This window comes from Streptomyces sp. NPDC048416 (assembly GCF_043200435.1).
In the GTDB taxonomy this organism is placed as follows: Bacteria; Actinomycetota; Actinomycetes; order Streptomycetales; family Streptomycetaceae; genus Streptomyces.
The window spans coordinates 1-57,223 of the sequence record NZ_JBICXU010000010.1; the positions used below are offsets into that span (position 1 = coordinate 1).

The window sequence follows — 57,223 nt, forward strand, 5'->3', positions numbered from 1 at the left end:
ATAGCGGAGCTATCGGGGCGTTTCGGCAACGCCGCGAGGTGCCGTGCCAGGCGCCGCACCCCCGGCCATGATCCACCAGACACCCCCTAGCCCGCACCGGGTCCGGGCCGGGCCGAGCGGTGGCCGCGGCAGCGGACGGTCCGATCCTCAGCAGCGCGAACCCCGCCATCCCCACGAGCGGCGCACACAGCAGGGCCACGAAGACGGGACGGTGGCCGTGGGCCGTCCACAGCGCGCCGAGGCCGGCCGGCACGACGAGACGGGCCACGCCGAGGACGAACCCGTTGAGCGCCATGTAACCGCCGACCCGGCACTCGTCGACATGGTCGGCGACATACGTGGGCACCACGACGGACACGATGATCTCGCCGAGCGTCCACACCACGGTGGAGAGCAGCAGCGCGCGCAGCGAGAACCCGAAGACGATCACACAGAGCCCCAGTGTCCACAGCGCCCCCGCGACCAGCAGCAGGGTCCTGGTGCCGTGGCCGCGCAGGTGCCTCTCCATGAACAGGCCGAGGCTCACCACCACGACGCTGTTGATCGTGTAGACGGCTCCGACCAGACCCGCCGAGTCGTGCAGCACCGTGGTGACGGCGAGCGGCAGCGCGTACTCCAGACCGATGAGCGGCACGACGTAGAAGAAGGAGACAAGGACCAGCAGCAGCACCTGGCGGTGGCCCGCCGCAGCGGAACGCCCGTCCCCGCGGGCCGCGCCCCGCGCCGTGCCGGGCGGCCCGGGGCGCCTCCTTCCGGGCTCGCCCGGCACCCGGAGCGCGATCATCGCCGCGCACAGCAGACCCGCCAGGATGTCCCCCGCGAACATGACCCGGTACGAGTACGCGGCGGCGACCCCGCCGAGGAGCGGTCCCACGCCCATGCCCAGGTTGTTGCCGACGTAGCTGATCGTGTACGCGAACGGGCGCTGCTCGGAGGTGGTCAGATCCGCGACCAGGGTGTTGGACGCCGGGCTGAACATGCCCATGCCGACGAGGGCGACGAAGAGGAACGCCGCGTACGTCCAGGGCGGGCCGTCCAGCGCGGCGAGGCCGAGATATCCGGCGGCGTTGAGGGCCAGCGCGCTCAGGAGCGCCGTGCGCCTGCCCTTCAGGTCGCCCAGCGGGCCGCTCAGCAGGCTGCCGGCAAGCAGCCCCGTACTGCCCACGGAGAGGAGCAGGCCCGCCTCGCCGGGGCCGAGGCCCTTGCCGCGCACCAGGTAGACGGCGAGCAGCGGGAAGACGAACATGCCGGCCCGGTTGATGAAGGAGGCCAGGAACAACACCCGCAGTGCGGGCGGGAGTTGCCTGACGCGCGCGATCCAGGCCATGGTCAGGTCCCGGTCTCTACACGGAAGGTGGCCCGGACCGACTTGAAGCGGGCCAGCACGTCGTCGAAGTCGACGCCCTCGCACACGTACCAGCCGAGCACGTCGTTGGAGGCGGTCGGCGGGGCCAGGACGTCGCCGACGCGCTTCCCCACCCATGCGTCCACCACGCCGTCGAGCGCCATCAGTTCGGCGGCCGACGTGATGGCGGTGATCGTCCCGTACACGCCGGACGTCAGGTACTCGGTGCCGGTCTCCGGTCCCAGCCGCGTCGCGGGCCGGTGACCGGGGTCGAGTTCGAGGCGGCACCACTCACCGGCCAGGTTGATGCCGCGCCCCGCCTGGACGGCGGGCACGATCGAGCCGCCGCCGGCCCGGGCGCCCACCTCACCGAAGACGATCCCGCCGTCGTCCAGGAGGAAGAACTCGGCATGCGCGACCCCGGTACTCAGGCCGAATCCGGGTACGACCTTCGCGTTCAGGTCCAGGATGCGCCGCTCGTGCGGGGACAGGCCGTACTTGCGGGAGATGGTGCCGCCGGGCTCGTCGCGGTAGTCGAGGACGGAGTACGTGTACTGGGACAGCTGCTCGAAGACGACCTCGCCGCGCCGGAGCAGCGAGTCGACGTGGAACTCGGTGCCGCGGACGAATTCCTCGACCCGGTACGCGTGCCGGTCGTCCCCCATCTCCCGCCACACGCGGTCGAGTTCGGCCCGGTCGTCCACGCGGTGGGTGTCGCCGCACGCCCAGCCCGCGTACGGCTTGATGACGACGGGGTAGCCGACCTGCCCGGCGAACTCGGCGACGGCCCCGATGGTGTCGGGCCGGCAGGAGCGGGCCACGCGCACGCCGAGCTCCTCGGCGCGGCGGTGCATGACGAACTTGTCGCGGAAGGTGAGGGCCTGGTCCGGGGTGAGGCCGGGAATGCCGTGGTCCTTGCGGGCCCGGCTCGCGGGCAGCACGTCCCCCTCGAACAGCGGAAAGATCCGCTCGATGCGGTGCTCGGCCACGATCGTGCCGATGGCGGCGCGGACGGCCGCGGTGTCGTCCAGGTCCGCGTGGTAGCGCGCGAGCCCGTCGGCCTCGGGCGCCGTACACCCGGTGGGCAGCAGCACCACGGTGGCCACGCCGAGCTCGGCGGCGGCCGCCACGACGCTGCGGAACTGGGCGGTGTAGCGCCCCGCGGCGGGTCGGTGGACCACCAGGATGGAGGGGTTCATGGGGTGCGGTGCTCCTCATACGGGTCGCCGACGGGCAGGGCGGGGTGCGGCCGACAGGGCAGGGGGTGCGCCATCAGCGCGTGGTCACGGTCGACAACGCGAACGGCTCCCCGTACGGGGTGGTCCGGTCGAGCACCACGGGTCGTCCCGGCCGCGCGCCGAGCACGTTCAGCGCTTCCACGAGCCGGCCCAGCGTCTTCTCGACCACGGCGCGGCCTCCGTCGTGCGTCGATTCGACGGTGAGCAGGAGCCGACGGCGACCGGTGTCGGTCTTGACCACGTCGCCCTGGCGCCAGTTCCAGCGCCGCGAGTGCGCACGGCCCCGGCCGTCGGCGTAGACGACCTCGCCGGGGTCCGGGGTCTCGGTGGCGTCCGGCGCGCCCAGCGGCACGAAGACCTCGTCGCCGTGTGCCGGACGCACCTCCAGCTCTCCCTCGATGTCCCCCACGTCGCAGGACGCGACGGGCAGCCGGGAGTCCAAGGACACCGCGTTGCAGAGGTCGACCAGGGAGTTGATCCTGGGCAGCCGGCCGCCCTTGGCCACCCGGCGAAGGACGGACTCGGCGGCGCAGGGGTACGCGTTCGGGTTGACGCCGACCATGCGGTACGCCTCCCGCCAGGCGGCGATCGCGGGCAGCGCCGAGATGTCCGCCCTGCTGAGGCAGTCCGCGTGCAGCGCGTCCTCGGCCGCGGTGAGCCACCCCCGCGTCTGAGACGCCTCCCTGACGACGTCGGCGTACGGGACCGCGACCAGACCGAGCACATAGCGGGGCACGCGCTCCGTGAGGAGTCCGTCGACCGACACAGTGAGGGGGTGGTCGTCGCCGGGGGCGCCGGGGGCGCCGGGGGCGCCGGGGGAGCTCTGCATGGGCGTGTGTTCCTTCGGTGGGCCGGCCGGTGGCGGGCGGGGAGCGCTGATGACGGTCCGACAGTAGAAAGCGGGCCCGGCGCCGGCTGTGGCCAATTCCCGGCAATTCCAGCAGTCCACTTGCCGATGGACGGGCAGGTGGGGCCATGGATGGGGACGCGGACGAGGACCCGGTCCGCCGGTACGGGCGCGCGGGTACGGGAACGCCCTGCCGTGCCAGAATGCGCACTCGCGCAACGCAGAGACATCGGGATGCAGTTGATGGAGCCGCTGGACGAACGGGACCCACGCACCGTGAGTGCGTACCGCATCCTGGGGCGGCTCGGCGAGGGCGGCATGGGCCGGGTGTACCTGGCCCGCAACCGGGGTGGCCGGTCGGTGGCGCTGAAGCTGATCCACTCCGACATGGCGGCCGTTCCCGGCTTCAGGGACCGTTTCCGGCGCGAGGTGGACGCGGTGCGGCGGGTCTCGGGCGCAGGCACCGTGCCGGTGGTGGACGCGGGCGTCGACGAGCAGCACCCCTGGTACGCCTCGCACTACCTGCCGGGGCCGTCCCTACAGGCCGCGGTCGACGCGTTCGGACCGCTGCCCGAACAGGCGCTGTGGCGGTTCGCGGCCGGCCTCGCGCACACCCTCGACCACGTCCACGGCAAGAGCCTCGTGCACCGGGACCTCAAGCCGTCCAACGTGCTCCTGTCGACATCGGGCCCCCGGCTCATCGACTTCGGCATCGTCCACGCGGCCCTGGACACCGGCCTCACCCTGTCGGGCGCCCGCATCGGCACGCCCGCGTACATGTCACCGGAGCAGGCCTACGGCGAGCGCGTCACATCGGCCGTCGACATCTACAGCTACGGCCTGACGCTGGCCTTCGCCGCGACCGGCATCACCCCGCGCCGCGGCACGCGGCCGGACGAACTGCCCGGCGTGGACGGCCGGTTGGCGCTCCTCATCGCGCACTGCTTGGACCAGGATCCCGAGCGACGCCCGAGCGCGTCCCAACTCCACGCCCGGGCGCGGGCGTTGGACACGACGACGGACACCTGGCTGCCCGCGCCCGTGGCGTCCGCGATCGCCCGTACGTCGGAGGAGCTGCTGAATCTGGAGGCGCGGGACGACGTCGGCCGGACCGGGCCGGGGCCCGGGGAGGCGGCGGCCGGGCCGGGGGTGCCCGCGGGCGCGACCGTCGGGTCCTCGGGATCCGGTGACGACGCCGCCGGGTTCCACGGTGCCGAATTTCCCGGTGCCGGGTTCCACGGTGCCGGGTTCCGCGATGCCGGGTTCCATGGTGCCGCGACGCAAGGGCCCGCGCCGGGCCCCGGCCGCCCTTCGGCTGCCCCGCCGCGCCCGCCCGGCCCCGGCCTGGGCCCGGGCCCCGGCCCCGGCTCCGGCGGGGGTTACGGCTACGGCCACGGGTCCGGCAGCACCGCGTACAGCCACCCCGGGGCGCCGACCGCACCGCCGCAGTACGGGTATCCGACGGTCGCTCCGGACGCACACCCCCACACCGTCGGCGCCCACCAGCGGGGCGACCTGTCCTGGGTGTACGGCGGGCTCCTGGGCAACCCCCTGTTCGGGCTGCTCTGGCTGGTGCCGCTCGGTATCGGCTCCGGTCTGGTGGTGTTCGCGGAGCCCAGCTTCATGGGCTGGCTCCGGGTGATCGCCGTACCGGCGCTGCTGGCCCTCGGTGGCCTGCTCACAGCGGCCCGCCGAACCATGCCGACCGGCCGGTGGTGCGGTCTGAACCAGACGTTCTGGCTCGTCCTCGCCTTCTTCGAGGTGCAGGGCTGGTGGGGGATCAGCACCTACAGCGCGATGGGCGTCGCATCCCGCCACCACGGCGTGGTGACCCCGTACCAGAACGTGGTGGACTCCCTGACCGGCGTCCTCTCCTTCTTCCTGGCCCTCGGCTCGCTCGCCATGATCTACGTCGTCCCCGCCGTCATCGCCCGTCGAGCGAGGCGGCGCAGGGAGGGGTTCTGAGCGGAACGCGGCGAACGGTTCTGCGGCGAACGAACCCCGGCCCGCGCGCCGGGCGACCCGGTGTCTCAGCCCGCCGGGCGGCGGGTCCAGGCGTCGAGAGCGGGGGTCGTCGTGGGCACGGCGGGGCGGGCGCTCCTGGTCCAGCCCCAGGAGGCGTACGCCGCCGCGGCCGGCGTGTTGGTGGGGGTGATCAGGGCGGTGAGCAGGTCGGCCTCCTGGCGCTCAAGGAGTCTTTCCTGGAGCCGGGTGGCGATGCCGGTGCGCCGACGCGAGGGCAGCACCATGAGCTCGGCGACCGCGAACACCCGGTCCGATGTGGCCAGTTCCTCGTCGCCGTCGGTCTCGGCGCCGCGAAAGCCGTGCCACCATTCGCCCTCACGACCCGGCGGGTAGCCGTACGCGCAGCCGATCAGGAACGGGTCCCCCGCGATGACCATGTCGAAGCCGGGGCGCTGCACGTCCTCCGCGAAACGGCTCAAGAATCCGCTCCGCCCCAGCGATTCCACGCCCGGCACATCCTCGTACGCCGCCGCGTACAGATCCGCGACGGATTCCCGCTGCTGCTCGGCCTGCCATCGGGAAAGCCGTCGCAAGAACACCTCTGTCATCGCAACAGCGTGGCAGGTCACGGCGGTTCGCGGAACAGGCGGGAGCCGCCGTGCGCCCCGGGCGCGCGTTGACCGGACCCGCCGGGCGCCGCAGACTGGCCGGATCATGAACGACGAACCGATCGTGACCCTCCACGGCGAGCGCGCGCTCATCGACCGGGCCGGGCATCTGTTCGCGGGGGCACAACGGGAGTTCCTGGTCGCCGCCGCCGATCCGGTGACGTGGTCGAGCGGGGTCCGCACCGCCTTCGCCGCCGGGCTGCGCCCTTCCACCGAGCCGGGCGGCGTCGCGCTGCGCAAGCTCTACGCCCCGCAGGCGCTGCCCGACGCGCGGGCGGAGCAACGCCTGACCAGGATGGCGGCCAATGGCGCCGACATCCGTATCTGCGCGGCGCCGCTCGCGCAGGAGACCATCGTCCTGGACCGGCGCGTCGCCATCCTCGCCGGCGCCCCCACCGGTGGCATCCGCACCTACACGGTGATCCGTTCCCCGGACGTCGTGGCGGGACTCAGGACGCTGATCCATGCCGCGTGGGAGACCTCCGTCGAACTCGACGAGCATCTGCGCCGGCGTCCCGCCGTGCCGCTCGATCCCGAGGCGCGGTGGATCCTGCGGATGCTCGGGGCGGGGCACACCGACGAGTCGGCCGCACGGCAGCTCGGCATGTCCCTACGTACGTACCGGCGACGCGTCGCCGACCTGATGGGGGCACTCGGCGCCACGTCCCGCTTCCAGGCGGGGCTGCGCGCACGCGAACTTGAGGACGGCGACGCGGAGGCCCGCGAGGCGGGAAGCCGGGAAGTACGGGACGCAGCGCGCACGCCGGCTTGAGGACGGCCTGGCGGGGCGCCGCGAAGCGAGGGCCGCGAAGCGGGGGACCAGGAAAGGGGGCCAGGGAAGGGGGGCCAGGGAACTCGGGACCCTGCGCTCGCACGCGAACTTGAAGACCGCGGAGGACCGCGAAGCGGGGGCGCGAGGTGCGGGGCCGGGAAGTACGGGACCGCGAAGCTCGGGACCGCGAAGCTCGGGACCGCGAAGCTCGGGACCGCGAAGCTCGGGACCGCTTAGCGGGGGGCCGCTTAGCGGGGGACCGCTTAGCGGGGGACCGCTTAGCGGGGGGCCGGGAAGTACGGGACCGCAAAGCTCAGGACCACGAAGCCGGGGGCCGGGAAGTACCGGTCCGCGAAGCGGGGGGGCTGGGAAGTACGGGACCGCAAAGCTCGGGACCGCAAAGCCGGGGGCCGGGAAGTACCGGTCCGCGAAGCGGGGGGGCCGGGAAGTACGGAACCGCAAAGCGAGGGCGCGAGGTGCGGGACCGCTTAGCGGGGCGCCGGGAAGTACGGGACCGCGAAGCGCAGGACGCAAAGTGCAGGACCGGGAAGTACGGGACCGCTTAGCGGGGGGCCGGGAAGCACGGGACCGCGAAGCTCGGGGCCGGGAAGCACGGGGCCGGGAAGCTCGGGGCCGGGGAGTACGGGCCCGCGAAGTACGGGACCGCGAAGCGGGGGCGCGGGACGCAAAGTGCAGGACCGCAGCGCGCAGGACCAGCAGGTACGGGACCAGCAACTACGGGACTGCAAAGCGCAGGGCTGCGTGCGGGGTCGCGGACGGGTGCTGCGGGGGTCTGCCGTGCGCCGCATCTGCGGGCCATACTCTGCTCTATGACTCCTAAAAGCGGGGTGGAACACCACATTGCGGTGGTGGGTGCGGTGGACCGACCGATTGTGCTGAGCGTGGCGGAGCTGCGCGAGCGGTGGCCGCAGCGGACCGCGGCCGTCACCTTCGACTGCGCGACCAGCGGCCCCCGGGCCCACACCTTCACCGGCCCGCTGCTGCGTGAGGTCGTCACCGCGGCGGGACCCGGCTTCGATCCGGCCCGCCGCAAGGACCGCTCCCGCTTCCTCCTGGAGGTCACCGGCGAGGACGGGCACGCCACGGTGCTGTCCTGGGCCGAGATCGACGAGGACTTCGGCGACTCGCCCGTCCTGCTCGCCACCGCGCTCGACGGCGCCCAACTGGACGGGATCGGCGCCCAGTTGGTGGTCCCGTCGGACCGCTGCGGGGCCCGCTACATCAGCGGGATCACCCAGGTCCGGCTGCGTACGTGCCCGAGCCCGATCCCTGGCCCGGCGGAGGAGACGCGGGACTGAGCCCCCATCACGGGGCGGCCGGGGCGGCGGGGGCGGCGGTCGGCAGACCCGTGTGGTCATGGCATCGGAATGGACGCCGAGCTCGCCCGCGACCGCGACAGGAGGGCCGCGGGACCGGGCGCCGGCCCGGCTCGGCCCGGCTCGGCCGTACGGAGCTGTCGGCGCTCACCCCGCAAGATCACCTCACCGGCCGAACACGGTGCCGCCCAGCACGGCCCAGCACGGCCCAGCACGGCACGGCCGTGGCCATCGAGGCGGACCCGCACGTCGTGAACCGTTCCGCCGCACCCCGCCGTCCTGAGCAACACCCGGTCCCACCTGCACGGGAGCGTCCACGACGAGGCCGTCGGCGGTTTGTCGCCCCGGGGCGCCGCACTCTCCCTCAAATCGGTTAATCAGGCCGATCGCGGACATGCTCATGACGGCGTCAGGGGATACAGCGCCAGGGCCTTTCGTTTGGATCGGACCGGATCAGGGAGCCCCCGCGCCCGGTCCGGTCCGGTCCGGACGAAAGGCCCCAGCCCCTCCCCCCGCCTGTCCCTGACACACCGGAGTACGCCTCGTGGAGACCACAGACACCGTGTGGAGCTGCCCTTTCGACTACGCCGACGCCCTCGAATTCGACCCGCAGCTCCAGCGGATGCTCGCCGAGGAACCGGTGGCGCGCATCCGGATGGCGTACGGGGAGGGCGAGGCCTGGCTCGTCACCCGGTACGAGGACGTGCGGACGGTGACCACCGACCGCCGTTTCAGCCGCAGCGCCGTCATCGGCCGTGACTTCCCGCGCATGACGCCCGAGCCCATCGTGCAGGACGAGTCGATCAACCTCATGGACCCGCCGGCCAGCAGCCGGCTGCGCAGCCTCGTCGCCAAGAGCTTCGCCCCCAAGCATGTGACGCGGATGCGCGAACGCACCCAGCGCGTGGTCGACGACCTGCTCGACACGATGGCCGCGCACGGCTCGCCCGCCGACTTCGTCGAGCACATCGCCGCCCCGCTCCCCCTCGTCACCATCTGCGAGGTCCTTGCCATCCCGGCCGACGAACGGGACTGGCTGCGCGGCCACGCGCTGACCATGATGAACATCGGCGCGGCGGGCCGGGAGGCCGCCGTCGCGGCCAAGGCCGACCTGCGCGCCTACTTCACCGACCTCACCGCCGCCCGCCGCCGCTCCCCCGGCGACGACCTGATCTCCACCCTCGCCACCGCCCGCGACGGCGCCGAACTCCTCGACGACCAGGAGCTCGCCGTGATGGCGATGGTCCTGCTCATCACCGGCCAGGACACCACCACCTACCAGCTCGGGAACATCGCCTACACGCTGCTGACGAGGCCGGACATCCTCGACGGCCTGCGAACACACCCGGGCCGCTTCCCCGCCGTCCTCGACGAACTGCTGCGCTTCATCCCGTTCCGCAAGGGCGTCGGCATCCCCCGCGTCGCCACCGAGGACGTCGAGCTGAGCGGGGTGCTCATCCGGGCCGGGGACATCGTCCACGTCTCCTACCTCACCGCCAACCGGGACACCCGCAAGTTCGACCGGCCCCACGAGGTCGACCTGGACCGCGGCACCGTCCCGCACATGACGTTCGGCTGGGGCGCCCACCACTGCCTCGGCGCCCCGCTCGCCCAGATGGAACTGGAGGTGGCGTTCACCTCGCTGCTCACCCGCTTCCCCACGGTGCGCCTCGCGGGCGCGCCCACCGACGTGCCGTGGAACACCCACTCCATCTGGCGTCACCCGCTCCGCCTTCCGGTCGCCTGGTGACCGACCCCCCACCGAAGAAGGGAAGTCCCATGGCCACCCTGTGCCGACCGGCGATCGCCGTGCCCGACCACGTCATCACCCAGGAGCAGACCCTGGATCTGGCCCGCGAGATGCACGCCGGGCACCCGCAACGCGATCTGGTGCTGCGCCTCATCGAGAACACCGGCGTCGTCACCCGCCACCTCGTCCAGCCCCTCGAAGAGACCCTGGCCCACCCCGGGTTCGAGCACCGCAACCAGGTGTACGAGGCCGAGGCCAAGCGCCGGGTGCCCGATGTGGTGCGCCGTGCGCTCGCCCACGCCGAGACCGAGGCCGCCGACATCGATCTGATCGTCTACGTGTCGTGCACGGGCTTCATGATGCCCTCGCTGACCGCCTGGCTGATCAACACGATGGGCTTCCGCTCCGACACCCGCCAGCTGCCCATCGCCCAGCTCGGCTGCGCGGCGGGCGGCGCCGCCATCAACCGCGCCCACGACTTCATCACGGCCTACCCGGGCTCCAACGTGCTGATCGTGTCGTGCGAGTTCTGCTCGCTGCTGTACCAGCCCACCGACATCGGAGTGGGCTCGCTGCTGTCCAACGGCCTGTTCGGGGACGCCCTTTCGGCCGCGGTGGTACGCGGTGAGGGCGGCACCGGCATGCGGATCGAGCGCAACGGCTCGCACCTGGTGCCCGACACCGAGGACTGGATCTCGTACGCGGTGCGCGAGACGGGCTTCCACTTCCAGCTCGACAAGCGAGTGCCGGGCACCATGGAAATGCTGGCGCCCGCCCTCAAAACCCTGGTGGCGCAGCACAGTTGGGATGTCGGCGGGCTCGACTTCTACATCGTGCACGCGGGCGGACCGCGCATCCTGGACGACCTGTGCCACTTCCTGGACCTCGGTCCCGAGATGTTCCGCTTCAGCCGCAGCACCCTCACCGAACGCGGCAACATCGCGAGCTCGGTGGTCTTCGACGCGCTCGCCCGGCTCTTCGACGAGGGCGGCATGGACGACGGCGCCCGCGGCCTGATCGCCGGGTTCGGCCCCGGCATCACCGCGGAGATGGGCGTGGGAAGCTGGAACGCGGGCCCGGGCATCGACCGCGAGCTCAGCGAGCTGACGGCCAGCCTGTGAACTCCCGTTCCGTATCTACTCGTTGACCAGGACGGGGATCGAGATCACCACACCGGCCGGTGTGCCGGTCAGGGCCGAGGGGCGGACCCGGAAGTCGATTCCGGGCCCCTCGGCCGCCGGGGTGTGGCCGGCCGCGTGCTCGTCGTGTCCCTCCTCGGCGTAGTGGAACGAGCCGGTGCCGAGCAGCCTGCCGTCCGCGTCGTAGTAGGCGGCGCGCACCTCAAGGGCGATGAGTTCGCTGACGTCCGACGTGACGGCGAGGTGCCCGGTCACGGCGGACCCGGCGCCGAGCGCCCCGCCCGTGACCTTCACCCGGTCGGTGAACGGGCCCTGTTCCAGGCGCACTTCACCGCGTCCCAGCTTCTGGTGCGCGGCCGGGGCCGCGGCCTGTCCGGGCGCGGCGAAGCTCACCGAGGGGACGGGGCTCGGCGCGTCCCCGGCCCGCTCCCCGGACCCGCCGCCGCACGCGGTGACCAGGCCGAGGGCGAGGATGGCCAGGACCGCCTGGGCGGCCCGGTGGGCCCGGTGGGCCTGGCCGGCGATGCGTCTCATGACGTACTGCTCCTGTGCGGGGGTGCGGGGGCGAGGCGGGGCCGGGGCGGGGCGGGGCGGGGCCGGATCGTGCCGGCGCGCACGCTCGGGTGCGTACGGGTGCGTACGGGTGCGTACGGGTGCGTACGGGTGCCCGTACGCGGGCCGGTGCGGGTGCTCGTGCGCGGCCTTGGGGTCAGCCGCGCGGGGAGCGGCCGAACAGCGAGCCGTACATCTTCCCGTACAGCTCGGTGTTGAGCTGGCTCGCCGCGAACCGGTCCGCGCCCGGCCCGTACGCGAAGATCGGCACATCGGCGCCGGTGTGGTTGCCGGACAGGTAGGTCAGCCACAGGCTCGCGTCGGGGCTGCCGTCCTTGACGCCCTTGGGGTCGTCGGGGGTGCGGAACGTCGCCGGGGCGAAGTTCTTCGCGTCGCCCGCGCCCGCGCCGTTGGCGATGCCGGTCGAACGCGAGGGGTCCTTGTCGCCCGAAGTGCCGCGCTGCGTCGACGAGTTGTTGGCCGGGTTGCCCGCGTCCGTGTTGGCCGGGGGCGCCGCCGACTCGGCGTTGGTGTAGGTGCCCTTCTCGATGATGTTGAAGCCCGCGCACTCGTGGTCGGCCGTGACCACGACCAGAGTGTGGCCGTCCTTCTTCGCGAAGTCGGTGGCCGCCTTGACCGCGTCGTCGAACGCCTTGACCTCGGCGAGCGTCTGCGCGGCGTCGTTGGCGTGCGAGCGCTTGTCGATCTGGGCGCCCTCGATCTGGAGGAAGAAGCCGTTGCGCGAGCGGCCGTCGAGCAGGTCGATCGACTTCTTCGCCATCTCGGCGAGCGTCGGCTCCTGCTTCTGCGGGGCGCCCGCCGGCAGCGACGCCTTGGCCGCCTCGACCGTCAGATTGCCCCGGTTGAAGAGCCCGACCACCTTCTTGCCGCGCGCCTTGTCCAGGTCCGCCTTGGTGGCGACCCGCTGCGAACTGGCGCTCTGCGCGGCCGACTTGGGGTCACCGAACGAGCCGAGCACCTGATAGCCCTGCTTCTGGAGCGCCTTCTGGTCGTCCGGCTCGAAGCGGGCAAGGCCGCCGCCCAGGACCACGTCGGCGGTGCCGTTGCGGGCGATCTGCTCGGCGATCGGGGTGATCAGCGTCTTGTCGGCGGGCGCCTTCTCGTAGCTGCCGTCGGCGTTCTTCGGCAGGCAGGACGCGTCCGAGTACGTCGGGCCCTGGCAGCCGCGCAGCAGGGCGTGGCTGAACTGGGCGGCCGGTGTGGCGTCGGTGATCTCCGCGGTCGAGACGTTGCCGGTGGCGAAGCCGGCCGCCTTGGCCTGCTCCATGAGCGTGACGCGCTTCTTCTCGTAACTGTCCACGCCGATGGCGGCGTTGTACGTCTTGACGCCCGAGGCCCAGGCCGTGGCGGCGCTCGCCGAGTCCGTCACCAGGGCGGGCCGGTCGCTGCCCTTCTCGACGGCGTAGGTGGCGACGGCGCCGGTGTAGGGCAGGCGCTCCATGTTCAGCTTGCCCTGCGCGCCGTAGTAGCGCTCACGGCCCGCGGTGACATGGGTGCGGCCCATGCCGTCGCCCAGCAGGTAGATGACGTTGTGTATCTCGCGTCCGCCGTTGCCGCCGTGACCGCCGTGCCGGGGCGTGGAGCTCGCGGTGGCGGCCGTGCCCGCGGCGATGGCGGAGGCCGCCGTGACGACCGCGAGCACCTTCAGTGCCTTGTCTCTCATGGCGGCGAAGCTACGAGTCGCAGGTGAACGGACCGGGAGGCGCGGGCGACGCGGGGACGAACGCCTTTGCCTTCCCTATACGTTCTTATGGTTCCCGCACTACGTTCCCGGCGCCCTCGTCCTGCGTTCCCGGCGTACGCTCCCGGCGCCCTTGCCCTGCGTTCCCGGCGTACGCTCCCGGCGCCCTCGTCCTGCGTTCCCGGCGGTTCCGGCATGCCCGCCCTGCCCGCGTTCCGGGCCGGATCCGTTCCTAGCCGTACGAGAGGTTGGAGCAGATGTTGTCGTCGGCCGAGCGGGCCTTGTCCGCGACGGAGGAGGGGACCGCGGCGGGGGCGCTGGACGCCGCGGCCGCCCCGCCGGCCTTGTACTGCGTGCCGACGATGAGGTTCAGGCCCGGCTGCTTGGCGGAGCGCAGCAGCGCGCCGGGGAAGTGCGTGGCGAGCGTCTTGGCCTTGGCCTCGTCGGCCGCGCCGTACTGGATGACGGTGTGCGTGTAGTCCTGGGTGGCGGCAGTCGTGGCGCTGGTCACCGTGAAGCCCGAGCTCTTCAGCGTCTCGGCGACGCTGCCCGCGAGGCCCTTGGCGGTGGTGCCGTTGTAGACGGCGACGCTGATCCCCTTGCCGGAGGCGGGCGCGGGCGCCGAGTCGGAGGGCGAGGCCGAGGGGGCGGCGCTCGCGCTCTTGCCCCCGGCGTCCTTGCCGTCCACGGTCTTGTCCGCCCGCAGCGCCGCGAACAGGTTGTCGGCGTCGGGCTGCACGACGGCGACGCGCTCGCCCTCGTAGCGCCAGGGCAGGGTCACGAACTTGGTGTTGTGCAGGTCGATGTTCTTCATCGACATCGCGAAGGATATGAGCTTGCTCGGGGAGCCGAGGCCGGGGTCGACGGTCATCGACTTGGTGGCGGCGTTGGCGAGCGGCAGCAGGGTCGTCGGGTCGAGTCCCTGGCCCTTGACCTGCTTGATCAGGCTGCCTATGAAGGCCTGCTGGCGCTGGATGCGGCCGATGTCGGAGCCGTCGCCTATGCCGTGCCGGATGCGCACGTAGTCCAGGGCCTTCTGGCCGGACACCTTCTGCGGCCCCTTGGCGAAGACCAGGCTGCCCTTGCGCTTGAGCTTGGGGTTGAGGTCGCCCTGATAGACGTTGCTGGGCACGCAGACCTGGACGCCGCCGACGGCGTCGGTCATCTTCGCGAAGCCCGCGAAGTCCATGACCATCGTGTGGTCCACGCGCAGCCCCGTCAGCTTCTCGACGGTGTTCTGCGTGCACGCGGGGTTGCCCTGCACCGTCTCGCCCACCTCGAACGCCGAGTTGAACATCACATGGTGCTGCCCTTTGGTCCAGCTGCCGTTCGGGAGCTTGCACGGGGGTACGTCGACCAGCGAGTCGCGGGGTATGGAGACGGCGACGGCGTGCTTCTGGTCGGCGTACACGTGCAGCAGGAGCGCGGTGTCCGAGCGGCCGATGTCCCCCTTGCCGTGCCCGTACTCGGCGTTGTCGCCGGAGCGCGTGTCGGAGCCGATGATCAGGACGTTCGAGCCGTCGGTGGAGGCGGCCGGTCGGTCGGCGGACAGGCCGCCGTCGTCGAACGTCTTGATGTTGCCGTTCAGCTGGAGGTAGATCCAGCCACCGCCCGCGACGGCGAGCACGACGACGGAGAGCCCCGCGATGCCGATCAGACGGGCCCGGCTGCGCTTCTTGCCGCGCCGCGGCACGGCGGAACCCTCGCTCTCACGCCTGCTTGCCGCTCCCGCTTTGTGGCTGCCGGCCATCGGACCCCTCATCCCTCATTCGCGCCTCTTCTGTAGAGGAGACGGTGAGTCGCGTGCTCTGGTTGTACAGTTGCGCAATGTAGCAAGTCTCATGGAGACCCATCAGCCCCAGCCGTACGAAGAATGCGGCCGGAACACGGGGCTTCAGAACCCGAACGAGGGAGGACCGCGGGATGTTCCTGCGCAACGGGCTTGAGCCCTGGCACCTGCTGATCGTGGGCGTAGTACTGATCCTGCTGTTCGGCTCGAAGAAGCTGCCCGACACGGCTCGCGCGCTGGGCAAGTCCCTGCGCATCCTCAAGAGCGAGACCAAGGCGATGCGCGAGGACGGCCCGGCGCCGGCATCCGCTCCCGCCCCGGCCGCCCACGTCACCCCGGCCCCGGCCCCGGCACCCGCTGAGACGCCGGTCCGCCCGGCCCCGTAAACCCCTGACTCCGCAGACCGGGGTCGTCGTACGCTCGGCCTCCATGGAACAACTGCCGACATACGACGACGTGGTCCGCGCGCATGAGCGGATCGCCCCGCACGCCCACCGCACCCCGGTCATGACCTCGCGGCTCACCGACGCCGAGCTCGGTCTGAGCCTGTACTTCAAGTGCGAGAACCTTCAGCGCATGGGGGCCTTCAAGTTCCGCGGCGCGTTCAACGCGCTGTCCCGGTTCGACGCGGAGCAGCGGCGCGCGGGCGTCATCGCCTACTCGTCCGGCAACCACGCGCAGGCCATCGCGCTCGCCGCCGCCCTGCTCGGCATCCCGGCGGCCATCGTCATGCCCCACGACGCTCCCGCCGCCAAGCTGGCCGCGACCAAGGGGTACGGGGCGGACGTGGTCACCTACGACCGCTGGAGCGAGGACCGCGAGGAGATCGCCCGGGTCCTGGCCGAGGAGCGCGGCCTCACCCTGGTCCCGCCGTACGACCACCCCGACGTCATGGCCGGCCAGGGCACCGCGGCGAAGGAACTCTTCGAGGAGACCGGCCCGCTGGACGCGCTGTTCGTGCCGCTCGGCGGCGGCGGGCTCCTGTCGGGCAGCCTGCTCTCGGCGGGCGCGCTGGCTCCGGACTGCGAGGTGTACGGGGTCGAGCCCGAGGCGGGTGACGACGGCCGCCAGTCGCTGCGGGCCGGCAGGATCGTGCACATCGACACTCCCACGACCCTCGCCGACGGTGCCCAGACCCAGCACCTCGGCACCCGGCCCTTCCCGCTGATCCGCGACCACGTGAAGGACATCGTCACCGCGTCCGACGACCAACTCGTCGACTGCATGCGGCTGTTCGCCGCCCGCATGAAGACCGTCGTCGAGCCGACGGGCTGCCTGGGCCTGGCCGGCGCCCGCGATCTGGCCGAGCGCTACCGGGGCAGGCGGGTGGGCGTCATCATCAGCGGCGGCAATGTGGACCTGGCCCGTTACGCGCGGTTGCTCGCCGGGTGAGGCGGGCGCCGGCACGGAGGTTGTCCACAGGCTGAGGGGGACGCGGACGGATTGTCGGCACTTCGGCGCATGATGGGGGTATGAACGAGATGCCGGAGTGGGAGAAGCGGTTCAGGGCGCCGAGGGTGGGCCTTCCCGACTGGGCGGAGGACGCCCCGGACCGCTCGCTGTTCGTGTCGAACGCGACAGGGACGTACGAGCTGTATGCCTGGGACCGCGCCACGGGTGCGCAGCGCCGGGCCACCGACCGCCCCAACGGGACGACGGACGGCGTCCTGACGCCCGACGGCGAGTGGATCTGGTGGTTCGACGACACCGACGGCGACGAGTTCGGTGTGTGGCGCCGCCAGCCGTTCGGGGGCGGCGCCAACGAGCCGGCCGAGCCGGGCCTTCCCCCGTCCTACCCGGCGGGCCTGGCCCTCGGCCGGGACGGCACCGCGGTCATCGGCCGCTCCACCGACGACGACGGCTCCACCATCCATGTCGTACGCCCGGGGGCCGCGCCCGTCGAGATCTACCGGCACCGCGAGTCGGCGGGCGTGGGCGACCTCTCGCACGACGGGACGCTGATCGCGGTCGAGCACACCGAGCACGGCGACGCGATGCACTCGGCGCTGCGCGTGGTGCGGCTCGACGGCACGGCGGTCGCCGAGCTCGACGACACCAAGGGCGGCGCCGAGGAGCTGGGGCTCGAAGTGCTCGGCTTCGCGCCGCTGGCCGGCGACTCCCGGCTGCTCGTCGCGCACCAGCGGCGCGGCCGCTGGGAGCCGATGATCTGGGACGTGGCGTCGGGCGAGGAGAGCGACCTCGCGCTCGACCTGCCGGGCGACGTGTCGGCCGAGTGGTATCCGGACGGCTCGGGGCTGCTCGTCGTCCACAGCTTCGAGGCCCGCAGCGGCCTGTTCCGCTTCGACCTGGCGACCCGCTCGCTCATCGAGATCGACACGCCCGCGGGTTCGGTGTCGGGCGCGACGGCGCGGCCCGACGGCACGGTGGAGTACCTGTGGTCGTCGGCGGCGAGCCCGTCCGAGGTGCGCTCCACGACCGGTGAGGTCGTGCTCGATCCGCCCGGGTTCAAGGCGCCGGGCTCCGTCCCGGTGCGGGACGTCTGGGTGGACGGCCCCGGCGGGCGCATCCACGCCCTGGTGCAGTGCCCCGCGGGCGAGGGCCCCTTCCCCACCCTCTTCGAAATCCACGGCGGCCCCACCTGGCACGACAGCGACGCGTTCGCCTCGGGCCCGGCGGCCTGGATCGACCATGGCTACGCGGTGGTCCGGGTCAACTACCGGGGCTCCACGGGGTACGGGCGGGCGTGGACCGACGCGCTCAAGCACCGGGTCGGGCTCATCGAGCTGGAGGACATCGCGGCGGTCCGCGACTGGGCGGTCTCCTCCGGCCTCGCCGACCCCGCGCGCCTCGTCCTGGCGGGCGGCTCCTGGGGCGGCTACCTCACGCTGCTCGGCCTCGGCACCCAGCCCGACGCGTGGGCGCTGGGGCTCGCGGCGGTGCCGGTCGCGGACTACGTCACGGCGTACCACGACGAGATGGAGGCGCTGAAGGCGATGGACCGGACGTTGCTGGGCGGCACCCCGGAGGAGGTCCCGGACCGCTTCCGTGCGTCCTCGCCGCTGACGTACGTCGATGCCGTGACGGCGCCGGTGTACATCTCGGCCGGGGTCAATGATCCGCGCTGCCCGATCCGGCAGGTGGAGAACTATGTGGAGCGGCTGGCTGCGCGGGGGGCGGCGCACGAGGTCTACCGCTATGACGCGGGGCACGGGTCGCTGGTGGTGGAGGAGCGCATCAAGCAGGTGCGGCTCGAACTCGACTTCGCCCGCCGCCACTTGCCCCCACGCACCCCCTGACCCACCCATACGGGCCCGCCCTCATGCCTGTCCTCAATCGCCGGACGGGCTGGGCGTGTCCATGCGGGCCCGCGCCGAACAGTCCACCGGGTTGAGGGTGTCCATGCGGGCCCGCCCCAGCGCCTGTCCTCAATCGCCGGACGGGCTGAAGATGTCCATGCGGGCCCGCGCCAGCGCCGCCAGGGGCGCGGGGAACTGCGCGAGAAGCGACCACGGCCCGCACCCAAAAGGCGAGGGACCCTGGGGCTCCGCCCCAGACCCCGAACGCGCCTGAACGGCGCTCGTCCTCAAACGCCGGACGGGCTGAGGATGTCCATGCCGGCCCGCACCGAGCAGCCCGCCGGGCTGAAGGTGGGCGTGCGGGCCCGTGGCGGCGTCGTCAGGGGCGCGGGGAACTGCGCGGGCGGCCACAGCCGGTCCGCGGCGGCGCGGGGGCGGAGCCCACGAGGGGGCCGGCCCGGGCCGGGCCGCGGGCACCCCGCGGCCCGGCCCGACGGCAGGATTCCGTACCGTGGGGGTGTGTACCGGTTCCTGCTCACACCCCGCTGGTGGGGAATCCACGTCTTCGTCCTGCTCGCCATCCCCCTGTGCGTCTTCATGGGCTCCTGGCAGCTGGGCCGCTTCGAGGACCGCGTGCAGTCCCACGACGCCGCCGAGAAGGCCCCCGACCCCGCCACCCTCAAGGCCGAACCGCTCGCCTCGCTGCTCCCCGTGGACCAGCGCACCTCCGGCCGCCCCGCCTCGGCAAAGGGCCACTACGCCGAGCAGTTCCTGGTGCCCGAGCGCGAGGTCGACGGCACGTCGGGCAGCTACGTCCTGACCCTCCTGCGTACCGACGGCGGCAAGGCGCTGCCCGTCGTGCGCGGCTGGATCCCGCGGGGCGCCAAGGCCCCGGCCGCGCCGACCGGCGACGTCGCCGTCACCGGCATACTCCAGGCGTCCGAGAACGTGGGCTCGGACGGTGTGCACGCCCAGGGCGGTCTGCCGCAGGGCCAGGTCGGCATGATCAGCGCGGCCGCCCTGGTCAACCTGGTGCCGTACCCGGTGTACGACGCCTGGGTGACACTGCCCCGCGCCGACGCGGGCCTGACGCCGGTCCCCGCGAGCGCGCCGCAGAACAGCGGGCTCGACCTGAAGGCGTTCCAGAATCTCGGCTACACCGGCGAGTGGTTCGTCTTCGCGGGGTTCGTGGTCTTCATGTGGTTCCGCCTGGTGCGGCGCGAGGCCGAAGCCCTGGAGGACGCCGAACTCGGCCTCGCCCCCGAGGGTCCGCAGCCGCCAGAACAGCCCGGGAGTTCCGACAGCCCCAACGACAGCCCCAACGACAGCCCCGAGGGCGTCAGCAGTAGCGGGACACCCCTCGTCGGATAGGCGAGCCGGAGCCGAGCCCGGAGCCCCCTGGCCGCACCCCGCGCCGCAACGGCACCGGCACCGGCGCCTAGCGCGACGCCGCCGTCGCCGTTCCGCCGTCCAGGACGCCCGTCTTGTAGATCGTTCCCGCGCAGGCGTTGGGGATCTTCGCCTCCGCGGACGGCGCGCCCGGCTCGGCCACGTGGGTGACCGCGACCGTGCCGTCCTCCGTCGCGGCCGGGGGGCCGCCGTCCGGGGTGTGCTGCGGGCTCTGGCCGCCACCGCCGGTCGTCGTCGGAGCGGTGATCCCGCTGGAGCTGCCGGGGTTGGCGGAAGGGCTCGTGTCGGGCGTCGGCGTCGCCTTGGGGCAGGTGTCCGACGGCACCCAGGCGAACCGCACCTCGTAGGCCGCGGCCGGCTTCAGGACCAGGTGCGTGGCGTCCTTGGAGGGGTCGGGGAGGCCGGGAGCCGGGTCGCCTGCGGCGTGCTCGACGACGGTGATCTTCGCGGGGTCGGCCGCGCCCTGGGTGCGGACGTCGAACGTGCCGACGCCGCCGATCGCGCACTGCTTGTTCGACGCGTTGACGACGCGGAAGGCGCCGTAGACCTTGCCGGTCGCGTCGGGCCTGCCGACGCTCGCCGACTTGACGCGCAGCTCGCCCGCCTCGCAGACCGGCGAGTTGGCTTGCACGGGGCCGCCGCCGGGATCGGTCACGGCGCCGCCGACGGGGCTGGTGACACCCTTGCTCGGCTCCTTCGCCGGGCCCTTGCCGTCGGGCGTGGCGCCGGCCTGGGTGCCGGCGCCGGTGGACGGTCTGCCCGTGGGCACCCCGTCGGGCGCGCCCGAGACACCGCCCGAGATGCCGTACGTCTGCTCGCCGTGCCCGGCGACCGCGGGCTGCTCGTCGGTGGCGCTCGCGGAGTTGGCGACGTGCAGGAAGGCCGGCACCGCGGTGGCCACAAGGAGCGCGGCCGCGACCGTGCCCACGACGGCCTGCCGCTTGCGGGCCCGCCGTACGGGCACCGCCGCCCGCAGGTGTTCGAGCGCCCCCTCCGAGGGCTTCAGCTCCTCGACCGCGCCGTGCAGCAGCCTGCGCAGCGCCAGTTCACCGGCCGGGTCACCGGCCGCGTCCACGCCGCCGTCCGGGGCGGGCGGAAAGCCGAAGGGGGGGTTGCCGGTGCTGTTCTTTTCCGGCGATGTGTCCACGAATCCGTATCCAGTCAGGTCGTTCAGGTCATTGCCGGGCCGCTGGTCCGACCCGTACTTCCCGTGCTCCCCGTACTTCCTCTGCTCCCCCGGCCGCCCGTCGGCGTTCTTGTCGTGCCCTTTCATGCCGTCGCCTCCATGGCGACGCGCAGGGCGGCTATCCCTCGTGATCCGTACGCCTTCACCGAGCCCAGGGATATGCCCAGCGTCTCGGCGACCTGGGCCTCCGTCATGTCGGCGAAGTACCGCAGCACCAGGACCTCGCGCTGGCGGCGCTGGAGCCCGCGCATCGCCTTGATCAGAGCGTCGCGCTCCAGCTGGTCGTACGCGCCCTCCTCGGCGCTCGCCATGTCGGGCATGGGCTTGGACAGCAGCTTGAGCCCGAGGATGCGCCGACGCAGCGCGGACCGCGACAGGTTGACGACGGTCTGGCGCAGGTAGGCGAGGGTCTTCTCCGGCTCGCGCACCCGGCTGCGTGCCGAGTGGACGCGGATGAACGCCTCCTGCACGACGTCCTCGCAGGAGGCCGTGTCGTCCAGGAGCAGAGCCGCGAGGCCGAGCAGCGAGCGGTAGTGCGCGCGGTAGGTCTCGGTGAGGTGATCAACGGTGGTGCCGGCCGCCATGACCTCGTCAGCGCTCTCGCGCGAGGTCGCCTGGGAGGGTACGGGGGCGGGACGGGTGGCGGGCATCGGCGCGATCACCGGCATGCCGCCGGGCGCACCGGGTCGCCGACGCGGGCGGACTGCCATGCCACGCGCCGGTACCGCTCTGAAGTCGAGTACCTCTGCCACGCCTGTTGGACACGTTCCTCCCCGTCAGGGTTGTACGCGTACGACACTGTTTTTGGCAGTGCACCACATGTCGTCATCCGTACCCGCTCTTCCCCAATGCCCCGATTTATACGGCACCTTGAGGGGCGACCGCATAGACGCTCCATGCCGGACTGCGGTTGCAGGGACACGGAAATGAATCGTGTAACAAGGCGTTGGGGCAGTTCAAGTGGTACAGACCAGCGACTTGCTCACAGAGCGTTCACAGATCCTACAAATGGGTGGGTTTCAACGCCCGGTGAATTCACGGGCCGCGAGTTCGGCGATGTGCGCCACGTTCAGGGCGGTGCCCTTGCGGAGGTTGTCGCCGCAGACGAACAGTTCCAGTACGCAGGGATCGTCGGGCGATCTGCGCACCCGGCCCACCCACGTCGGGTCGGTGCCGACCACGTCCGCGGGGGTGGGGAAGTCACCGGCGGCGGGGTTGTCGAAGAGCACCACGCCGGGCGCGGTCGCCAGGATCTCGTGCGCCCGGGCCACGTCCACCTCGTTCTCGAAGCGGGCGTGCACGGACGCGGAGTGCGTGGTCAGGACGGGCACCCGCACACACGTGGCGGCGACCGGGAGGCGCGGCAGGTCGAGCAGCTTGCGCAGCTCGTCGCGGATGCCGAGCTCCTGCGACGACCAGCCGTCGTCGGCGAGCTCGCCGGTCCAGGGCACCACGTTCAGGGCGATGGGGGCGGGGAAGGGGCCGAGCCCGTCGCCGACGGCGCGGCGCACGTCGCCCGGGCTCGTACCGAGTTCGGTCCCGGCCACCAGGGAGGTCTGGAGCCGCAGCGCCTCGACCCCGGCAAGGCCCTCACCACTGACGGCCTGGTACGTGGAGACGACGAGCTCGCTCAGGCAGAACTCGGCGTGCAGCGCACCGACCGCCACGCTCATGGCGAGGGTCGTGGCGTGCGGGCTCGCCACGATGCCGCGCGGACGCATCCGTACGGCATGGGGATTGAGCTCGGGCACCACGAGCGGCACGTCCGCGTCCATGCGGAAGGCGGCCGAACTGTCCACCACCACCGCGCCCTTGGCCGCCGCGACAGGCGCCCACTGGGCGGCGACGTCGGCGGGCACGAGGAACAGGACGATGTCGGCCCCCTCAAGGGCCTCCTCGCTCAGCGCGAGGACTTCGCACTCCTCGCCCCGCACGAGCAGTTTGCGTCCGGCCGAGCGCGCGGACGCGACGAGCCGGACCTCGCCCCAGACATCGGCATGCTGGGACAGGATCTGGAGCATCACCGCACCGGCGCTCCCGGTCGCTCCGACGACCGTGAGCGCCGGCCTGTGGGTCATCGCCCGGTGCCCCCGTAGACGACGGCCTCGTCGCTGTCGGAGTCGAGGCCGAAGGCGGAGTGCACCGCGCGCACGGCCTCGTTGACGTCGTCGGCGCGGGTGACGACCGAGATGCGGATCTCGGAGGTCGAGATGAGCTCGATGTTCACGCCCGCGTCGGAAAGGGCCTCGAAGAAGCCGGCCGTGACGCCCGGGTTGGTCTTCATGCCGGCGCCGACGAGGGAGATCTTGGCGATCTGGTCGTCGTAGCGCAGCGACTCGAAGCCGATGGCCGGCTTGGACCGCTCCAGGGCGTCGATGGCCTTGCGGCCCTCGGACTTGGGCAGCGTGAACGAGATGTCGGTCAGACCCGTCGACGCGGCGGAGACGTTCTGCACCACCATGTCGATGTTGATCTCGGCGTTGGCGATGGTGCGGAAGATCGCCGCGGCCTCGCCCGGCTTGTCGGGCACCCCGACGACCGTGACCTTCGCCTCGGAGACGTCGTGCGCGACTCCGGAGATGATGGCGTGCTCCACCTGCTGGCCTTCCGACGGGGTACGAGGTTCGTTGCTGACCCAGGTGCCCTGAAGTCCGCTGAAGGACGACCGGACGTGGATCGGGATGTTGTACCGGCGGGCGTACTCGACGCACCGGTGCAGGAGCACCTTGGAACCGGACGCGGCCAGCTCCAGCATGTCCTCGAAGGAGATCCACTCGATCTTCTTCGCCTTCTTCACGACGCGGGGGTCCGCGGTGAAGACGCCGTCGACGTCGGTGTAGATCTCACAGACCTCGGCGTCGAGGGCGGCGGCCAGCGCGACGGCCGTCGTGTCCGAACCACCACGGCCGAGCGTGGTGATGTTCTTCCCCTCCTGGCTGACGCCCTGGAACCCGGCGACGATGGCGATGTTGCCCTCGTCGATCGAGGTCCGGATGCGGCCGGGGGTGACGTCGATGATCCGCGCCTTGTTGTGGACCGAGTCGGTGATGACACCGGCCTGGCTGCCCGTGAACGACTGGGCCTTGTGGCCCATGCTTTTGATCGCCATGGCAAGCAGTGCCATGGAGATCCGCTCTCCGGCGGTCAGCAGCATGTCGAACTCCCGCCCTGCGGGCATCGGAGACACCTGCTCCGCGAGCTCGATCAACTCATCCGTCGTGTCGCCCATCGCGGAAACCACGACGACCACCTGGTGGCCGTTCTTCTTGGCTTCCACGATCCGCTTGGCGACGCGCTTGATGCCTTCGGCATCGGCAACGGAGGAGCCTCCGTACTTCTGCACGACAAGGCCCACGTGCGCTCCTCGCTCAGTTCTTGCTGGGTCGGCTCAGTTTAACGAGCGGGCCGGATTCGCCCGTCCCGTATCACTTCGTGAGATGTCCCGCTCACTACATGATCACTGGGCGTTCTCCGGCACCGCTCGCACGGTCTGCCTGCCCTTGCCCGCGCCGGATACGCGGCATGTGTCCGGGCTCACAAGCGACGGCTCCGGGGCGCGGCCGGTGCGGCGCGGCAGCCGGCCACGCCAACTCCCGCGCCCCCGCGCCTACTTGAGGTCGTGCAGGCCGAGCGGTCCGGCCAGCTCCTCGGCCATGACGCGACCCGCCACCTCTTCCAGGGCGTCCTCGGTCAGCTCCTCGTCGGTGTCCAGGCCGTCCAGCTCTTCGAGCGGCTGGTTGAGGCGGACGTGGGCGACCAGCGACTGGAGGGCGCGCAGCGCGGCGGAGGCCGTCGAGCCCCAGTTGGAGAAGTAGGAGAACTGCCACCACCACAGCGCCTCGGACGTACGGCCCGCGCGGTAGTGGGCCAGGCCGTGGCGCAGGTCGGTGACCACGTCGGCCAGGTCGTCGGAGATCCGGCACGGCACCGGCGCCTTGCGCGGCTCGTACGGGTCGAAGACCTCGGAGTACACGTCGATGGGTTCAAGGAGGCGGGCGAAGCGCTCGCGCAGCAGGTCGGCGTCCGCCTCCGGGCCCAGGTCGGGCTCGTAGCGCTCGTCGGGGACGATGTCCTCGTGCGCCCCGAGCCGGCCGCCGGCCAGCAGGAGCTGGGAGACCTCCAGGAGGAGGAAGGGCACCGCACTGTCGGGCTCGTCGCCCTTGGCCACCTCGGTGACCGCGACGATGAAGGACTCGACCTGGTCGGCGATCTGGACCGCGAAGGAGTCCGGGTCCTGGTTGGTCGCGTGCAGCGTTGCGTCAGACATCGAGTCGACCTTCCTCGTGGCCCTGACGGGCGTACTCCTGCTGGGCGTCATACATCGAGCAGCCGCCTTCCTTCGAAGGCCCGGCCCAGGGTGACCTCGTCGGCGTATTCGAGGTCGCCGCCGACCGGCAGGCCGCTGGCGAGCCGGGTGACCTTGAGGCCCATGGGCTTGATCATGCGGGCGAGGTACGTCGCCGTCGCCTCACCCTCCAGATTCGGGTCGGTGGCCAGGATCAGCTCGGTGACCGTGCCGTCCGCGAGGCGGGCAAGCAGCTCGCGGATGCGCAGATCGTCCGGGCCGACGCCCTCGATCGGGCTGATGGCACCGCCGAGTACGTGGTAGCGCCCGCGGAACTCGCGCGTCCGCTCGATGGCCACCACGTCCTTGGGCTCCTCCACGACGCAGATGACGGTCAAGTCGCGGCGCTGGTCGCGGCAGATGTTGCACCGCTCCTCCTGCGCCACGTTGCCGCACACCGCGCAGAAGCGGACCTTGTCCTTGACTTCGAGGAGGGCGTGCGCGAGACGGCGCACGTCGGTCGGCTCCGCCTGGAGGATGTGGAAGGCGATCCGCTGCGCGCTCTTGGGACCGACGCCGGGCAGCCTGCCCAGCTCGTCGATGAGGTCCTGGACCACGCCTTCGTACAACGGAACGCCTCTCGTGGGTAGCTCTGATGCCTACGGTAGTTGGTGTGCGCCCACCTCAGTAGAGCGGGCGCACGGTTGGCTCCGCGCGACCGGACGCGCGCGGCGTGCCCGGCCTCAGAAGGGCAGGCCCGGCATGCCGCCGAGGCCCTGCGTGAGCGGGCCCAGCTTCTGCTGCTGGAGCTGCTGGGCGTTCTCGTTGGCGGCCTGCACGGCCGCCACGATCAGGTCGGCCAGGGTCTCGGTGTCCTCCGGGTCGACCGCCTTCGGGTCGATCGCCAGGGCGCGCAGCTCGCCCGAGCCGGTCACGGTCGCCTTGACGAGGCCGCCGCCGGCCTGGCCGTCGACCTCGGTCGCCGCCAGCTCCTCCTGGGCAACGGCGAGATCCTGCTGCATCTTCTGGGCCTGCTGAAGAAGCTGCTGCATGTTGGGCTGGCCACCACCAGGGATCACGGTTCACTCCGGGTTTCGCTAGGACGGTTCGTCGGGCACTCCGAGCCTACGTGGTCGACAGGCGCCCTGCTCCGCAACTCTTTCGAGTGATGCGGTGCGCGCTCCTATACCTGACCAAGGCCCACGTCCGGGCGGAAATCCCTGGTTATCGCTCCCCGGGCCCTCCATTCGGCGGTAGGAATGGCGGTCCGGCGCACCACGACGCGTCAATAGGCACACACGCACCGTGTGTGCCACCGGTCAGCCACGTCATTTACTACGTCCAGCAGTACGTCCATTACATCCATTACATCCATTACGTCCACGTGCGCGCAGGTCACGCGATGTCACACAGGGTCACAGCTAGCAGTGCGGAGGGAGCGGCCGGGTGAGCCAGCCGGACATGCAGCCCGAGGGGCCCCCGGGCCGGGCCCGACGGGACGAGGGCGCGGCGACGGGCGATCTGACCGGGCGGCCGTTCCCGCTCGGCGACTGGGGCGAACCCGCGGAACGCCTCTACGAGCTGTACCAGTGGGTCGAGACGGGCGCCCTGAACACCGCGGACTGGTACCTCGCCGACCGGCTGTGGAAGCGCCGCGGCGCGCGCGTCCTGCGCTGCGGCACGGCGGGCGGCGCGATCGCGGGGGCGGTCCTGCCGCTGCTCGACCTGACCCACGCCCTGCCGGGCGCGGCGGGCTGGGGCTATCTGTGTCTGCTGCTCGGCGCCGCGTGCCTGGCCTGCGACCGCTACTTCGGGCTGACCTCGGGCTGGATGCGGGACGTGGCCACGGCGCAGGCCGTACAGCGCAGGCTCCAGACCCTCCAGTTCGACTGGGCGTCGGAGAGCGTGCGCGAGGTGCTGGGGCCCACGGACGGGACCGCGAGCGAGGCGGCCGAGCGCTGTCTCTCGGTGCTGCGCCGGTTCAGCGAGGACGTGACGGAGCTGGTCCGCTCGGAGACGGCGGACTGGATGGTGGAGTTCCGCTCGGGGCCGGCGCCGCTGGTCATGCAGACGCTCAGCGCGACGGCCCCGCGTACGGATGCCGCGCCCGGGCCCGGCCGCTTCCCCCTCCCCCCGGTGCCCCGCCCCAACATGCCCCGCCAACGCCCCCCAGAGGGCCCCCGCTGACCCATTGCGCCTGGCCCCGCCTTTCGGGTGCGGGCCGTGGTCGCTCCTCGCGCCGTTCCCCGCGCCCCTGGCCGCGGGCCTGCACGGACATCCTCAGCCCGCCGGCCTGCCCGGCGCGGGCATCTTCAGCCCGCCGGGCTGTTCAGTGCGGGCCGGTACGCGCATCTTCAGCCCGCCGGGCTGCCCGGCTCCGGTCCACATCGGCATCTTCAGCCCGCCGGGCTGTTCGGTGCGGGGCAGGATGGACATCTTCAGCCTGCCGGGCTGTCCGGTGCGGGCCGGTGCGGGCATCTTCAGCCCGTCCGGCGATTGAGGACGAGCGCCGTTCAGGCGCGAACGGGGTCTGGGGCGGGGCCCCAGGGTCCCCCGCCTTTCCAGTGCGGACCGTGGTCGCTCCTCGCGCAGTTCCCCGCGCCCCTGGCGGTACTGGCGCCGACCCGCATGCGCACCCTCAGCCCGGCGGGCTGCTCGGTGCCGGCCGGCACGGACATCCTCGGCCCGGCGGGCTGCCCGGTGCGGGCGGTATGGACATCCTCAGCCCGTCCGGCGATTGAGGACGAGCGCCCTGCAGGCGCGAACGGGGGCTGGGGCGGAGCCAGGGGGTTGGGTCAGCTGAAGATGATCATTGAGCCCTGGGCGAGGCTGCGGGTCGCCGCCGCATGCAGCCCGAGCCACACATGCCGCTCACGCGCGAAGGGACTCTCGTCGTACGGAATGGGCCCGGCCGGCTCTTCGAGCGACGTGGGCCGGGCCGGCGGCGCCGGCGCGGACGGCGGGTTGGCCGGATCTATTCCGATCGCGGGCCCCACGAACTGGAGCTCCCGCAGCAACCCCTGCGCGGACCCGAGCGGACCACCCCCCGCGAGCAGTTCCTCGTTGGACAGCGGCACCGCGAAGTCGACAGGGACGTACGCCCCCGCGTGGTCGTAGTGCCACACCAGGTGCGACTGCTGGGCGGTCGCCTCGAACATCTCCAGCAACTGCTCGTAGTCACCGCCGAGTTCGTCGACGGGAGTCACCGCAAGACCGCACAGCTGCAACAGATACGCCCGGCGCAGGAAGTGCAGCGCGTCGTAGTCGAACCCCGCCACCGGCGCCACGTCCCCGGACAGCCCCGGCATGTACGCGAAGACCGGCACGGGCGGAAGCCCCGCCTCGCCGAGCGCCTTGTCGTACGAGGCGATCTCCTCCGCGAACGGATTGTCGGGGCTGTGGCACAGCACGTCGACGAGGGGGACCAGCCACAGGTCACAGGCCAAGACGGGCTCGCTCTCAACTCGTTTCGCGCGATGGTCGGGACAGCGTAGTGCGCCGGGCACGCCGCGCGAAGAGTGCCCGTCAACTCCCGGTGCGGGGTGACCGGTTCCCTCCGTGCGCCCCGGTCGCCAAGGTTTACCCACCAGACCGTCCGTTACTCGGACCCGCCTGCGCCGACGCCCGCGCCCGGTGCTGCCGCCGACGCCGGTGGGAGCGCCCGCGGCGACACGTCCCAGATCCACACGTCGTCGACCTTCGTGCCGCCGCGGCCCAGCAGCCGGCTCACCGTCTCGTACAGTTCGGGCGCCCGCGGCTGGGGCACGAGGACCAGCACGCCCGCCCGCCAGTACGCCAGGTCCTCCTTGGCCTGGTTCTGCCAGTCCGTGCCGATGTCCGGGATGGGCTTGCCGGAGCGGACGTCGCCGAACAGGTTCGACGTCCAGCGCGGGGACGCGCCGTAGATGCCGATCCGGTCGGGACCCCAGGGCCCGTTGAAGTAGCCGCCGGGCACCGAGAAGGCGAGGCCCGTCTCCGCCTGCCAGTGCAGCGCCTCCGCCGAGCTCGGGTCGGGCAGCGGCACCGGCACAAGGGACTCCCCCGGCCCGACGTACTTCTTCCACATCCCCGACGCGATGAACTCGGGCACGTCGGGGCGGGCGTTCGTCGGGAACGGCGTCGGCACGACGGGCAGCAGCGCCAGCGCGATCGCGGCGAACCCGGCCACCTTGTTCACCGGCGCCCTGCTGTGCGCGAGGCGTCCCGCGGCGAGGGCGATCAGCGCGCCGAGCACCGGCGCGCAGATCATCGCGACCCGGCCCTCGATGACCGACTCGAAGAGCGGCTTGTGGGCGAGGAGTTTCCAGGGCCCGGGGAAGACCACGTCCGTGTACGGGATGCGGATCTTCTGCCCGAGCGAGAGCACCGCGGCCGCCACACCCGTGAACGCGAGCGCCCTGACGAGCGGCCGCCGCCACAGGCGTACGACGAGCGCGAAGGCGAGCGCCACCAGCGGCCAGCCGTAGAACGCGTTCTGCTCGGTGCGGTTCAGGGCCAGCTTGTCGGCGGTCGACTCGTCGCCGAACAGCGAGCGTCCCGCGAACTCGACGAGCGCGAGCGGTGAATTGCCCGCGCTGTCGCCGTGCAGCACGCTGTGATAGCTCTGCGCGCCGGCGAACTGCCGGTACAGCGGGTACGCGACCAGCACCAGGCAGACCCCGAGCGCGATCCCCATGCCCTTGGCCAGCGGCCGGACCGCCGCGCGCGCGACATCGCGCCGTGCCAGCGCGTACGACAGGGCGAACAGGGCCATGCCGAGCGTGGCGAGCAGCAGCACCTCCTCGCCGAGGAAGATCTGGTACACGGTGAACAGGCCGAGGACGATCCCGTCCCTGCGCACGTCACGGCCCTCGCACAGGCGCAGCGCCCGGTCGATGATCAGCGGCAGCATGAACAGGACGCAGAAGTTCGGGTGGGCGGTGCCGTGCGAGACCATCGGCGGCGCGAACGCGGCGAGCGCCCCGCCGAGCCCGGCGGCCCAGCGGTTCTCGGTGACGCGGCGGGCGAAGAGCCAGTACCAGCTGTACGCGGTCGCCGACATCCCCAGGGTGAGGACGAGCGCCCAGGTGAGGGAAGGGCCGAACGCGAGGGTCACCGGCGTGAGCGGCACGGACAGGCCCAGCATGGGGGTGTTGCCCATGAGGTTCACGCCGTCGGGGAAGTTCTGGACGGTGGTGAACAGCGGGTCGCGCAGATGGGCCACGTTGTCCGCGGTGACCGCGAAGAACCACTCCCACTGGTTCTGGTCCTGCATCGAGTCGGTGAGGTAGCTGCGGCCGAGGCCGTGCCACAGGTTCTTGTAGAGCAGGACGGACGACAGCAGGAACAGGGCGCCGAGCACCAGGTCGACGCGGCGCACCGCACGCGCCTTGAGGCGGGCCAGCTCCCACAGCACCTTGCCGTAGTCGGCCGCGCCCACCTTCGAGCCCTCCTGGTGCGACCAGCGCACCGGGACCTCGGCGACCTGCCAGCCCCTGCGGCGGAAGAACTGAAGGATCTCGACGTCGATGCCCCAGCCGTCGAGGCGGGCGTCGGCGAAGGCGGCGCGCGCCTTCTCGCCGTCGAACAGCTTGAAGCCGCACTGGGTGTCGCGGATGCCGGGCACCGCGACGGCCCGTATGAGCCGGTTGCCCATCCGGCCCAGGTGTTCGCGCAGCCGGCTCTGGTGGACCTCTATCGCTGCGTCGGGATGGGCGCGCGAGCCGATCGCGGCGGCCGTCTCGCCTTCGGCCATCGCCTTGTCGAGGCGGTCCAACTCCTCGATGGGCGTGGCCAGATCGGCGTCCGTGATCAGTACGCGGCGCCCGTAGGAGGCGAGCACCCCCAGCCGCAGGGCATGGCCCTTGCCGCGGTTGGTGTCGCTGACGACGACGCTGATGCGCTCGTCGCGGGCGGCGGCCTCCCGCGCCACGCGCACGGTCTCGTCGCTTGAGCCGTCGTCGACGACGATCAGCTCCCAGCCACAGCTGTCGCCGAGGTGGGCGCGGATCGCGTCGAGGGTCGGCGCGAGGCGCTGCTCCTCGTTGTAGGCGGGGACGACAACGCTCAGTTCGACCGGTCCGGCCGGGGGGGTCTTCGTCACCGGGGAAGCCGCTCCGCCCACATCAGGGATTCGTCGTTGTAGGCGGCGATCAGCACCCGCGCCGCTTCGAAGTCGCCCCGGCCGAGCGCGGCGACGACGTCACCGTGGCCGGTCCACAGCCATGCGCTGAGGTCGCCGTGGCCGCGGAGGTAGGGCACCGCGAACACCCAGCTCTGCATGCGCAGGCGGTGCAGGAAGTCGGAGATGTAGGAGTTCCCGGCCAGCGCGCACAGTTCCCGCCAGAACCGCAGGTCGTAGCCGACCAGGATGTTCAGGTCGCCGCCGCGCGCGGCCCGCGCCGCCTCCTCGCCGCGCCGGCGCACCGACACCAGGGCCGGCCCGTGCGCGTCGGGCGAGCCGAAGTCCGCGGCCCGCCGGAATATCCCGTCGACCACGAGGGCCCGCGCCTCGACGATGCCCTTGTAGTCCTCGACGGAGAACACCCGCACGCGAAAGCCGCGGTGCTGGTCGGAATCGAGCAGGCCCTGCGCGCACAGGTCGACGAGCGCTTCCCGTACGGGGGTGGCGGAGACGCCGTACTGCTCGGCGATCTGCTTGACCGTGAACTCCTCGCCGGGCCGCATACGGCCCGCGAGCACTTCGTCACGCAGCGCGTCCGCGATCTGTTGTCGAAGGGTGTTGCGGGTGACCGCTCCGCTCGCGGGCATGACTCGCTCCCCTTCTCCGGTTTTCTCCGGTTCCGGCACACCCTATGGGGTGGGCCGGAAACCGAACAAAGGAGTGCGGGGTTCTGCGGGGCGCTGCCCCTGTCATGCGGGCGGGTTCCGCCCCTGTCAGGAGTGCGGGGTTCCGCCCCTGCCCGGCTGCCCGGCTTGCCCGACTGCCCGACTGCCCGACTGCCCGGCGGTCCGGCGTCGATCGCGAGCCGTTGCCGTACCGACTTCGGACGCCCGGCCCTGGGGCACTCGGCGTCGGGGCACTCGGCGTCGGTAGGGACGGACAGACGGCCGGCCAGCCAGCCAGCCGGCGCCCACGCGTCACACGGTGTGCTCGTCGGCCACCGTCAGGGCCTCGTCGAGCACCGCGAGGCCTTCCTTGGCCTCGGCCTCGGTGATGTTGCAGGGCGGCACGACGTGGGTGCGGTTCATGTTGATGAAGGGCCACAGGCCGTTCTTCTTGCACGCGGCGCCGAACGCGGCCATCGGCGCGTTGTCCGCGCCGCTCGCGTTGTACGGCACGAGCGGTTCGCGCGTCTCCTTGCTGCGGACGAGCTCCAGTGCCCAGAACACCCCGGTGCCGCGCACCTCGCCGACGCTGGGGTGCCGCTCGGCGATCTCGCGCAGGCCCGGCTCAAGCACGGTCGCGCCGATGTGGGCGGCCTGCTCGACGACCCCCTCCTCCTCCATCACGGTGATGGTGGCGACGGCGGCGGCGCAGGCCAGCGGGTGCCCGGAGTAGGTGAGCCCGCCGGGGAAGGGCCGGTGCTCGAAGGTCTCGGCAATCTTCGCGCTGATCGCGACGCCGCCGAGCGGCACGTACCCGGAGTTGACGCCCTTGGCGAAGGTCAGCAGGTCCGGCACCACGTCGTCGTGCTCACAGGCGAACCACTTGCCGGTCCGCCCGAACCCGGCCATGACCTCGTCCAGGACGAGCACGATCCCGTACCTGTCGCAGAGCTCGCGCACGCCGGGCAGGTAGCCGGCCGGCGGTGTCATGATCCCGGCGGTGCCGGGCACCGACTCCAGGATGATCGCGGCGATGGTGGCCGGGCCCTCGAAGACGATGGTCTCCTCAAGGTGCTTCAGCGCCCGCGCGCACTCCTCGGCCTCGGTGGTGGCGTGGAAGGGCGAGCGGTACAGGAACGGCGCCCAGAACCGCGTGACACCGGCAGAACCGCTGTCGGACGCCCACCGGCGCGGGTCCCCCGTCAGATTGATCGCGGTGTGGGTGCCCCCGTGATACGACCGGTAGGCGCTCATCACCTTGTGGCGCCCGGTGTGCAGCCGGGCCATGCGGATGGCGTTCTCGACGGCCTCCGCGCCCCCGTTGGTGAAGAAGATCTTGTCGAGGTCCCCCGGGGTGTGCGAGGCGATCAGCCGGGCCGCCTCCGACCGCGCCTCCACCGCGAACGCGGGCGCGAAGGTCGTCATCGTCGCGGCCTGCTCCTGGATCGCGGCGACGACCTTCGGGTGCTGGTACCCGATGTTCGTGAACACGAGCCCGCTGGTGAAGTCGAGGTAGCGGTTGCCCTCGTAGTCCCAGAAGTAGGACCCCTCCGCGCCGGCGACGGCGAGCGGGTCGATCAGGCCCTGGGCGGACCAGGAGTGGAACACGTGCGCACGGTCGGCGGCCTTCACTGCCGCGCCGGCCTGAGGATCGGGGGTGCCTTGAGGGGTCATGGGTCCAGCGTAAGGACCCGCAGGTCGGACGGGCCATGGCCATCCTGTCCACCGAGACCGCCCGACCTCGGCAACATGTCGGGCCCCCGCCCGCCCGGCCATGCGGCGCGGGCCGGGGTCGACTCGGGCGGGGCACGGGCCGGCACCGCCCTCGCCGGGGCGCGGGCCGGCATCGACCCCGCCGGGGCGCGGGCCGGCATCGACCCCGCCAGGGCACGGACCGCATCGACCCCGCCGGGGCCCGGGGGACGGCGGGCCCCGGCCCCCCAACGGTCCGCACCCGCAAGCGCACCCCCGCGCCTCACTCCCCGTACGGACGCCACCGCCCCGACTGGGCCGCCGCGGCCCGGGCGCCGCAGTACCACGTGAACACCGACAGCGCGCCCAGGACCGCCGCGCCGGCGGCGAGCATGGGCGACGAGACCTCGATGCCCAGGGCCGGCTGTTCCTGCGGGGACGCCAGCCAGGACGCGACCAGCACGCTCACCGCGATCGCCGCCAGCAACGGGGCGAGCAGCGCCCACGCAGCCGTGGCGTAGTAGACGCGGCGGTTGCCCGTCAGCACGCTCAGCGGCGCGACGGCCCGGCTGAAGCGCAGGAACTCCGCCAGGTTCGCGAGGGTCACCGCGACGCCGAGGACGAAGACTCCCACGAAGCCGAGGAACACCACCCATCTCCCGTGCGCGCGTTGCAGGTTGGCCCCCTGCGTCCACCCGTCCCCCGGCACTTCGGCGGTCGCCGACAGGGTGGGGACGCAATCCCGCAGCAGCCGGCTGATGGACTTCTCCGGGAGGTCGCCCCCTGTCCTGGAGACCAGGATCAGCTTCGTGGCGGCGAGGGCGCCTGGATCGGGAAGGGCGCTGCGCTCCTGGACCGCGAGCCGGGTCGCCGTCAGCGGAGGGGCCCACCACAGCGCCGACAGGAGGCGTGCGTCCGCGCCGGCGACCGGGCGTGGCGTCACGGCGGTGCCGCACGGCAGTCGGACGGCCGTCAGGGCGGCGCACGAACCCCGGACCAGTACCGTTCCCGGCGCGCCCTTCGACTCGGTGGCCGTCAGGAGTGCGGCCGGCGCGGGCAGGTGCGCCAGCGCGGTCAGCAGGCGGTCGGGGGGAAGGCCCTCGGTGGTGCGTACGACCATCACCTGCCGTCCCACCTCGCGGACGAAACCCTGGGTTTCATAGGCCGTACTCCCGAACTGGAGGCTCGCCGGCTGCACTTGGCTGACGACGACCAGCGCGATGCCGATGCCCGCGACGAGCCGGGCCGTCACGCCGGGATGGGCCGCCATGTGCCGCCCGGCGATCACCGCCCCGGCACTGCTGGTGCGCCGGGCGGAGCGAGCCAGGACCCGTCCGGACGCCGCCGCGCAGAGCGCGACCGCGCAGGGCAGCGTCAGGAGCACCGCGACGACACCCGCGTGGTAGAGCTGTCCGCGCAGCTCGTGGTACTGGGCGGGGTCGAGCCGTGCCGGGCCCACGATCGTGGCCACGAGGAGGAACGGCGCGGCGATGCCCGCGTACCGCACCGTCCGCGCGCCCCGGCTCGCCAGCCGTGCGGACACCGGCCTGCGCCGTCCGCCCGCGCGGTGCGTCAGGCACACCAGGAGGAGCAGGGCGGTCGCCGCCGCGACCGGGGCGAGGGCCAGTTGCGGCCACCAGCGACGCAGATCGGCGGCCGACAACTCGTAGCCGATCCACGGCAGTTGCGTGTCACCCGTCACCGCGATCAGGGCGCCCGGCAGTGCGCCCAGCAGCGCACCGGCCACGACCGGCACCGCCGATTCGCCGAGGTTCAGCCACACTCTGGCCCGCCGCCCGCCGCCGAGCGCCGCCACCAGGGCAGTGCGCCGGTCCCGGCCCACCGAGCCCATCCGTACGGCGACGACCGCGAGCACCCCGGCGGGCAGCAGCACCAGGTACAGGGCCTGCACCAGACTGGCGCGGTCCTTGATGAATTCGAGGTCGCCCGCCGGCGCGCCCCGGCCGCCGATGGCCACGATCGGCCGCATCGAGTGGGCGTTGAACTGGTCGTCGCGCGGATTGACGTACCCGAACCGCTCCCCCGGACTCGCCAGCCCCTCGCTCCGGATGGCGGCAATGACCCGGCCGTAACGCCCGCCCGTACCATCAGAGTTGAGGGCGCGTACGAGAGCGGGTGACAGCACGGCTTCGCCGGGGGCGGGCCAGTGGTCCATCCCGGGTGGCGGCGGGACGCCGGGTGCGCGGGGGCGGATGTAGATCAGGCCGTACTGGAGCCCGTCCACCTCGTCATCCGTCGCGTACGCCACGGCCAGGGGTTTGCTCGACGGCTCCATGGCCTGGGGGACCAGGGCGCGGTGCGCCGAGCGGATCTGGATGCCGTCGTACGCGGCGTACACGGCGACGACGGCGGACAGACCGAGCGCCAGCGTCGCCCCGGCCAGCAACAACGCGACGGCCCGCGTCCGTCCGCCGACCCCGTTGCGCCCCGCCGCCCGCCCCATGCGCCAGAGCTGCGCCCGGAGGGAGGCGGCGCGGATCCTGGACCCGGGCCGGCTCAGGGACCCGGGCCTGGCCCCGGGCGGGGTCCCGGTACGCGGCCGGTCCTCTGCGCGGGGCTCGGTCCCGGCGGGGCCCGGGTGAGTCGGCCGGCTCACCGGTGACCGGCTTCCGCGCGCGACGGCCGCTGCGCGAGCCCCACGTCGATGAGTTCGAAGCACCGGTCGGCCAGGCCTGCGACCTGGGCATCGTGCGTCACGACCACCAGCGCGCAGCCCCACCTCCCGGGCGCGGAGAACATCAACTCCGCCACCGCGTCCCGGGTTCGGGCGTCGAGCGCGCCCGTGGGCTCGTCCGCGAGCAGCAGACCCGGCCGGTTGACCAGGGCCCGCGCGAAGGCGGTGCGCTGGCGTTCGCCGCCGGACAACTGCCCGGTGGGTACGGTGGAGTAGGGCACCCCGAGCTCTTTGAGCAGCGTCTCGGCCCACTCGTACGCGTCGCCCGCCTTCGCCCCGCCGAGGAGCGCGGCCAGCGCCACGTTCTCCACCGGGGTGAGCTCCGGCAGCAGCTCGCCGAACTGGAACACCATGCCGATGTTCGCGCTGCGATGGCGTTCGAGGGCGCGCTGCCGCAGGCCCGTGATGTCCGTGCCGGCCACCAGGACCGAGCCCGCGCGCGGCCGCACGAGCCCGAGGGCGCAGCCGAGCAGGGTGCTCTTGCCGCTGCCGCTCGGCCCGACCACGGCGGCCGATTCCCCGGCATCCACCCGTAACTCCACCCGGTCCAGAAGAACCCGGTCGGCCACCTCATAAGTCAGGCCGCGTATCCACAACTTGGGCTCGCCCACGACTCCCTCTCGCTTGTTCCGACCGGTTCAAATTACTACCGGTCTCGCGCGACCCGGAGTGCGCTCCCCGGCGGCCGAGAGAAGGTGGTGGGACATGGGATACGCGGAATTCACGGCTCCGGCGGAAAGGGCCGGAGAGGCCGAATGAGACCGAATGAGACCGAATGCGGCCGACGGCCGGGACCGAATGGCCTGGATTTCGGGCCACGCGACTGCTTTCCTCAGCCCCCGCTCGTCTTCGTGTAGTCGAGATAGTCCCCGGTCTCCGTCGTCAGACGGTGCAGGCGGCCGTCCGGCAGGAGGCTGATGGTGCTCGGCTTTCCGGGGAGGCAGGCGCCCGTCGAGCCCGGGCCCACCTCGGAGGGGCCGAGCGCGAGGGGGGCGCCAAGGGCGGGTGCGGTGGTCAGGCGGGCCTGGAAGACGCAGTGGTAGCCGCTGCCGTCGGCGGTGAGCGTGAGGACGATGTCGCCGGGTCCGCCCTGGCGGATGACCAGATGGCGGGGGTCGTCGCTGTGCCCGGTGGGGACGATGGCCGACCAGGTGCCGAGATACTGCCGTGGTACGCCGCCGAGTGGCGCGTCCGTCGCGGAGGGGCCGGACGTGGCCTGCCCGGAGGACGAGTTGGCGGAACCCGGGGTGGCCGAAGCCGTGCCGGATCCCTTCCCCGGGGTGTCGCCGCGCATGAAGGCGTACACCGAACCGCCCGCGCCGAGGGCCACGACCAGAGCCACGGCGATCAGGGCGACGGTGGACTTGGTGCTGCGGGGCGGCGGGCTCGGCTCCGCGTACGGGGCGGAGAGCGAGGGCGGGTAGTCGTACGGACCGGGGTCCGCAGGGGTGTGCGGGTGCGGTGCGGTCGGCGTGCCGCTGGCCGGGGGCGGGGAGACCTCGGTGGCGGCTGCGTCGCCGGCCGTGTCGTCGGGCTCCTCCACGTTGAGCAACTGGGCCGCGTGACTGCCCAGTTGTGCCACCAGGGGCGCGGGCAGCCACGGATCGGCGTGGTGCTCGGGGACGCGGGCCAGGATGTGGTCGAGGCCCGGGCGGGCGGCCGGATCCTTGCGCAGACAGTCGCGTATCAGGTCCTGGAGGGATTCAGGCACGTCGTCCAGGGTGGGCGGCTCCTGCGCGATGCGGAACATCAGCGCGTGCGCCCCGCTCGCCGCCTCCCCGAACGGCAGCCGGCCGCTGGCCGCGTACGCGAGCACCGAGCCGAGGCAGAACACGTCGCAGGCCGGGGTGATCGGGTCGCCGCGTACCTGCTCGGGGGCCATGAAGCCGGGCGAGCCGACGAGCGCGCCCGTCCGCGTGAGACCGCCGTCCGTGCCGGTCTCCAAAGCGCGGGCGATGCCGAAGTCGATGACGCGGGGGCCGTCGATGGTGACCAGGACGTTGGACGGCTTCAGGTCGCGGTGCACGATCCCGGCGCCGTGGATGTCCTTCAGGGCGTGGGTCAGGCCACGGGCCAGGACGCGTACGGAGTGTTCCGGGAGGGGGCCGTGCGGGCCCTTCACGACGGACTGGAGGGAGGGGCCCGCGATGTATCCGGTCGCTATCCAGGGGGCGGGGGCCTCGGTGTCGGCGTCCAGGACGGGGGCGGTCCAGAGCCCGCCGACACGGCGGGCGGCGCGCACCTCCTGCCGGAAGCGGCCCCGGAACTCCTCCTGCGCGGCGAGGTCGGGGCGGACCAGCTTCACGGCGACGGTACGGCCCCGGTCGGAACGGGCGAGGTAGACCTGGCCCATCCCGCCCGCGCCGAGGCGGCCCAGGAGGCGGTACGTGCCTATTCGCTCGGGATCGCCCGGTTCGAGGCGCTGCGTGCTTCCCGTGCCCACGTTTGGCTGCGCCTCTCTTTTTGGGGTGTTGACCGGGCCGAGGATAGTGCGGGGGCCCGCCGGGGGGTTGGGGGGTGGGGGTTGTACGGGTCAGCCCGGCCGGGGTGGGCAGGATTGGTGTGGGCCCGTGCTGGGTCCGTGCGAGCTGCTCTGCGCAGTTCCCCGTGCCCCTGGCCGGGGTGCTGCGGGCCCGTGCCGGACGGCTGGGCCGGGGCGACGCGATGGGTGGGGGTGGGCGGGGCCCGGCCTAGTGGCGTTGATATACGGCGACGCGTCGCCCATGGACGCGCTGGTCCGACACGCAGACGAAGTGGTCGGCCAGCGCCCGCTGCTTGGCACGATCGCCGGCTGCTGTGGAGGCGCCGTCGGCGTCCGTGACGAGAATGACGCGCTGGTGCGCCACGGCGGCCCGGTATATGCGCTCCGGGCTCTTCTCCACTCCCTTCAAGGTGCCTGATGCCGCCGGACTTTCCTGCAACGCCAGGTCATCCAGGCCCGTGAACTTTCTCGGCGAGACAAGGGCGGTATCACGGCGTGCGGCCGGTATGAACAGGATCCCGTCACCGGCGCGCGCCGTAGCGGCCACCACGTCCGCAGGAGCGATCACGTCGTCGACGCGGCTCTGTGGTCCCCTCTGGCGCAGCTCCGTCGGCAGAAGAACCGACCCCAGGGCGACCACGCCCATGCCTACGGCCGCCACCAGCCAGGGACGCCGCAAGGCGTGATGCACGCGAGCCCCCACGACGCCGATCAGCAGGGCCAGCCCGAGATGGCTGAAGAGGATGTATCGATCGATGTAGAGCGGTTTGATGAGGGAGACGGCGAGCAGCGTGACTTGCGGCACCGCAAGGAGAGGTAGCGCCACCGCCCGCAGGGACACCCTGGTTGGGCGCGCCTGACAAGTCAGGGCACACAGAGTCCCAGCGGTGATCACGACACCGGGCACCGTCAAGTCCACAAGGCTAAGCGGCTTGATCCAGGACACTTGTCCTGACTGACCCTGACTGAAGATGACCAACGGCAGCGTTCCGGCGAGCGCTGCCGCCGACGCCGCCCCCCAACGCACAGTGATGTCGCGTCCTGTTCGTCCGGAGCAGACAGTCCAGGCGTGGGCAAGCAGGAGGCTCAGAGCGAACCAATTGAGCCAGGCGGTGACTAGAACGGTCACCCCATATGCTACCCAACGCCGCGCCCCAGCGGGTTGTTTGAGCGCGCCGATCAGCAACCACGTCGCGTATGCGACGCCTGCGGCGACCAGGGCGTATGAGCGGCCCTCTTGCGCATAATTCTGTATGGCCGGGATGAGTGCGACCGCCGACCCGGCGCACAACCCGCCTGCGACTCCGGACAGTTGAGCGCCGATCTTAGCGGTGATCGTTGCGGCGGCGGCCATAGCGAGGACGGACGGCAGTCGCAACGCGAACAGACTCTCGCCGAAAAGCGTGAACACCCCGTGCATCAACAAGTAATAGAGCCCATGTACGACGTCGACATGGCTCAGCAGATGGCAGATCTCCGGGACGGAGCGCCGAGAGACCTGCCAGGTCGCCGCTTCGTCGCGCCACATGGTGTTCTGCCGCGTGATCCCCCACATGCCGACAACGAGCATGAAGGTCCCGGGCAACAACGGTATGCATAACGCTCGCCAACGTCGCGAGAGTAATTTTCCGGACAAGTTTCCAGCCATGCACACGCCCCCATCTGGCACTTATGCAGTGCTGCCAGCGCATGGGCGGCCCCACTTCGCACATGAACATGCTTCGCCTGCATTAACCCAAAAGTTATACGCGGGGGCGGAGCAAGGCCTCAAGTACTTCCGGAAGGCTGGCTCGAATCTGTGCACTGAATGCCACTCCTGCCGAAGCCGGCCCTCGGTGCGGCCCGCACGGGGACCGCATGGATGCCCGACGGCCGACGAAGGAATGGCTAAAACCGACAACACGTCAGACCGGATCACCGCATTCCTTTTATTGTCACTCAGGTGTAGATACCGGACCGGCCGGAAGCTCGAAACAGATCCGACACTCTGCCCCGGGAGCAGCCCTCTGACCTGCTGGAACAACGAGCCTCTGGCCCCGGAAAGCCGTTGGTAATTCCGTTTCAAGAAAGTCCCCACGCCGGTGGCTTCCGACGAGTAATCCTTGGGTTCCGTTTCACCCCGTCGGAGCCGCGGGCGACTCTTCGTCCAGATATCGCTTCCCGCCATCTGCCTACAACTCTATTGCGGCGCTGAGGGCGCTCTGGTGAAGGTGATGACCACAACACAGAGGCGCACCCAAGAGGAACCGAGAATGGCTTTCCGATCTCGTCCTCTTGGGGCGCGACGCGGTGGATACGGCCCCCGATGGGGGCGGAAGAGCGACGCAATGTTTCCGCCGACGGGTCCAGTCTCCCGGAAAACGACATCAAGCAACTGTTGCGCGAATCAGCGCGGCGGCCCTGACGTTGCTCTCCCTCGCCACGTGGCACTGGGGTGCCCGTGCCGCAGCCGGTCGAGCTGGACGTTGACGCCCGTGTGGAGCGTGACGCTCCCTGCCGCCAGCAGAGACCCAGGCGACCCCGGTCCGGCCAGGCCAGGCCGTCCGCGACATCGCCATGAGAGCGGCCAGGTACGTCCATCGAGCGGCGGTATGGCTACGTAACTCGGCGTGTCACCACACGAGTTGCGCGTCATGGCCACCCGCGGGCGGGCCCGGTGCGACGTGCCGCGCGGCGGTATCAGGAGGTACACCGCCCGCCACCCCGCGCGTCCGGCACGATCGGGCCCGGGACGCTCCCGGTCAGCTCTCCATCGCGTCCGCCACGCAGGTCGTCGCGCAGTTCCCCGCGCCCCCTGGCCTGCGTAGTGCCGGGCCGTGCCAGGCCTCGCGGGGGCTCCTTCTTGGTGGTTGTAGTTCGGGATGGGTCGGTGCGATATAGGCAACGAAACGCGGCTGAAGACTGCCACATTCCGGCAGTGACAGCGTCGGCGACGGTGCAAGATGATCACCTGACCGACTGATCCACTACGGAGGCACACACCCATGCGATCCACCCGCGCTGCCCTGCTCGTCGCGGCCGCCGCCCTGGCTCCGGTCCTCATCGCGGCCACACCGGCGTTCGCCGCCGGATCGGCGGCCTCGGCATTCACGACCGTGACGGCCACGTCCGGGGCGTCGGTGACCGACCCGTCGCAGGACGACGACCGCGTCGCCGTCTCCCGCATCCTGGACCAGGCGACCAAGAACCGCGATCGAGCCGTCATCAAGGGCGCCAACAGAGCACTGGACACCGGCACCCCGGAAGCCCTCCGCGCCTTCCTCGACACCGGCTACCCCAAGGCCCAGGCCGAGGACGACAGCGTCGCCACGTCCCGCATCCTGTACCTGGCCCAGCAGAACGGCGACAAAGCCGTCATCAAAGCCGCCACCCAGGCACTCGACACCGGCACCCCCGAAGCCCTCCGCGCCTTCCGCACCACCGGATACCCCAAGGCCCGGACCGAAGACGACCGCGTCGCCATCTTCGTGATCCTCGCCAAGCCCGGCATCAGCGATGCGCTGCGCGCGGCCGCCGGCAAGGCGCTCGACGGAACTCCCGAGGACATGCGGTACTTCCTGGAGGTCGGGCAGTACAACGTGGGCTGACACAACCGCTGAGAGTCGTGTCGAGTGGGGCGCCCGGTCACCTGGCCGGGCGCCCCACTCGCGTCCCGGCAGGCCCGTCTGCCGCCGCGCCCTCAGTGCAGCCGGTTCACCACCGAGCACAGCAGCGGGGTGTGCACGAACCGCTCGGGCCCCGAGGGGAGACACCGCCACGAGAGCGGCCAGGTACGCCCGTCGAGTGCCGGGACGGGTACGTAACTCACCGCCCCGCCATACGAGTTGAACGTCGTCGCCACGACCGGCCAGGCCCGGTGCGACGTACTGCTCGGCGGCACCAGGAAGTACACCGGCCGCCACCCGCGTTCGTCGGCCACGATCGGCCCCGGGTCGCCCCCGGTCAGCTCCTCCATCGCGTCCGCCACACAGCGCCCGACATACCCATTGATGCGCACGGCATCGAATTGCACGCCCGCCTTTCTGAGGTGGATCCCGGAGAGCGGAATCCAGTCAAGGTTCGATTCGTCGATTTGCGCATTCACGGGGACAGTCTCGGCCCATCCCGCTAGCGTTTTCCAGGACCGCACGGGGACCGTCGGGGAGCCGTTGACCAGCCTCAACTCCCCTTGCACCGGGTCGAATTCAGCGGGGCTGAGTCGTGACCGGTTGAGACCGGTTGAGTCGGAGCGTGATCGCATATGGCACGAGCGGAAAACAAAGTGACGGCGGGGCCGACGGCCCAGATGGTCGCCAATCTGGCCCGCAAATTGCGGCTCAGGAAGGGGTGGACGCAGGAACAGCTGGGAAAGCACCTCGGCTTCTCCGGAGCGGCGGTGAGCGCGATGGAGACGCTGGCCCAGCCGGCATCGGACGACATGCTGGTGGCACTGGAGAAGGTGTTGGGGGAGGGGCTGGGGGTCTTTGAGGAGGCCCGACCGTTCATCCGGCTGGAGAAGTACCCGGCGCAGTTCCAGGGCTACTCGGTCCTGGAACAAAAGGCCGTGGTGCTGCGACCGTACGAAACGTTCGTCGTGCACGGGCTCTTCCAAACCGAGGAGTACGCACGTGCCCTGATCGGCGGCGGATACCCCCCGTTGCCGGAGCAGCGAGTAGAGGACCTGGTGGAGGCGAGGATGGCACGCAAGGCACTCTTCGACCGAGAGCCGGTGGCTCTGATCGAGCTCGTGCTGGAGGAGTCGGTGCTGAGGAGGATCATCGGCAGCCCGGAGGTCATGCGTAAGCAGATGCTGCACCTCGCGGAGTGCGCTCGTCGGCGTAATGTGACCGTCCAAGTACTGCCGCTGGACTGCGGTCTGAGCGGTGAGCACGCAGGAGATCGAGGCACGATGAACGTGATGGAGACCCCGGCGCACGATCGTCTCGTCTTCTTGGAGGTGGAGGGCGAAAGCCTGCTGATCACGGACCCTTCGAAGGTGAGTAAGCTCGCCCAGCGCTACGCGAAGATCCAGTCACAGGCTCTGGACACTCGCGCTTCACTGAACCTCATCGAAGAATTGGCGGGAGATCAGAGATGAGCAGCACCCTTCAGTGGTTCAAGTCCAGCTACAGCAGCTCCAGCGGCGGGGACTGCCTAGAGGCCGCCATCACCTGGCGCAAGTCCTCGTACAGCGACAGCGGCGGCGGCAACTGCGTAGAGGTGGCCACCTGCCCCCAAGCCGTCCACATACGGGACTCGAAGGTGGCCGACGGTCCCTCGTTCGCGGTGGCTCCGGCCACCTGGGCGGCGTTCCTGGGCTGGGAGGCGTCGGCCTTGGTGTGACCGCCTGACACCCTCGCGCGGGCTCGGGCCCGGGCCCGCGCGGCCATCCGCCCCCGCCCGTCGGCAGGACGGGCCGGGGGCGGATCGCAGTGCGGCTCGCGCCCCGGACGGCGCTTGCCGGGACACCGATGACGAACAGCGAGGCAGGAGGCCTCCGACGTCACAACTTGCCCAGGACCACAGCTCGCCAGGTCCAGCCCGGACTCAGGGTGATGCCATGCACGTCCCGCTGATAGGCGGTCTCCTGCTTCTTGAACTCCTCCGCCATCCCGTCCCAGCGCTCAGCGGCCGTCGTGAGGGTGGAGAAGTCGGTGCTGAGGATCTCGTGATACGTCGGCATGGTTCCCCGTGGTCATTTCCAAGCCATCGCCGTGGTGAGTTCGTCAGGGTGGTGGGCCCCGGAGCGGGCCGCCCGGTCAGTACCCGGAGAACACCGACACCGGCACGGCGTTCGCCTGCGACTGGGCGTGGAAGTCCGTGGCGTTCAGAGTGTGGGTAGTGCTGCGCAACGCGCCCTTGTCCGCGCCGAGCATGTTCGTCAGGTTCTTCACCTGCGTTTCCCAGGCCTCGTGCGCCTTCTTCAGCGCCCCTGAGGTGTGCCATCCGCCGTGGAGAGCCGAGACAGCCGTGCTGGTCTCCGTGTCCGCGAAAGCCCCAGCCGTGCGGGTGTCGGGCTCGATGTGCTGCTCGATCGTGTTGGCCGCGGCCTGCTTCTGGGCCGGAGTGGACACCAGCTTCTGCCCACCGAAAGGACCCGGCGCGGCCGGAGTCCCGCCGGGATCAGCGGGTATCTGGTTCAGCCGCATGCCCACCTGCTGTGCTGTCGCGCCGCTTCCCAGCTCCGTGCCTGCCATCAGCAGTGCCTCCCCTGCCTGCCGCTGCTCAGCGCCGACTTGGCCGGCACCCCCTGGACTGGATCTGCTCGTACGCTCGAACGGTGACGCTTTGGCTCCGTCACCCCTACAAGGACCACCCGTACGGTACAGGCGCCGAGTCGGGGGCGTAGGCAATACCGACCCGAGCGTGAAGGCGCGCCAACCGGCTTGCGCATGCGGTCAGTTCGGGGCCGGAGAGCTCTTGTCGTCAGCTTTGAAGTCGAAGTTGATCTGGTCGCCACTGACCGAGGTGACCTTGACCGTCACGCCCAGGGTGCTTCCGTCGTCCGCCGTGAGGGTGCAGCGCGAGGTGGTCCCGGCCTTGCCCACCAGATCCTCAGGGCAGGTGACATGCGGCTTGGGCTGCCCCGTCGTGGCGGCGAGCTTGTCGGCGACGGTGTCGGCGACCTTGGCCGCCGACAGCTTCGGCGTCGACTTGCCAGCCGTGACGGAAGCCGAGCAGCCCAGAAGCAGCGTGCCGACCACAACCGCGGTGACGGACGCGAGCATCGTCATGCCGACGGACGTTCGAGCTTTGAACATCGTGCACTCCTGGTCGGCGAGGCAGGGCGGAAGACCCGATGAGCATACTGTCGTGGTGCCCGCAGCCCACCAACTGCCGCCCACAACCACCGAAAGTATCCAACCCTGCGAAGGCTTACGCCCAGCACTGTGCGAAGACCGGAGCACAGGCTCTGGGCCCTCGCAAAGCACTGGGCGTCATCGTGGAGATGGCGGAGGAGCAGGGGTACGCGTCGTGGCGCCCGGGGTCTGGGCGGCGTCCCTCGGGTGGAAGGCTGCGTCACCGGGCGGGTGAACCGGGCGCGGCGGGCGGGGGCATGGCGGGCCAGCCCGCCGCCTGGCAGACCCCGCGAGGGTGACCGGGTCGCGCTCTGTCCGGGCGCCCTCGACAGGCTCTGGTGACGCGGGAGGCCGGTCGGCGCGCTCAGATGAAGAGGGCGTAGAGCCGGTCGGCCCGGGCGGTGAGGCTGGGTGGGCCGTAGCCGCCGGACTGGACCCGGGTGGTGGACCAGGTGGTGCCGTTCTGGACGGCGACGTCAAGGGTGCCGGATGCGCTGCGGTACGCGATGTGCAGCTTGCCCGCGTGCGAGGCCAGGGCGGGGGCCTCGATGGTGGTCGCGGTGCCGACGCGGGCCAGGCCAGCCCAGGTGGACCCGTTGGTGCTGGAGGCGAGCCAGAGGGCGCCGTCCATCCCGGTGTGGGCCAGGTACAGGTGGCCGGCGTGCGAGGTGAGGGCCACCGGGCGGGGTGTCTGCCAGCCGGGGACCTGGGTCGCGCCGGCCCAGGTGGTGCCGGTGAGGCGGGCCACGTACACCCTGCCGTCGCCGCCGACGTGGGCGCAGTACAGGGTGCCGTTGTGTGAGGCAAGCGCCGGGGTGAGGGCCGAATCCCAGGCGTCGACGTGGACGGGGAGCGTCCAACTGCCGGTCGCCGTACGGAAGTTCCACCAGACGCGTTCGTCGCGGCCGATGTGCACGCAGTGGAGCGTTCCGTCGTGGACGGCCGCCCCCGGCGGCACATGGGTGGCGACGCCGTGGAACGTGGTGCCCGGCGTGTTCGTGTGGGGCGCCCAGTACAGGTGCTGGGTGGCGGCGTCGGTGTAGAAGACACTGGGCTGGCTGTCGTCGGTGAAGAAGACGCCGACGGGCGCGGTGCCCGCCGTGCGCTTGTCGTCGAAGGCGCCTTCGCCGGCCTCCCAGTTCGTCCCGGCCGTACGCCGGTAGTGGGGGCGCACCGGGACGGGCTCGACGGCGCCGCGCAGCCACAGCTTGTGGCGGCCGCCGCTCCCCCCGTCGAACATCCACGACTCGTCGCGGCCCGCCGGGGTGAAATAGCGGATGAGGGCCGCGTGGGACAGGCCGATGGAGCGTTCGCAGACCAGGTCGTCCTCGTTGGTCAGCCAGCCGAGGAGCGCGTTGATCAGCTCGCCCAGCACGGACAGGAGCGCGGCCCAGCCCTCGGCGTTGAACTCGCGGTCGGGCGGGTTGTAGTTCTGCTCCTTGGACGCCTCCGCGAGCCGTTCCGACAGCGTACGCAGCACCTCGCGCATCTTGTTGTAGAAGCCGCCCGCACTGTGGTCGGCCTCCCAGCACTCGATGTTCAGCGAGACGTAGCCGCGCACCGGGCCGTCGACCAGGGTGAGGGCATGGTCCCCGGTGAACGCGCGATCGCTGCCGGTGACGACGGACCCGAACTCCGGTGTCTTGGCCGAGTTCTTCGCCTCGGTGTCGGTGCCGGCCGCCATCGCCCAGTAGATCTCGTCCTTGCCGAGCTCGCCCGAACGCCGCTCGCACACGAACCGCGACGGTGCCAGCGCGACCCGGAGCGGCATCGCGGACGCCGCCGGAGCCTGCGCCACGTCCGCCCCGCGCGACCCGGTCAGCACGGTCACGCCCGCACCGTACTCGGCCAGCGCCCGCAGGAATTCCTCGCTGTCCGTGGGCCCGCCGGGCTCCGTGCGAGTGACGTCCACGATCTCCACGTTGGGCTGCGCCACAATCTCCCCCGTGAGCGCCGCCAGGTCGTCCCGCAGCTGCGCGAAGCCGTAACCCGTCTTGTCCTCAAGGCGGTTGACCTCGGCGGGGAAGACCGCGACGCCGCCGCGCGCCGTCCGCTGCTCGGCGAACACACGGCCCCAGGACGCGATCTCCCGGTCGTCGGCGGCGGCCGCCCGCAGCACGTCCAGGAGCATCGCCTCAAGGCCGGTCGGTTCCAGGCCCTGCTCGAACCGGGACGCCGCATGCAGGGCCGCGCCCAGCAGCAGGTTCTGCCCCCGGCTCAGCCCCCTGCGCCGCGCGGCCCTCGACTGGACACGCGCACCCTCGAACCCCCGCACGGTCTCGCGCACCCGGTCCAACCGTTCCTCGGCACCGCGGAACTCCGGCATGATCCACCCGCCCCTTCGTACCCGGGGCCCCGGCCGGGGCCCGCCAGTAGCTAAGACCAGTAGCTAAGACCAGTAGCCAAGAGGTGACGGACATCGGGTGACAAGAGCCGCGAACCGGCCATACGTCCGGAAGCGGCGGGCATGCGGAGACGACGCAAGCCCCCGGCACCCGCTGTGGAGCGGGTGCCGGGGGCTTGCGTCGAACGGGATCACCCGGCCCGCCGACGTGGCCGGGCGGGTGAACCGCCTTGTCAGATGAAGGAGTTGATCTCGATCGTCTCGGTGCGGCCGGGGCCGACGCCGATCGCGGAGATCGGCGCGCCCGACATCTCCTCAAGCGCCTTCACGTAGGCCTGCGCGTTCTTCGGCAGGTCGGCGAAGGTCTTGGCCTTGGTGATGTCCTCGGACCATCCCGGCAGCTTCTCGTAGATCGGCTTCGCGTGGTGGAAGTCGGTCTGCGAGTAGGGAAGTTCCTCGACGCGCTTGCCGTCGATCTCGTACGCGACACACACCGGGATCTCCTCCCAGCCGGTCAGCACGTCCAGCTTGGTGAGGAAGAAGTCGGTCAGGCCGTTCACGCGGGTCGCGTAGCGGGCGATCGGCGCGTCGAACCAGCCGCAGCGGCGGTCACGGCCGGTGGTGACACCGCGCTCGCCGCCGATGCGGCGCAGCGCCTCGCCGTCCTCGTCGAACAGCTCGGTCGGGAACGGGCCCGCGCCGACACGGGTCGTGTACGCCTTCAGGATGCCGATGACGCGGCTGATCTTCGTCGGACCCACGCCCGCGCCCGTGCAGGCGCCGCCCGCGGTCGGGTTCGAGGAGGTGACGAAGGGGTACGTGCCGTGGTCGACGTCGAGCAGGGTGCCCTGGCCGCCCTCGAAGAGCACGACCTTGTTGTCGTCGAGCGCCTTGTTCAGGACCAGGGTGGTGTCCGTGACGAACGGCCTCAGCTGCTCCGCGTACTGGAGCATCTCCTCGACGATCTTGCCGACCTCGATCGCGCGGCGGTTGTAGACCTTGGCGAGCAGCTGGTTCTTGCCCTCAAGGGCCGCCTCGACCTTCTGCTCCAGGATCGACTCGTCGTAGAGGTCCTGGACGCGGATGCCGACGCGGTTGATCTTGTCGGCGTAGGTCGGGCCGATGCCACGGCCGGTGGTGCCGATCTTCCGCTTGCCGAGGAAGCGCTCGGAGACCTTGTCGAGCGTGACGTTGTACGGCGTGATCAGGTGAGCGTTGCCGCTGATCAGGAGCTTGGACGTGTCGACGCCGCGCTCGTTCAGCCCGCTCAGCTCGGAGAGCAGGACCGCCGGGTCGACGACGACTCCGTTGCCGATCACCGGGGTGCACCCCGGGGAGAGGATTCCGGAAGGGAGAAGATGCAGCGCGTACTTCTGGTCGCCTACGACAACCGTGTGGCCGGCATTGTTGCCGCCCTGGTAACGCACCACATAGTCAACGGATCCACCGAGGAGGTCGGTGGCCTTTCCCTTGCCCTCGTCACCCCACTGAGCACCGAGCAGCACAAGTGCGGGCACAGGCGTACACCCCTTCCGGGCGGGGCATGTCCAAGGTCAGGGGCATACGCGCTCCATACGTGGATGCGTACACCATGGGCCTGATCCGTTGAACCGGTTGCCCCGGAATAGACGAAGCCCCTGGCGCAATAGCGCAAGGGGCTCTTGCACAAAGATGCTACCCGAGGAAGGACCGAGGTGTCGGCTGCGCACCAGCTCGTCGTGCTCATCGACCCGGTCGCCCGCCGTATTGACGGCGAGTCCGTACGGATCGCGAAAGATGTGCTGTGTGCGGGAGCACAGGCGAAAATCTGCTGGCCGCAGGGCCCGGAGGAGTTCGCGCGGGCGCTGGCCCGCCGCAGTGGACGGCGCACCGTGGTGGTCGGCGACGACCAGGCGCTGCTACGCACCGTGACCCTGCTGCACCGTGAGCGTGAGCTCGACCGGGGCGAACTGGCCATGGTCCCGGTGGGCGCGGCGGACTCGTTGCGGCTGGCCCGTTCGCTCGGGGTGCCGCTGGGGGCGGTGGCGGCGGCGCGGACCGCCCTGGAGGGCGCGGGGCGCCGGCTCGACCTCCTGGTGGACGACTGCGACCAGGTGGTGCTCGGCGCGCTGCGCGTGCCCGCCCTGAGCCCGGTCCGCGCGCGGCCCGCCTCGCCGACGGTGTGGGGCGCGGCCCGCACGCTGGTCCGCACCCTGGTGGGGGCGCCCGCGCCGGTGGCGGCGGCCGTCGCGCACCGGCTGCGGGTGGAGGCGGACGGGGTGCTTTTGAGCGACCTCGACCTGCCGGTGGCCGGGGTGTCGGTGGCGTCGGCGGACGGGCTCGCGCAGGTGGTGGTGCATGGGCGGACCGGTGAGCGGGTGCGGGTGGCTGCGCGGGCCGTGACGATCTCCGGGCCGGTGGGGGGCTTTCGCTACCGGGCGGATCAGGTGGTGGCGGGGCCGGTTCGTACGCGGACGTGGACGGTGCTTGCGGATGCGTGGCAGCTGGTCCTGCCCGGGTGACCCCGGGTCGGGCTGCGTGGCTGACCCTGCCCGGGTGACCCCGGGGCGTCTGCGCGGCTGGCCCTGCCCGGCTAACCCCAGGGGCGTCTGCGTGGCTGGTCCTGCCCGACTAACCCCGGGGCGCCGCCCCAGCCCCCGCTCGCACGGGCGCCCCCGGCCCGTCCTCAATCGCCGGACGGGCTGAGGATGCCGCGTGCTGGCCGGGCGGGTCGAGGGTGCCCATGCGGGCCGGCGGGCCGAGGTGTCCGTACCGGCCGGCATTGGGTCAGCCGGGCGGGCTGGGGGTGTCCATGCGGGCCGGCACCGGGCAGCCCGGCGGGCTGAGGGTGTCCGTGCTGGCCCGCACCAGCACCGCCAGGGGCGCGGGGAACTGCGCGAGAAGCGACCACGAACCGCACCCAAAAGCCGAGGGACCCTGGGGCTCCGCCCCAGACCCCGAACGCGCCTGAACGGCGCTCGTCCTCAAACGCCGGACGGGCTGAAGATGCCCGTACCGGCCCGCACCGGACAGCCCGGCTGAAGATGCCCATGCGGGCCCGCACCGGGCAGCCCGGCCGGTTGAAGATGCCGATGTGCGGCCACACCGGACAGCCCGGCGGGCTGAGGATGTCCATGCCGGCCCGCACCGAGCAGCCCGGCCGGCTGAAGGTGTCCGTACAGGCCCGCACCGAGCAGCCCGGCGGGCTGGGGATGTCCATGCTGGCCCGCGCCGGGCAGCCCGGCCGGCTGATTTTTTTCAGCACTCCACCTGGAGCTCCTTCAGGCCCCGGATCACGAACCCCGGACCCCACTCCGGCTCGGCCGCCAGCCGCAGCCCCGGTGCCTGCCGCAGCAACTCGCCGAACGACGACGCCAGTTCGAGCCGGGCCAGCGGGGCGCCGAGGCAATAGTGGATCCCGGCCCCGAAGGAGACGTGCGGATTGTCGGCGCGGGACAAGTCCAGGGCGGCGGGGTCGGCGAACCGGGCGGGGTCGTGGTTGGCGGACCCGAAGAGGAGGGCGACCTCACTGCCGCGCGGCAGTTCGAGTCCCGCGAACTCCATGTCTTCGAGCACCCAGCGCTCGAAGAGCTGGAGCGGGGTGTCATACCGCATCAGCTCCTCGATGGCCGTGGGCAACAGCGCGACCGGCTCCGCCCGGAGCGCGGCCAGCTGAGCGGGGTTGCGCAACAGCGCCCACCAGCCGTTGGCGGTGGTGTTGACGGTGGCCTCGTGACCGGCGTTGAGGAGCAGCACGCAGGTGGAGATCATCTCCTGCTCGGTGAGCCGGCGACCCCGGTCCCGGCCCCGGCCACGATCAGCGTTGTCACCGCGGTCACCGCTCTCGCCGTCGTACGCCGCAATGAGGGCGGAGATCAGGTCGTCGCCGGGGCTCCTGCGCCGCTCGCCGATCAACTCCCTGAGGTACGCCGTGAATTCAAGGGAGGCCCGTACCGCGCGGGCGGCGGTTTCCTCGTCCGGGTTGAGCTCGTACATGCCGCAGATCGCGGCGGACCAGGGGCGCAGGAGCGGTCGGTCGGCGTCGGGGATGCCGAGCATTTCGGCGATGACGGCGACGGGGAGGGGTTCGGCGACCTCGGCCACGAGGTCGCCACCGCCGGCCTCCCGGAAGTCGCCCACGAGGCGGGCGGCGAGGCGGCGCACGGTCGGGGCGAGCCGTTCCACGGTGCGGGGGGTGAACGCCTGCGAGACGAGGCGCCGGATGCGGGTGTGGTCCGGGGGTTCCAGGTCGAGCATGCCGTGGTCGTTGAGGGTATGGAACGGCTCGTGCGCGGGGCGTGGTGGGGTGCGGCCGAACTCCTCGTGGGTGAAGCGGTGTTGATAACTCCGGCCAAGCCGACGGTCTCGGAGCAGCGCGGACACGTCTGCGTGGTGAGGGATCAGCCACTGGTTCGTGGGGGCGTGGTAGTGCACTCTGCCCGCTGTGCGGAGTTCCGCGTACGCGGGGTAGGGGTTGGCGACGAAGTCCGCGTCGCCGGGGCGGAAGAGGGGGGTGGATGTCGCTGGGTCGGCTTGGTTCATGGGGGTGAGGATGGGGGTCCGCTGGGCGCGGGATCAAGGGGGCGGGGTTTGGGGGCTGGGGTACGGGCGCAGGTGGCGCGGGGGGTGGGGGGGTGGCTGTTTGCGCAATTCCCCGCGCCGCTCAACCCGCTGTCCACTGCGGCCCGTGCACGCTGGGCGGACAGTTCCCCGCGCCCCTCAAACCCGCTCTCCACCGGGGGCCGTCGGTAGCTGGGCGCAGCCCCCCGCGCCCCTCAAACCCGCTGTCCACCTCGGACCGTACTCGGCTGGGCGCGCAGCCCCCCGCGGTCAGGCCGGGGTTACCAGGCGGGTTTCGTATGCGTAGACCGCTGCCTGCGTGCGGTCTCGTAGGCCCAGTTTCACCAGGACCCGGCTCACATGGGTCTTGATGGTCGACTCCGCCACCACCAGGCGGTCCGCGATCTCGTGGTTCGACAGGCCCTGCGCGATCAGGACGAGGACTTCCGTCTCGCGGTCGGTCAGTTCCTCGACCTCGCCCGTCGGGGACGAGCCGGCCCGCTGCACCGGCAGGACCCGGGCGAACTCGTTGATCAGGCGCCGGGTCACCGACGGGGCAAGGAGGGCTTCGCCGGAGGCCACCACCCTTACCCCGTCGGCGAGTTGGCGGGCCGACGCGTCCTTCAGGAGGAAGCCCGACGCGCCTGCCCGCAGCGCCTGGTACACGTACTCGTCGAGGTCGAAGGTCGTCAGGACGAGCACCTTCGACGAGGCGTCCGCCGCGACGATCTCCCGCGTCGCCTCGATGCCGTTCATGCCCGGCATGCGGATGTCCATCAGGACCACGTCGGGGCGCAGCGCCTGCACCTGGGCGACCGCCTCGCGGCCGTCGACCGCCTCGCCGACGACCTCGATGTCCGGCTGCGCGCCGAGCAGGACGGAGAATCCCTCGCGCACCATCATCTGGTCGTCGACGATCAGCACCTTGATCGTCATGCCCGCTCTTCCGTTCTCTTGGCCAGGTCCACCGTGGGCTCCGCCTCGGCCGCCTCGGCCGGCTCGACCGGGGCGACCGGGGCGACCGGGATGAAGACGGTGACCTCGTAGCCACCCTCCGCCGTCCGCTCGGCGGTCATCACGCCGCCCAGCATCGCCACCCGCTCCGCCATCCCCGTCAGCCCGTGCCCGGAACCCTGCGAGGGCCCGGCCTCGGCGGTCGCGCGGCCATTGACGACGCGCAGGCCGAGCCCGCCCAGAACGTACCCGATCTCCACCCGCGCCCCCGAGCCCGGTGCGTGCCGCAGGGTGTTGCTGAGCGCTTCCTGGATGATCCGGTACGCCGACAGCTCGACGCCCTGCGGGAGTTCCCGTACCGCGCCGGTGACGACCTTCTCCACGGGCAGGCCGGCCTCGCGGACGTTGGACAGGAGGCCGTCCAGGTCGGCCAGGGTGGGCTGGGGGGCGTCCGGCGCCTCGTAGTCCTCCGCGCGTACGACGCCGAGGACCCGGCGCAGTTCGGTGAGCGCGGCCACCGCGTTCTCGCGGATCGTGGCGAAGGCCTGGGCGAGCTCGGGCGGCGGGTTCTCCACCCGGTAGGGCGCGGCCTCGGCCTGGATGGCGACGACCGACATGTGGTGCGCCACCACATCGTGCAGCTCGCGCGCGATGTTGGTGCGCTCTTCGAGGACGGTCCGCTTGTCGCGTTCCACGGCGGTGACCGACTTCTCCGCGCTGACCTGCCGCTCGGCGTCCTTGCGGATGTGCCGTACGGAGATGACGAGCAGCACGATCCCGTAGAGGGTGGCGAGCTGCACGGTGTTGTCGGCGTACCAGTAGCCGCGCGTGGAACTCAGCATCGCGCCGAGAACGACGGTGAACACCCACATCCAGGCCGAGACGCGGGGGCGGGTGCGCAGCGCCACGACGGTCAGGACGCTGAGGTGCATGACGGTCGTCCCCGGCGACCAGGGGCCCATGCCGCCGTGCGCCCCCACCACCCCCATGAAGACCGTCGCCGCGCACGACAGCCAGAACGCCCCGATGGGCCGCACCAGCGTCATGAGCACCGGCGCTGCCAGGATCGCCCCGCCCACCGGCCACGCCATGCTGATGCCCAGCCGGCCGACGTCCCACGAGGCCGCGAACGTCGCCGTGCAGAACGCGAGGAAGCACACCAGGGCGTGCGGCGTCCAGGCCGCGTACGCGCGCATCCGGCCCGGCAGCCGGCGGGTCAGCGGGCCGTCGGTCCGCATGCGCGGCAGCATCCGGTAGGCGAACGCGTTGTGGAACAGGTCCCTGCGCAGCCCCCCGTACGCGTCCATCGCCAGCCGGAACTCCGGGCTGCGCTCGCCGCCCCCGCCTGCTGCGGCCCTGCCGCTCCCCGTTCGGGGTCTGGTCGTCTCGTTCACACCCCCAAGGTAGGCGGCGGGCCGAGCGGGGGCGTCCGGCGCGATGGGGATCCTGCGGGGTCCGCCTCAGGGACTACGCGGTGGACCAGTTTGAACGGGGTGGACCGGTGGACTGGTGGACCGGGTGGACCGGGTAGGCCGGGTAAACCGGGTGGACCGGGTGGACCGGGTGGACCGGGTGGACCGGGTGGACCGGGTGCCCTACGCCGTCACCTTGGCGACGAACGCGGCGACATTCAGCACCGTCCGCTCGATCTTCTGCTCCACCGTCAGCGTCTCGTGCAGCCGTGCGCCGGCTCCCGCGTCCTTCTTGCCGCGTACGTAGAGCGAGCAGTCGAGGTCCGCGCAGATGTAGGCGCCGACCGAGTTCCCCTCCTTGCCGGGCCTGCCCGCCTTCGGCGCGACCATCAGGGAGACGCCGCCGGAGTGGGTGGTCAGACACATCGAGCACATGCTGCGCCGCTGCCGGCCGGAGACCGCGCTGGAGCAGCGCATCGCCAGGCCGTGCGGGCGGCCGTCGAGTTCGACGACGAGGTAACCCCGGTCGGGGGCCTGCGGGTCGCGCCAGCCGAAGTAGTCCAGGTCGTCCCAGGGCCGCTCGGCCAGGTCGTTCGGCACGGCCATGCGCTTGGCCTCGCCCTTGGTGCAGTTCACGAAGGCGGCACGGATCTCTTGTTCGGTCAGCGGCTTCATATACGTCACGGTAATTTGCCTAAAGGCTTTAGGCAAACTCATAATGGCTTCGGGCAAGGGAGAGGATGGCCATGGCACGGGTAGGACTCACCACCGACCGGCTGGTCCTGGCGGGCGCCGAGCTCGCCGACGAGGTCGGCTTCGAGCAGGTGACCGTCTCAGCGCTGGCCAGGCGGTTCGACGTGAAGGTCGCGAGCCTGTACTCGCACATCAAGAACTCCCAGGACCTCAAGACCCGGCTCGCCCTGCTGGCCCTGGAAGAACTCGCGGACCAGGCCGCCGACGCCGTGGCCGGACGCTCCGGCAAGGACGCGCTCGCCGCACTCGGGAACGTCTACCGCGACTACGCCCACCGGCACCCCGGCCGTTACGCCGCGGCCCAGCTGCGGCTCGACCCGCAGGCGGCGGCCGCGAGCGCGGGCGGCCGGCACGCCCGGATGACCCGCGCGATCCTGCGCGGCTACGACCTCACCGAGCCGGACCAGACACACGCGGTGCGCCTGCTCGGCAGTGTCTTCCACGGCTACATCAGCCTGGAAATGGGTGGCGGGTTCAGCCACAGCGCCCCCGACACCCAGGAAACCTGGGAGCGCACCCTGGACGCACTCGACGCCCTGCTGCGCAACTGGCCCACGTCATGACCGGACCCGCACGCGACCCGACCCGAGCAGGGACGCCGGCATGACCGTACGCGAGCCCGCCCTCCGGCGTACGGCTCGGCCTCCGGACGCCGCGACCCACCACCTCATGGGCGGGCGCTTCGCCGGACTCGCCTTCCGCCAGGGCGCCTTCGCATCCGGTGCGGGCGGGCTGAACGCGTCGGCTCAGTAGGCCAGTTGGGCGATCTCCTCGGCCACCACGGCGCACGCGTCGGCCGCGGGGTCGATGAGCGGGAAGTGACCGACGTCGTCCAGCAGGGTCAGCCCCACCATCTCGCCCGCCTTCGCCGCCGCGTCCACGTACGCCTCCGCGACGGCCCGCGGTACGACGATGTCCTCGCGGCCCTGCACCACAGTGGTGGCGATCCCGGTCGGCAGCAGGGCGGCCGGGTCGGCGTGCGGGATGCGTTGCGCCAACTCGGCGCCTCCGCCAAGGAGTTGGGTGAACGCGCCCGAGCACACGTCCAGCTCCGTCGCCGTCGCGAAGTCGGCGATCGGGGCGAGCGCCACGACGCCGCGCAGGGCGGCCGGGGCCGGGGTGCGCCACGGGGAGCCGAGTGGCAGTACGTGCCTGGCCGCGCCCCACAGGGCGAGATGGCCGCCCGCCGAATGCCCGGCCAGCACGGTGCGGCGGGGGTCGGCCCCCGGCACGGCGTCCCGTACGAGCAGCGGCAGCGCGTCCAGGGCGGCCGCCACGTCGTCGAACGTGTCGGGCCAGCGCCCGGCCACCGGACCGTCACCCCCCTGCTGCGGCAGCAGGGGCCCCCGCCGGTACTCCACATTGGCCACGGCGAACCCGCGCCGGGCGAGGAAGTCGGCGAGCGGGGTGACGTGCGCACGGTCGTACGGGGCCCGCCAGGCGCCGCCGTGCAGCAGGACGACCAGGGGGGCGCCGGTGCGGGCGTCCCGCGGGGCGTAGAAGTCGATCACCTGGTCGGGGTGGTCGCCGTAGGCGGCGGTGGCGTCGGGGGCGACGGCGGGA

The 57,223-nt window shown here is 71.7% G+C and carries 50 protein-coding genes (1 of these 50 cut by a window edge); 16 read left to right on the top strand and 34 right to left on the bottom strand.

All coding sequences use genetic code 11. The annotated features are described in order from the left end of the window. From ACGFW5_RS15125 to ACGFW5_RS15135, 3 genes are all read right to left on the bottom strand, one after another. The coding region (locus tag ACGFW5_RS15125) for an MFS transporter (RefSeq protein WP_393834667.1) at nt 1-1,327 on the bottom strand (1,327 nt) is incomplete at its 3' end. A gap of 2 nt (nt 1,328-1,329) precedes the next feature. Then, complete coding sequence (locus ACGFW5_RS15130) at nt 1,330-2,544, bottom strand: ATP-grasp domain-containing protein (RefSeq protein ID WP_393834668.1); 1,215 nt, start codon at nt 2,542-2,544, stop codon at nt 1,330-1,332. Nucleotides 2,545-2,617: 73 nt separating this feature from the next. Further along, on the bottom strand, nt 2,618-3,412 hold the full coding sequence (locus tag ACGFW5_RS15135) for a B3/4 domain-containing protein (protein ID WP_393834669.1): 795 nt from the start codon (nt 3,410-3,412) through the stop codon (nt 2,618-2,620). Between the two features lie 252 nt (nt 3,413-3,664). On the opposite strand from ACGFW5_RS15135, the gene ACGFW5_RS15140 reads away from it, so the two are divergent. Beyond that, nucleotides 3,665-5,395, top strand: a complete 1,731-nt coding sequence (locus ACGFW5_RS15140; protein WP_393834670.1) for a serine/threonine-protein kinase — start codon at nt 3,665-3,667, stop codon at nt 5,393-5,395. A 65-nt stretch (nt 5,396-5,460) separates the two neighbouring features. Here the strand turns inward: ACGFW5_RS15140 and ACGFW5_RS15145 are convergent, their stop codons facing one another. Further along, a complete protein-coding gene (locus tag ACGFW5_RS15145; protein WP_393834671.1) occupies nt 5,461-6,003 on the bottom strand; it encodes a GNAT family N-acetyltransferase in 543 nt (180 codons plus the stop codon). A gap of 106 nt (nt 6,004-6,109) precedes the next feature. On the opposite strand from ACGFW5_RS15145, the gene ACGFW5_RS15150 reads away from it, so the two are divergent. From ACGFW5_RS15150 to ACGFW5_RS15165, 4 genes are all read left to right on the top strand, one after another. Next, a complete protein-coding gene (locus ACGFW5_RS15150; RefSeq protein ID WP_393834672.1) occupies nt 6,110-6,835 on the top strand; it encodes a DNA-binding response regulator in 726 nt (241 codons plus the stop codon). 830 nt (nt 6,836-7,665) lie between these two features. Next, complete coding sequence (locus ACGFW5_RS15155; protein WP_393834673.1) at nt 7,666-8,154, top strand: molybdopterin-dependent oxidoreductase; 489 nt, start codon at nt 7,666-7,668, stop codon at nt 8,152-8,154. A 562-nt stretch (nt 8,155-8,716) separates the two neighbouring features. Beyond that, nucleotides 8,717-9,922, top strand: coding sequence for a cytochrome P450 (locus tag ACGFW5_RS15160; RefSeq protein WP_393834674.1), 1,206 nt, complete (start codon nt 8,717-8,719; stop codon nt 9,920-9,922). 29 nt (nt 9,923-9,951) lie between these two features. After that, the gene (locus ACGFW5_RS15165) at nt 9,952-11,043 is read left to right on the top strand and encodes a type III polyketide synthase (RefSeq protein ID WP_393834675.1); all 1,092 of its coding nucleotides are present in this window, start codon (nt 9,952-9,954) and stop codon (nt 11,041-11,043) included. A 15-nt stretch (nt 11,044-11,058) separates the two neighbouring features. Here the strand turns inward: ACGFW5_RS15165 and ACGFW5_RS15170 are convergent, their stop codons facing one another. The 3 genes from ACGFW5_RS15170 to ACGFW5_RS15180 all read right to left on the bottom strand — a co-directional run bounded on the left by ACGFW5_RS15170 (nt 11,059) and on the right by ACGFW5_RS15180 (nt 15,065). Then, nucleotides 11,059-11,595: a hypothetical protein gene (locus ACGFW5_RS15170; RefSeq protein ID WP_393834676.1), complete on the bottom strand. Its 537-nt coding sequence runs from the start codon at nt 11,593-11,595 to the stop codon at nt 11,059-11,061. Nucleotides 11,596-11,770: 175 nt separating this feature from the next. Then, nucleotides 11,771-13,297, bottom strand: coding sequence for an alkaline phosphatase (locus ACGFW5_RS15175; RefSeq protein WP_393834677.1), 1,527 nt, complete (start codon nt 13,295-13,297; stop codon nt 11,771-11,773). Between the two features lie 250 nt (nt 13,298-13,547). Beyond that, entirely contained in the window at nt 13,548-15,065 is a 1,518-nt protein-coding gene (locus ACGFW5_RS15180; protein ID WP_393834678.1) for an LCP family protein, read from the bottom strand. Nucleotides 15,066-15,238: 173 nt separating this feature from the next. On the opposite strand from ACGFW5_RS15180, the gene tatA reads away from it, so the two are divergent. The 4 genes from tatA (at nt 15,239) to ACGFW5_RS15200 (ending at nt 19,732) form a co-directional block, all read left to right on the top strand. Continuing rightward, complete coding sequence (gene tatA / locus ACGFW5_RS15185) at nt 15,239-15,490, top strand: Sec-independent protein translocase subunit TatA (RefSeq protein WP_393834679.1); 252 nt, start codon at nt 15,239-15,241, stop codon at nt 15,488-15,490. Nucleotides 15,491-15,533: 43 nt separating this feature from the next. Then, nucleotides 15,534-16,496 carry a threo-3-hydroxy-L-aspartate ammonia-lyase gene (locus ACGFW5_RS15190; RefSeq protein WP_393834680.1) on the top strand — a complete coding sequence of 321 codons (963 nt, stop codon included), beginning with the start codon at nt 15,534-15,536 and terminating at the stop codon, nt 16,494-16,496. A gap of 89 nt (nt 16,497-16,585) precedes the next feature. Next, nucleotides 16,586-18,361, top strand: coding sequence for a prolyl oligopeptidase family serine peptidase (locus ACGFW5_RS15195; RefSeq protein ID WP_393834880.1), 1,776 nt, complete (start codon nt 16,586-16,588; stop codon nt 18,359-18,361). 519 nt (nt 18,362-18,880) lie between these two features. Continuing rightward, the gene (locus ACGFW5_RS15200; protein WP_393834681.1) at nt 18,881-19,732 is read left to right on the top strand and encodes an SURF1 family protein; all 852 of its coding nucleotides are present in this window, start codon (nt 18,881-18,883) and stop codon (nt 19,730-19,732) included. Nucleotides 19,733-19,799: 67 nt separating this feature from the next. Here ACGFW5_RS15200 and ACGFW5_RS15205 read toward each other — a convergent pair whose 3' ends face one another. The 7 genes from ACGFW5_RS15205 to ACGFW5_RS15235 all read right to left on the bottom strand — a co-directional run bounded on the left by ACGFW5_RS15205 (nt 19,800) and on the right by ACGFW5_RS15235 (nt 26,321). Further along, the gene (locus ACGFW5_RS15205; RefSeq protein WP_393834682.1) at nt 19,800-21,044 is read right to left on the bottom strand and encodes a hypothetical protein; all 1,245 of its coding nucleotides are present in this window, start codon (nt 21,042-21,044) and stop codon (nt 19,800-19,802) included. Next, complete coding sequence (locus ACGFW5_RS15210) at nt 21,041-21,709, bottom strand: SigE family RNA polymerase sigma factor (RefSeq protein ID WP_393834683.1); 669 nt, start codon at nt 21,707-21,709, stop codon at nt 21,041-21,043. Before ACGFW5_RS15210 ends, ACGFW5_RS15205 begins: the two co-directional genes overlap by 4 nt. 267 nt (nt 21,710-21,976) lie before the next feature. Then, nucleotides 21,977-23,035, bottom strand: coding sequence for an aspartate-semialdehyde dehydrogenase (locus ACGFW5_RS15215; protein ID WP_393834684.1), 1,059 nt, complete (start codon nt 23,033-23,035; stop codon nt 21,977-21,979). Continuing rightward, nucleotides 23,032-24,312, bottom strand: a complete 1,281-nt coding sequence (locus tag ACGFW5_RS15220) for an aspartate kinase (RefSeq protein WP_393834685.1) — start codon at nt 24,310-24,312, stop codon at nt 23,032-23,034. The genes ACGFW5_RS15215 and ACGFW5_RS15220 overlap by 4 nt, the downstream gene beginning before the upstream one ends. Before the next feature lie 252 nt (nt 24,313-24,564). Then, a complete protein-coding gene (locus ACGFW5_RS15225; RefSeq protein ID WP_393834686.1) occupies nt 24,565-25,224 on the bottom strand; it encodes a DUF5063 domain-containing protein in 660 nt (219 codons plus the stop codon). 47 nt (nt 25,225-25,271) lie between these two features. After that, the gene (recR, locus tag ACGFW5_RS15230; RefSeq protein WP_328312046.1) at nt 25,272-25,871 is read right to left on the bottom strand and encodes a recombination mediator RecR; all 600 of its coding nucleotides are present in this window, start codon (nt 25,869-25,871) and stop codon (nt 25,272-25,274) included. Nucleotides 25,872-25,985: 114 nt separating this feature from the next. Next, nucleotides 25,986-26,321, bottom strand: coding sequence for a YbaB/EbfC family nucleoid-associated protein (locus tag ACGFW5_RS15235; RefSeq protein ID WP_393834687.1), 336 nt, complete (start codon nt 26,319-26,321; stop codon nt 25,986-25,988). Between the two features lie 367 nt (nt 26,322-26,688). Here ACGFW5_RS15235 and ACGFW5_RS15240 point away from each other — a divergent pair, with 367 nt between their 5' ends. Then, complete coding sequence (locus ACGFW5_RS15240) at nt 26,689-27,429, top strand: SLATT domain-containing protein (protein ID WP_393834688.1); 741 nt, start codon at nt 26,689-26,691, stop codon at nt 27,427-27,429. Nucleotides 27,430-27,522: 93 nt separating this feature from the next. Here the strand turns inward: ACGFW5_RS15240 and ACGFW5_RS15245 are convergent, their stop codons facing one another. From ACGFW5_RS15245 to ACGFW5_RS15285, 9 genes are all read right to left on the bottom strand, one after another. Next, a complete protein-coding gene (locus ACGFW5_RS15245) occupies nt 27,523-27,720 on the bottom strand; it encodes a hypothetical protein (protein WP_393834689.1) in 198 nt (65 codons plus the stop codon). A gap of 317 nt (nt 27,721-28,037) precedes the next feature. Then, nucleotides 28,038-28,688, bottom strand: coding sequence for a hypothetical protein (locus tag ACGFW5_RS15250; protein WP_393834690.1), 651 nt, complete (start codon nt 28,686-28,688; stop codon nt 28,038-28,040). Nucleotides 28,689-28,840: 152 nt separating this feature from the next. Further along, nucleotides 28,841-31,324 (bottom strand): dolichyl-phosphate beta-glucosyltransferase, encoded by a 2,484-nt coding sequence (locus ACGFW5_RS15255; RefSeq protein WP_393834691.1) that lies wholly within the window; start codon nt 31,322-31,324, stop codon nt 28,841-28,843. Next, nucleotides 31,321-31,992 carry a GntR family transcriptional regulator gene (locus ACGFW5_RS15260; RefSeq protein ID WP_393834692.1) on the bottom strand — a complete coding sequence of 224 codons (672 nt, stop codon included), beginning with the start codon at nt 31,990-31,992 and terminating at the stop codon, nt 31,321-31,323. Before ACGFW5_RS15260 ends, ACGFW5_RS15255 begins: the two co-directional genes overlap by 4 nt. A 330-nt stretch (nt 31,993-32,322) precedes the next feature. After that, nucleotides 32,323-33,684, bottom strand: a complete 1,362-nt coding sequence (locus tag ACGFW5_RS15265; RefSeq protein WP_393834693.1) for an aspartate aminotransferase family protein — start codon at nt 33,682-33,684, stop codon at nt 32,323-32,325. Nucleotides 33,685-33,985: 301 nt separating this feature from the next. Beyond that, nucleotides 33,986-36,166: a hypothetical protein gene (locus ACGFW5_RS15270; protein ID WP_393834694.1), complete on the bottom strand. Its 2,181-nt coding sequence runs from the start codon at nt 36,164-36,166 to the stop codon at nt 33,986-33,988. Between the two features lie 149 nt (nt 36,167-36,315). Beyond that, on the bottom strand, nt 36,316-37,008 hold the full coding sequence (locus tag ACGFW5_RS15275; protein ID WP_393834695.1) for an ABC transporter ATP-binding protein: 693 nt from the start codon (nt 37,006-37,008) through the stop codon (nt 36,316-36,318). Nucleotides 37,009-37,229: 221 nt separating this feature from the next. Beyond that, nucleotides 37,230-38,840: a protein kinase gene (locus tag ACGFW5_RS15280; protein WP_393834696.1), complete on the bottom strand. Its 1,611-nt coding sequence runs from the start codon at nt 38,838-38,840 to the stop codon at nt 37,230-37,232. A 247-nt stretch (nt 38,841-39,087) separates the two neighbouring features. Then, nucleotides 39,088-40,449, bottom strand: a complete 1,362-nt coding sequence (locus ACGFW5_RS15285) for a hypothetical protein (protein ID WP_393834697.1) — start codon at nt 40,447-40,449, stop codon at nt 39,088-39,090. Nucleotides 40,450-41,863: 1,414 nt separating this feature from the next. Here ACGFW5_RS15285 and ACGFW5_RS15290 point away from each other — a divergent pair. Then, on the top strand, nt 41,864-42,466 hold the full coding sequence (locus tag ACGFW5_RS15290; RefSeq protein ID WP_393834698.1) for an ALF repeat-containing protein: 603 nt from the start codon (nt 41,864-41,866) through the stop codon (nt 42,464-42,466). A gap of 92 nt (nt 42,467-42,558) precedes the next feature. Here the strand turns inward: ACGFW5_RS15290 and ACGFW5_RS15295 are convergent, their stop codons facing one another. After that, a complete protein-coding gene (locus tag ACGFW5_RS15295) occupies nt 42,559-42,963 on the bottom strand; it encodes a hypothetical protein (RefSeq protein ID WP_393834699.1) in 405 nt (134 codons plus the stop codon). Nucleotides 42,964-43,119: 156 nt separating this feature from the next. Here ACGFW5_RS15295 and ACGFW5_RS15300 point away from each other — a divergent pair, with 156 nt between their 5' ends. After that, a complete protein-coding gene (locus ACGFW5_RS15300) occupies nt 43,120-43,956 on the top strand; it encodes a Scr1 family TA system antitoxin-like transcriptional regulator (protein WP_393834700.1) in 837 nt (278 codons plus the stop codon). Further along, nucleotides 43,953-44,201, top strand: coding sequence for a DUF397 domain-containing protein (locus ACGFW5_RS15305; protein ID WP_393834701.1), 249 nt, complete (start codon nt 43,953-43,955; stop codon nt 44,199-44,201). The genes ACGFW5_RS15300 and ACGFW5_RS15305 overlap by 4 nt, the downstream gene beginning before the upstream one ends. A 160-nt stretch (nt 44,202-44,361) precedes the next feature. Here ACGFW5_RS15305 and ACGFW5_RS15310 read toward each other — a convergent pair whose 3' ends face one another. From ACGFW5_RS15310 to ACGFW5_RS15330, 5 genes are all read right to left on the bottom strand, one after another. After that, nucleotides 44,362-44,541: a hypothetical protein gene (locus tag ACGFW5_RS15310; RefSeq protein ID WP_393834702.1), complete on the bottom strand. Its 180-nt coding sequence runs from the start codon at nt 44,539-44,541 to the stop codon at nt 44,362-44,364. A 76-nt stretch (nt 44,542-44,617) separates the two neighbouring features. Then, complete coding sequence (locus ACGFW5_RS15315; protein WP_393834703.1) at nt 44,618-45,055, bottom strand: hypothetical protein; 438 nt, start codon at nt 45,053-45,055, stop codon at nt 44,618-44,620. A gap of 201 nt (nt 45,056-45,256) precedes the next feature. Next, on the bottom strand, nt 45,257-45,619 hold the full coding sequence (locus ACGFW5_RS15320) for a DUF4333 domain-containing protein (protein WP_393834704.1): 363 nt from the start codon (nt 45,617-45,619) through the stop codon (nt 45,257-45,259). A gap of 403 nt (nt 45,620-46,022) precedes the next feature. Then, entirely contained in the window at nt 46,023-47,984 is a 1,962-nt protein-coding gene (locus tag ACGFW5_RS15325; protein ID WP_393834705.1) for a hypothetical protein, read from the bottom strand. Nucleotides 47,985-48,235: 251 nt separating this feature from the next. Next, entirely contained in the window at nt 48,236-49,519 is a 1,284-nt protein-coding gene (locus ACGFW5_RS15330) for an adenylosuccinate synthase (RefSeq protein ID WP_393834706.1), read from the bottom strand. Nucleotides 49,520-49,696: 177 nt separating this feature from the next. On the opposite strand from ACGFW5_RS15330, the gene ACGFW5_RS15335 reads away from it, so the two are divergent. Further along, nucleotides 49,697-50,503, top strand: coding sequence for a diacylglycerol kinase (locus ACGFW5_RS15335; protein WP_393834707.1), 807 nt, complete (start codon nt 49,697-49,699; stop codon nt 50,501-50,503). A 736-nt stretch (nt 50,504-51,239) separates the two neighbouring features. Here the strand turns inward: ACGFW5_RS15335 and ACGFW5_RS15340 are convergent. The 4 genes from ACGFW5_RS15340 to ACGFW5_RS15355 form a co-directional block, all read right to left on the bottom strand. After that, on the bottom strand, nt 51,240-52,523 hold the full coding sequence (locus tag ACGFW5_RS15340) for a cytochrome P450 (RefSeq protein ID WP_393834708.1): 1,284 nt from the start codon (nt 52,521-52,523) through the stop codon (nt 51,240-51,242). Nucleotides 52,524-52,811: 288 nt separating this feature from the next. After that, complete coding sequence (locus tag ACGFW5_RS15345) at nt 52,812-53,477, bottom strand: response regulator (RefSeq protein WP_393834709.1); 666 nt, start codon at nt 53,475-53,477, stop codon at nt 52,812-52,814. Further along, a complete protein-coding gene (locus ACGFW5_RS15350) occupies nt 53,474-54,889 on the bottom strand; it encodes a sensor histidine kinase (RefSeq protein ID WP_393834710.1) in 1,416 nt (471 codons plus the stop codon). The genes ACGFW5_RS15345 and ACGFW5_RS15350 overlap by 4 nt, the downstream gene beginning before the upstream one ends. Nucleotides 54,890-55,090: 201 nt before the next feature. Further along, nucleotides 55,091-55,582, bottom strand: coding sequence for an FBP domain-containing protein (locus ACGFW5_RS15355; protein ID WP_393834711.1), 492 nt, complete (start codon nt 55,580-55,582; stop codon nt 55,091-55,093). 71 nt (nt 55,583-55,653) lie between these two features. Here ACGFW5_RS15355 and ACGFW5_RS15360 point away from each other — a divergent pair, with 71 nt between their 5' ends. Both ACGFW5_RS15360 and ACGFW5_RS15365 read left to right on the top strand, forming a co-directional pair. Further along, nucleotides 55,654-56,223, top strand: a complete 570-nt coding sequence (locus ACGFW5_RS15360) for a TetR/AcrR family transcriptional regulator (RefSeq protein ID WP_393834712.1) — start codon at nt 55,654-55,656, stop codon at nt 56,221-56,223. Nucleotides 56,224-56,263: 40 nt separating this feature from the next. Further along, nucleotides 56,264-56,413 carry a hypothetical protein gene (locus ACGFW5_RS15365; RefSeq protein WP_393834713.1) on the top strand — a complete coding sequence of 50 codons (150 nt, stop codon included), beginning with the start codon at nt 56,264-56,266 and terminating at the stop codon, nt 56,411-56,413. Here the strand turns inward: ACGFW5_RS15365 and ACGFW5_RS15370 are convergent. Then, nucleotides 56,407-57,223, bottom strand: partial view of an alpha/beta hydrolase gene (locus tag ACGFW5_RS15370; RefSeq protein ID WP_393834714.1) — the 3' portion only. The gene runs 53 nt beyond the window's last position; the window shows 817 of its 870 coding nt (coding positions 54-870); its start codon lies beyond the right edge, outside the window; its stop codon occupies nt 56,407-56,409. The genes ACGFW5_RS15365 and ACGFW5_RS15370 overlap by 7 nt on opposite strands.

What these genes read in the sequence shown, in the direction of transcription:
- ACGFW5_RS15290 (WP_393834698.1), top strand. Translation starts at nt 41,864, where the DNA reads ATGCGATCCACCCGCGCTGCCCTGCTCGTCGCGGCCGCCGCCCTGGCT.
- ACGFW5_RS15315 (WP_393834703.1), bottom strand. Translation starts at nt 45,055, where the DNA reads ATGGCAGGCACGGAGCTGGGAAGCGGCGCGACAGCACAGCAGGTGGGC.
- ACGFW5_RS15245 (WP_393834689.1), bottom strand. Translation starts at nt 27,720, where the DNA reads ATGCCCGCACCGGCCCGCACCGGACAGCCCGGCAGGCTGAAGATGTCC.
- ACGFW5_RS15145 (WP_393834671.1), bottom strand. Translation starts at nt 6,003, where the DNA reads ATGACAGAGGTGTTCTTGCGACGGCTTTCCCGATGGCAGGCCGAGCAG.
- ACGFW5_RS15310 (WP_393834702.1), bottom strand. Translation starts at nt 44,541, where the DNA reads ATGCCGACGTATCACGAGATCCTCAGCACCGACTTCTCCACCCTCACG.
- ACGFW5_RS15130 (WP_393834668.1), bottom strand. Translation starts at nt 2,544, where the DNA reads ATGAACCCCTCCATCCTGGTGGTCCACCGACCCGCCGCGGGGCGCTAC.
- ACGFW5_RS15305 (WP_393834701.1), top strand. Translation starts at nt 43,953, where the DNA reads ATGAGCAGCACCCTTCAGTGGTTCAAGTCCAGCTACAGCAGCTCCAGC.
- ACGFW5_RS15285 (WP_393834697.1), bottom strand. Translation starts at nt 40,449, where the DNA reads ATGCTCGTTGTCGGCATGTGGGGGATCACGCGGCAGAACACCATGTGG.
- ACGFW5_RS15180 (WP_393834678.1), bottom strand. Translation starts at nt 15,065, where the DNA reads ATGGCCGGCAGCCACAAAGCGGGAGCGGCAAGCAGGCGTGAGAGCGAG.
- ACGFW5_RS15165 (WP_393834675.1), top strand. Translation starts at nt 9,952, where the DNA reads ATGGCCACCCTGTGCCGACCGGCGATCGCCGTGCCCGACCACGTCATC.
- ACGFW5_RS15270 (WP_393834694.1), bottom strand. Translation starts at nt 36,166, where the DNA reads ATGGGGCGGGCGGCGGGGCGCAACGGGGTCGGCGGACGGACGCGGGCC.
- ACGFW5_RS15140 (WP_393834670.1), top strand. Translation starts at nt 3,665, where the DNA reads ATGCAGTTGATGGAGCCGCTGGACGAACGGGACCCACGCACCGTGAGT.
- ACGFW5_RS15320 (WP_393834704.1), bottom strand. Translation starts at nt 45,619, where the DNA reads ATGTTCAAAGCTCGAACGTCCGTCGGCATGACGATGCTCGCGTCCGTC.
- ACGFW5_RS15190 (WP_393834680.1), top strand. Translation starts at nt 15,534, where the DNA reads ATGGAACAACTGCCGACATACGACGACGTGGTCCGCGCGCATGAGCGG.
- ACGFW5_RS15260 (WP_393834692.1), bottom strand. Translation starts at nt 31,992, where the DNA reads ATGCCCGCGAGCGGAGCGGTCACCCGCAACACCCTTCGACAACAGATC.
- tatA (WP_393834679.1), top strand. Translation starts at nt 15,239, where the DNA reads ATGTTCCTGCGCAACGGGCTTGAGCCCTGGCACCTGCTGATCGTGGGC.
- ACGFW5_RS15265 (WP_393834693.1), bottom strand. Translation starts at nt 33,684, where the DNA reads ATGACCCCTCAAGGCACCCCCGATCCTCAGGCCGGCGCGGCAGTGAAG.
- ACGFW5_RS15150 (WP_393834672.1), top strand. Translation starts at nt 6,110, where the DNA reads ATGAACGACGAACCGATCGTGACCCTCCACGGCGAGCGCGCGCTCATC.
- ACGFW5_RS15300 (WP_393834700.1), top strand. Translation starts at nt 43,120, where the DNA reads ATGGCACGAGCGGAAAACAAAGTGACGGCGGGGCCGACGGCCCAGATG.
- ACGFW5_RS15365 (WP_393834713.1), top strand. Translation starts at nt 56,264, where the DNA reads ATGACCGTACGCGAGCCCGCCCTCCGGCGTACGGCTCGGCCTCCGGAC.
- ACGFW5_RS15360 (WP_393834712.1), top strand. Translation starts at nt 55,654, where the DNA reads ATGGCACGGGTAGGACTCACCACCGACCGGCTGGTCCTGGCGGGCGCC.
- ACGFW5_RS15345 (WP_393834709.1), bottom strand. Translation starts at nt 53,477, where the DNA reads ATGACGATCAAGGTGCTGATCGTCGACGACCAGATGATGGTGCGCGAG.
- ACGFW5_RS15195 (WP_393834880.1), top strand. Translation starts at nt 16,586, where the DNA reads ATGCCGGAGTGGGAGAAGCGGTTCAGGGCGCCGAGGGTGGGCCTTCCC.
- ACGFW5_RS15225 (WP_393834686.1), bottom strand. Translation starts at nt 25,224, where the DNA reads ATGTCTGACGCAACGCTGCACGCGACCAACCAGGACCCGGACTCCTTC.
- ACGFW5_RS15170 (WP_393834676.1), bottom strand. Translation starts at nt 11,595, where the DNA reads ATGAGACGCATCGCCGGCCAGGCCCACCGGGCCCACCGGGCCGCCCAG.
- ACGFW5_RS15215 (WP_393834684.1), bottom strand. Translation starts at nt 23,035, where the DNA reads ATGACCCACAGGCCGGCGCTCACGGTCGTCGGAGCGACCGGGAGCGCC.
- ACGFW5_RS15175 (WP_393834677.1), bottom strand. Translation starts at nt 13,297, where the DNA reads ATGAGAGACAAGGCACTGAAGGTGCTCGCGGTCGTCACGGCGGCCTCC.
- ACGFW5_RS15325 (WP_393834705.1), bottom strand. Translation starts at nt 47,984, where the DNA reads ATGCCGGAGTTCCGCGGTGCCGAGGAACGGTTGGACCGGGTGCGCGAG.
- ACGFW5_RS15155 (WP_393834673.1), top strand. Translation starts at nt 7,666, where the DNA reads ATGACTCCTAAAAGCGGGGTGGAACACCACATTGCGGTGGTGGGTGCG.
- ACGFW5_RS15340 (WP_393834708.1), bottom strand. Translation starts at nt 52,523, where the DNA reads ATGAACCAAGCCGACCCAGCGACATCCACCCCCCTCTTCCGCCCCGGC.
- ACGFW5_RS15355 (WP_393834711.1), bottom strand. Translation starts at nt 55,582, where the DNA reads ATGAAGCCGCTGACCGAACAAGAGATCCGTGCCGCCTTCGTGAACTGC.
- ACGFW5_RS15205 (WP_393834682.1), bottom strand. Translation starts at nt 21,044, where the DNA reads ATGAAAGGGCACGACAAGAACGCCGACGGGCGGCCGGGGGAGCAGAGG.
- ACGFW5_RS15135 (WP_393834669.1), bottom strand. Translation starts at nt 3,412, where the DNA reads ATGCAGAGCTCCCCCGGCGCCCCCGGCGCCCCCGGCGCCCCCGGCGAC.